General features: G+C 62.5%; 53 protein-coding genes and 4 pseudogenes (1 of these 57 cut by a window edge). 29 read left to right on the top strand and 28 right to left on the bottom strand.

The annotated features are described in order from the left end of the window. From AC0L3I_RS17155 to AC0L3I_RS17145, 3 genes are all read right to left on the bottom strand, one after another. Positions 1–1550, bottom strand: the 5' portion of a protein-coding gene (locus AC0L3I_RS17155) for a flavohemoglobin expression-modulating QEGLA motif protein (RefSeq protein WP_473486534.1). Its footprint begins 349 nt before the window's first position; the window shows 1550 of its 1899 coding nt (coding positions 1–1550); the start codon lies at positions 1548–1550; its stop codon lies beyond the left edge, outside the window. Continuing rightward, positions 1547–2344 (bottom strand): N-formylglutamate amidohydrolase, encoded by a 798-nt coding sequence (locus AC0L3I_RS17150; RefSeq protein ID WP_473486628.1) that lies wholly within the window; start codon positions 2342–2344, stop codon positions 1547–1549. The genes AC0L3I_RS17155 and AC0L3I_RS17150 overlap by 4 nt, the downstream gene beginning before the upstream one ends. A gap of 110 nt (positions 2345–2454) precedes the next feature. After that, positions 2455–2706 (bottom strand): hypothetical protein, encoded by a 252-nt coding sequence (locus AC0L3I_RS17145; protein ID WP_473486533.1) that lies wholly within the window; start codon positions 2704–2706, stop codon positions 2455–2457. Positions 2707–2837: 131 nt separating this feature from the next. Here AC0L3I_RS17145 and AC0L3I_RS17140 point away from each other — a divergent pair, with 131 nt between their 5' ends. Then, positions 2838–3626 (top strand): DUF899 domain-containing protein, encoded by a 789-nt coding sequence (locus tag AC0L3I_RS17140; protein ID WP_473527653.1) that lies wholly within the window; start codon positions 2838–2840, stop codon positions 3624–3626. A gap of 294 nt (positions 3627–3920) precedes the next feature. Here AC0L3I_RS17140 and AC0L3I_RS17135 read toward each other — a convergent pair whose 3' ends face one another. From AC0L3I_RS17135 to AC0L3I_RS17125, 3 genes are all read right to left on the bottom strand, one after another. Beyond that, positions 3921–5132 carry a ZIP family metal transporter gene (locus AC0L3I_RS17135; RefSeq protein ID WP_473527652.1) on the bottom strand — a complete coding sequence of 404 codons (1212 nt, stop codon included), beginning with the start codon at positions 5130–5132 and terminating at the stop codon, positions 3921–3923. Beyond that, the gene (locus AC0L3I_RS17130; RefSeq protein WP_473527651.1) at positions 5129–6256 is read right to left on the bottom strand and encodes a multicopper oxidase domain-containing protein; all 1128 of its coding nucleotides are present in this window, start codon (positions 6254–6256) and stop codon (positions 5129–5131) included. Before AC0L3I_RS17130 ends, AC0L3I_RS17135 begins: the two co-directional genes overlap by 4 nt. A gap of 419 nt (positions 6257–6675) precedes the next feature. Continuing rightward, positions 6676–8697, bottom strand: coding sequence for a putative bifunctional diguanylate cyclase/phosphodiesterase (locus AC0L3I_RS17125; protein WP_473527665.1), 2022 nt, complete (start codon positions 8695–8697; stop codon positions 6676–6678). Positions 8698–8983: 286 nt separating this feature from the next. On the opposite strand from AC0L3I_RS17125, the gene AC0L3I_RS17120 reads away from it, so the two are divergent. Continuing rightward, positions 8984–10018: a class I SAM-dependent methyltransferase gene (locus AC0L3I_RS17120; protein WP_473527650.1), complete on the top strand. Its 1035-nt coding sequence runs from the start codon at positions 8984–8986 to the stop codon at positions 10016–10018. A gap of 203 nt (positions 10019–10221) precedes the next feature. On the opposite strand, the gene AC0L3I_RS17115 is transcribed toward AC0L3I_RS17120, so the two are convergent. After that, entirely contained in the window at positions 10222–11142 is a 921-nt protein-coding gene (locus AC0L3I_RS17115; protein WP_473527649.1) for a sugar kinase, read from the bottom strand. A 233-nt stretch (positions 11143–11375) separates the two neighbouring features. Here AC0L3I_RS17115 and AC0L3I_RS17110 point away from each other — a divergent pair, with 233 nt between their 5' ends. Together AC0L3I_RS17110 and AC0L3I_RS17105 are read left to right on the top strand one after the other, a co-directional pair. Next, complete coding sequence (locus tag AC0L3I_RS17110; RefSeq protein ID WP_473527648.1) at positions 11376–11825, top strand: FixH family protein; 450 nt, start codon at positions 11376–11378, stop codon at positions 11823–11825. Between the two features lie 13 nt (positions 11826–11838). Then, complete coding sequence (locus AC0L3I_RS17105; protein WP_473527647.1) at positions 11839–13041, top strand: cytochrome-c peroxidase; 1203 nt, start codon at positions 11839–11841, stop codon at positions 13039–13041. A gap of 63 nt (positions 13042–13104) precedes the next feature. On the opposite strand, the gene AC0L3I_RS17100 is transcribed toward AC0L3I_RS17105, so the two are convergent. Next, positions 13105–13557, bottom strand: a complete 453-nt coding sequence (locus tag AC0L3I_RS17100; protein WP_123150538.1) for an Lrp/AsnC family transcriptional regulator — start codon at positions 13555–13557, stop codon at positions 13105–13107. 164 nt (positions 13558–13721) lie between these two features. Between AC0L3I_RS17100 and putA the strand changes: the two genes are divergently transcribed. Then, a complete protein-coding gene (putA, locus tag AC0L3I_RS17095; protein ID WP_473527664.1) occupies positions 13722–17333 on the top strand; it encodes a bifunctional proline dehydrogenase/L-glutamate gamma-semialdehyde dehydrogenase PutA in 3612 nt (1203 codons plus the stop codon). A 226-nt stretch (positions 17334–17559) separates the two neighbouring features. Here putA and hmuQ read toward each other — a convergent pair whose 3' ends face one another. The 5 genes and pseudogenes from hmuQ to AC0L3I_RS17070 form a co-directional block, all read right to left on the bottom strand. Continuing rightward, complete coding sequence (gene hmuQ / locus AC0L3I_RS17090; RefSeq protein WP_473527646.1) at positions 17560–17874, bottom strand: heme-degrading protein HmuQ; 315 nt, start codon at positions 17872–17874, stop codon at positions 17560–17562. A gap of 69 nt (positions 17875–17943) precedes the next feature. Beyond that, a complete protein-coding gene (locus tag AC0L3I_RS17085; RefSeq protein WP_473527645.1) occupies positions 17944–18933 on the bottom strand; it encodes an energy transducer TonB family protein in 990 nt (329 codons plus the stop codon). Between the two features lie 139 nt (positions 18934–19072). Further along, positions 19073–19516: a hypothetical protein gene (locus AC0L3I_RS17080; RefSeq protein WP_202367245.1), complete on the bottom strand. Its 444-nt coding sequence runs from the start codon at positions 19514–19516 to the stop codon at positions 19073–19075. A gap of 5 nt (positions 19517–19521) precedes the next feature. Then, a complete protein-coding gene (locus AC0L3I_RS17075) occupies positions 19522–19923 on the bottom strand; it encodes a TonB-dependent receptor domain-containing protein (RefSeq protein WP_473527644.1) in 402 nt (133 codons plus the stop codon). Between the two features lie 137 nt (positions 19924–20060). Continuing rightward, positions 20061–20336: pseudogene (locus AC0L3I_RS17070) on the bottom strand (hypothetical protein); the annotation flags it as partial. 158 nt (positions 20337–20494) lie between these two features. Here AC0L3I_RS17070 and hemP point away from each other — a divergent pair. From hemP to AC0L3I_RS17045, 5 genes and pseudogenes are all read left to right on the top strand, one after another. Next, complete coding sequence (hemP, locus tag AC0L3I_RS17065) at positions 20495–20701, top strand: hemin uptake protein HemP (protein WP_473527643.1); 207 nt, start codon at positions 20495–20497, stop codon at positions 20699–20701. A gap of 11 nt (positions 20702–20712) precedes the next feature. Then, positions 20713–21774, top strand: coding sequence for a hemin-degrading factor (locus tag AC0L3I_RS17060; protein WP_473527642.1), 1062 nt, complete (start codon positions 20713–20715; stop codon positions 21772–21774). An 11-nt stretch (positions 21775–21785) separates the two neighbouring features. Then, complete coding sequence (locus AC0L3I_RS17055; RefSeq protein WP_473527641.1) at positions 21786–22505, top strand: heme/hemin ABC transporter substrate-binding protein; 720 nt, start codon at positions 21786–21788, stop codon at positions 22503–22505. Positions 22506–22516: 11 nt separating this feature from the next. Continuing rightward, positions 22517–23614 (top strand): annotated as a pseudogene (locus AC0L3I_RS17050) (FecCD family ABC transporter permease). Between the two features lie 44 nt (positions 23615–23658). Beyond that, complete coding sequence (locus AC0L3I_RS17045; RefSeq protein ID WP_473527640.1) at positions 23659–24447, top strand: heme ABC transporter ATP-binding protein; 789 nt, start codon at positions 23659–23661, stop codon at positions 24445–24447. 174 nt (positions 24448–24621) lie between these two features. On the opposite strand, the gene rirA is transcribed toward AC0L3I_RS17045, so the two are convergent. Next, a complete protein-coding gene (gene rirA, locus AC0L3I_RS17040) occupies positions 24622–25083 on the bottom strand; it encodes an iron-responsive transcriptional regulator RirA (protein WP_027156154.1) in 462 nt (153 codons plus the stop codon). 158 nt (positions 25084–25241) lie between these two features. Next, positions 25242–25424: a hypothetical protein gene (locus tag AC0L3I_RS17035; protein ID WP_473527639.1), complete on the bottom strand. Its 183-nt coding sequence runs from the start codon at positions 25422–25424 to the stop codon at positions 25242–25244. 187 nt (positions 25425–25611) lie between these two features. On the opposite strand from AC0L3I_RS17035, the gene AC0L3I_RS17030 reads away from it, so the two are divergent. The 3 genes from AC0L3I_RS17030 to AC0L3I_RS17020 all read left to right on the top strand — a co-directional run bounded on the left by AC0L3I_RS17030 (position 25612) and on the right by AC0L3I_RS17020 (position 29483). After that, positions 25612–25875, top strand: a complete 264-nt coding sequence (locus AC0L3I_RS17030; protein ID WP_095494486.1) for a DUF5132 domain-containing protein — start codon at positions 25612–25614, stop codon at positions 25873–25875. Between the two features lie 119 nt (positions 25876–25994). Then, positions 25995–26315, top strand: coding sequence for a DUF5132 domain-containing protein (locus AC0L3I_RS17025; protein WP_473486516.1), 321 nt, complete (start codon positions 25995–25997; stop codon positions 26313–26315). A gap of 333 nt (positions 26316–26648) precedes the next feature. Next, positions 26649–29483 (top strand): cation-translocating P-type ATPase, encoded by a 2835-nt coding sequence (locus AC0L3I_RS17020; protein WP_473527638.1) that lies wholly within the window; start codon positions 26649–26651, stop codon positions 29481–29483. Positions 29484–29498: 15 nt separating this feature from the next. Here AC0L3I_RS17020 and AC0L3I_RS17015 read toward each other — a convergent pair whose 3' ends face one another. Together AC0L3I_RS17015 and AC0L3I_RS17010 are read right to left on the bottom strand one after the other, a co-directional pair. Further along, positions 29499–30050: an HMA2 domain-containing protein gene (locus tag AC0L3I_RS17015; protein ID WP_473527637.1), complete on the bottom strand. Its 552-nt coding sequence runs from the start codon at positions 30048–30050 to the stop codon at positions 29499–29501. A 45-nt stretch (positions 30051–30095) separates the two neighbouring features. Further along, complete coding sequence (locus tag AC0L3I_RS17010; protein WP_473486513.1) at positions 30096–31388, bottom strand: DUF445 domain-containing protein; 1293 nt, start codon at positions 31386–31388, stop codon at positions 30096–30098. A gap of 144 nt (positions 31389–31532) precedes the next feature. Between AC0L3I_RS17010 and AC0L3I_RS17005 the strand changes: the two genes are divergently transcribed. From AC0L3I_RS17005 to AC0L3I_RS16990, 4 genes and pseudogenes are all read left to right on the top strand, one after another. Continuing rightward, entirely contained in the window at positions 31533–32207 is a 675-nt protein-coding gene (locus tag AC0L3I_RS17005) for a hypothetical protein (protein ID WP_473527636.1), read from the top strand. Then, positions 32165–32311 (top strand): annotated as a pseudogene (locus AC0L3I_RS17000) (DUF445 family protein); the annotation flags it as partial. The gene AC0L3I_RS17005 and the pseudogene AC0L3I_RS17000, both read left to right, overlap by 43 nt. Before the next feature lie 95 nt (positions 32312–32406). Beyond that, positions 32407–32835 carry a phasin family protein gene (locus AC0L3I_RS16995; RefSeq protein WP_473490018.1) on the top strand — a complete coding sequence of 143 codons (429 nt, stop codon included), beginning with the start codon at positions 32407–32409 and terminating at the stop codon, positions 32833–32835. A 237-nt stretch (positions 32836–33072) separates the two neighbouring features. Next, positions 33073–33570, top strand: a complete 498-nt coding sequence (locus AC0L3I_RS16990; protein ID WP_473490019.1) for a MaoC family dehydratase — start codon at positions 33073–33075, stop codon at positions 33568–33570. A 41-nt stretch (positions 33571–33611) separates the two neighbouring features. Here the strand turns inward: AC0L3I_RS16990 and AC0L3I_RS16985 are convergent. Beyond that, positions 33612–34995 (bottom strand): annotated as a pseudogene (locus AC0L3I_RS16985) (aminotransferase-like domain-containing protein). 106 nt (positions 34996–35101) lie between these two features. On the opposite strand from AC0L3I_RS16985, the gene AC0L3I_RS16980 reads away from it, so the two are divergent. Continuing rightward, on the top strand, positions 35102–35965 hold the full coding sequence (locus tag AC0L3I_RS16980; RefSeq protein WP_473527635.1) for a DMT family transporter: 864 nt from the start codon (positions 35102–35104) through the stop codon (positions 35963–35965). Positions 35966–36121: 156 nt separating this feature from the next. Here the strand turns inward: AC0L3I_RS16980 and AC0L3I_RS16975 are convergent, their stop codons facing one another. Together AC0L3I_RS16975 and maiA are read right to left on the bottom strand one after the other, a co-directional pair. After that, the gene (locus AC0L3I_RS16975) at positions 36122–37162 is read right to left on the bottom strand and encodes a zinc-dependent alcohol dehydrogenase family protein (RefSeq protein ID WP_473489216.1); all 1041 of its coding nucleotides are present in this window, start codon (positions 37160–37162) and stop codon (positions 36122–36124) included. 29 nt (positions 37163–37191) lie between these two features. Then, positions 37192–37842 (bottom strand): maleylacetoacetate isomerase, encoded by a 651-nt coding sequence (gene maiA, locus AC0L3I_RS16970; RefSeq protein ID WP_473527634.1) that lies wholly within the window; start codon positions 37840–37842, stop codon positions 37192–37194. A 157-nt stretch (positions 37843–37999) separates the two neighbouring features. Between maiA and AC0L3I_RS16965 the strand changes: the two genes are divergently transcribed. Further along, positions 38000–38683: a response regulator gene (locus AC0L3I_RS16965; RefSeq protein ID WP_095521992.1), complete on the top strand. Its 684-nt coding sequence runs from the start codon at positions 38000–38002 to the stop codon at positions 38681–38683. 32 nt (positions 38684–38715) lie between these two features. After that, the gene (locus AC0L3I_RS16960; protein WP_473527633.1) at positions 38716–39084 is read left to right on the top strand and encodes a hypothetical protein; all 369 of its coding nucleotides are present in this window, start codon (positions 38716–38718) and stop codon (positions 39082–39084) included. A gap of 44 nt (positions 39085–39128) precedes the next feature. Here the strand turns inward: AC0L3I_RS16960 and AC0L3I_RS16955 are convergent, their stop codons facing one another. Beyond that, a complete protein-coding gene (locus AC0L3I_RS16955) occupies positions 39129–40469 on the bottom strand; it encodes an ATP-binding response regulator (protein WP_473527632.1) in 1341 nt (446 codons plus the stop codon). 8 nt (positions 40470–40477) lie between these two features. Next, positions 40478–41557 (bottom strand): FIST N-terminal domain-containing protein, encoded by a 1080-nt coding sequence (locus AC0L3I_RS16950; RefSeq protein ID WP_473527631.1) that lies wholly within the window; start codon positions 41555–41557, stop codon positions 40478–40480. Between the two features lie 296 nt (positions 41558–41853). Between AC0L3I_RS16950 and AC0L3I_RS16945 the strand changes: the two genes are divergently transcribed. The 4 genes from AC0L3I_RS16945 (at position 41854) to AC0L3I_RS16930 (ending at position 46467) form a co-directional block, all read left to right on the top strand. Beyond that, positions 41854–42285 carry a nuclear transport factor 2 family protein gene (locus AC0L3I_RS16945; protein ID WP_473527630.1) on the top strand — a complete coding sequence of 144 codons (432 nt, stop codon included), beginning with the start codon at positions 41854–41856 and terminating at the stop codon, positions 42283–42285. 279 nt (positions 42286–42564) lie between these two features. Next, the gene (locus AC0L3I_RS16940; RefSeq protein WP_473527629.1) at positions 42565–43068 is read left to right on the top strand and encodes a (2Fe-2S)-binding protein; all 504 of its coding nucleotides are present in this window, start codon (positions 42565–42567) and stop codon (positions 43066–43068) included. 118 nt (positions 43069–43186) lie between these two features. Continuing rightward, positions 43187–45535 (top strand): xanthine dehydrogenase family protein molybdopterin-binding subunit, encoded by a 2349-nt coding sequence (locus AC0L3I_RS16935; protein ID WP_473527628.1) that lies wholly within the window; start codon positions 43187–43189, stop codon positions 45533–45535. 134 nt (positions 45536–45669) lie between these two features. Then, entirely contained in the window at positions 45670–46467 is a 798-nt protein-coding gene (locus AC0L3I_RS16930) for an FAD binding domain-containing protein (protein ID WP_473527627.1), read from the top strand. 64 nt (positions 46468–46531) lie between these two features. On the opposite strand, the gene AC0L3I_RS16925 is transcribed toward AC0L3I_RS16930, so the two are convergent. Together AC0L3I_RS16925 and AC0L3I_RS16920 are read right to left on the bottom strand one after the other, a co-directional pair. Continuing rightward, complete coding sequence (locus AC0L3I_RS16925) at positions 46532–47029, bottom strand: GNAT family N-acetyltransferase (protein ID WP_473527626.1); 498 nt, start codon at positions 47027–47029, stop codon at positions 46532–46534. A gap of 19 nt (positions 47030–47048) precedes the next feature. After that, a complete protein-coding gene (locus AC0L3I_RS16920; RefSeq protein WP_473527625.1) occupies positions 47049–47813 on the bottom strand; it encodes a copper homeostasis protein CutC in 765 nt (254 codons plus the stop codon). A 307-nt stretch (positions 47814–48120) separates the two neighbouring features. Between AC0L3I_RS16920 and AC0L3I_RS16915 the strand changes: the two genes are divergently transcribed. Next, a complete protein-coding gene (locus tag AC0L3I_RS16915) occupies positions 48121–48576 on the top strand; it encodes a carboxymuconolactone decarboxylase family protein (RefSeq protein WP_473527624.1) in 456 nt (151 codons plus the stop codon). A 51-nt stretch (positions 48577–48627) separates the two neighbouring features. Here the strand turns inward: AC0L3I_RS16915 and AC0L3I_RS16910 are convergent, their stop codons facing one another. Further along, on the bottom strand, positions 48628–49536 hold the full coding sequence (locus AC0L3I_RS16910; RefSeq protein ID WP_473527623.1) for a LysR family transcriptional regulator: 909 nt from the start codon (positions 49534–49536) through the stop codon (positions 48628–48630). Between the two features lie 126 nt (positions 49537–49662). On the opposite strand from AC0L3I_RS16910, the gene AC0L3I_RS16905 reads away from it, so the two are divergent. From AC0L3I_RS16905 to AC0L3I_RS16895, 3 genes are read left to right on the top strand one after another with little or no spacing between them, the layout of a single operon-like run. Continuing rightward, positions 49663–50166 (top strand): nuclear transport factor 2 family protein, encoded by a 504-nt coding sequence (locus AC0L3I_RS16905; RefSeq protein ID WP_473527622.1) that lies wholly within the window; start codon positions 49663–49665, stop codon positions 50164–50166. Positions 50167–50218: 52 nt separating this feature from the next. Further along, a complete protein-coding gene (locus AC0L3I_RS16900; RefSeq protein ID WP_473527621.1) occupies positions 50219–51199 on the top strand; it encodes an alpha/beta hydrolase in 981 nt (326 codons plus the stop codon). Beyond that, entirely contained in the window at positions 51196–51756 is a 561-nt protein-coding gene (locus AC0L3I_RS16895; protein WP_473527620.1) for a nuclear transport factor 2 family protein, read from the top strand. The genes AC0L3I_RS16900 and AC0L3I_RS16895 overlap by 4 nt, the downstream gene beginning before the upstream one ends. 37 nt (positions 51757–51793) lie before the next feature. On the opposite strand, the gene AC0L3I_RS16890 is transcribed toward AC0L3I_RS16895, so the two are convergent. Both AC0L3I_RS16890 and AC0L3I_RS16885 read right to left on the bottom strand, forming a co-directional pair. Next, positions 51794–52228: a cupin domain-containing protein gene (locus tag AC0L3I_RS16890; RefSeq protein WP_473527619.1), complete on the bottom strand. Its 435-nt coding sequence runs from the start codon at positions 52226–52228 to the stop codon at positions 51794–51796. A gap of 70 nt (positions 52229–52298) precedes the next feature. Beyond that, the gene (locus AC0L3I_RS16885; protein ID WP_473527618.1) at positions 52299–53150 is read right to left on the bottom strand and encodes an AraC family transcriptional regulator; all 852 of its coding nucleotides are present in this window, start codon (positions 53148–53150) and stop codon (positions 52299–52301) included. A 70-nt stretch (positions 53151–53220) separates the two neighbouring features. On the opposite strand from AC0L3I_RS16885, the gene AC0L3I_RS16880 reads away from it, so the two are divergent. Further along, complete coding sequence (locus AC0L3I_RS16880) at positions 53221–54393, top strand: amidohydrolase (RefSeq protein ID WP_473527617.1); 1173 nt, start codon at positions 53221–53223, stop codon at positions 54391–54393. Between the two features lie 105 nt (positions 54394–54498). On the opposite strand, the gene AC0L3I_RS16875 is transcribed toward AC0L3I_RS16880, so the two are convergent. Next, the gene (locus tag AC0L3I_RS16875; RefSeq protein ID WP_473527616.1) at positions 54499–54942 is read right to left on the bottom strand and encodes a hypothetical protein; all 444 of its coding nucleotides are present in this window, start codon (positions 54940–54942) and stop codon (positions 54499–54501) included. Positions 54943–55090 lie beyond the last annotated feature (148 nt).

Genomic DNA, 55090 nt, shown 5'->3' with positions numbered 1-55090 from the left:
GCACCCTCGAGCATGGCCGCGCAAGCAACCACGCGAGCGGCGATGAGACGCACACGCCCTCTTGTCATGCCGCCTGCCAGATACTCGGCGAAGACCGCGAGCCCTTCCTGCACGCCCTCATATCCGGCAAGGCCCGATCGGAAGAGGCGCAGCCCTTGAGCCGACCCATTGAAGTAGGTCAGCAGATGGACACCGATCTCATGGCTGAGCAGCGCCTCGACCCTGTGGCGCGCCATGTTTGTACTGCGTGAGATTAGAAGGCGGGAACCCGAAACCATCAGGCCAGCCGGCAGATCGTCGCGCAATTCGATCATCGGTTCGAAACCGGAATGCTGCCTGCGATAGATTTCGATCATCGAACGCGCCTGGCGCTCTACGAAAAAGCAATCGGCGCTTTCGCCGTGCTCGCCATCCCCCACCTGGTTGCCTCCTGCATTCGCCGTTTTCGCCAGAATGTCTTTCGCAGCATCAAACAATGCAGGCTCGACACGCCCGTAGAGCGCGCGGCCCAACTCGACGAAACGTGTCGTCTCCCGGGCGGACAGCATCGAAAGTTGCAGATCGAGTTCCTGCTGCTTTTCGCGATATAGGTTGAAAAGCACGGGATCCTCAAAGCGATCGAAGTCGATCGAGAAGAGCTTGCTCTTCTCGACATCCACCTGAACGGCCAGCGGCCGATAGAGGAACCTTGGCGCATGCTGGAATCTGCTGGCCTCGAATTCCCGCCACGCCGCGTCGGCGTTGATCGGTGTTACAGCCAGAAGAAAGTCGAAGGTCGCCACGATGTCGTCGATGCTCCGATCGGCGCGGCTGACTGAGTCGACGAAGGCCTGCCTTCCGAGCGCGCGGTGCGTTGGCAGGCTCAGAATGCCGGTGGCTTTGACGAAGGCGGCAATGGCCTGCAGTCCGGCATCGAAGATATTGGCGATCAGTCTTGCCCGCAGATCGGGATAGATCTCGTCGGAGTCGGGCTGTCGATAGATCGGCGCGAAACGCACGGTGAGACAGGGAAGGCCAATGAGACGCGCAGCAAGGCGCGCGTGCGGGTCGTCCGCTGAACGACGTTTATCGAGACGCGGAGAACGGAACTTGACCTCCACGCTCTCGACCGCCGAAGCAAAGCTGTCGAGGGCAGTGCGGATCGCTCGTTGATCGGTGGCGGAAAGCGTGATCTCGAAAGGTGGAAGAAACGGGGCGTCATCGCTGAGTAGCCTATCCCGTTCCAACTCGCCGACGTCCAGCAGCACGAAGGCGCCGAAGCGTTTCGCCATGGCGGAGCCTATGGCTTCGATTACCAGAACGGCGGCATCCAGATCGGGAGTGATAAGGTAAGACGCGTTGGACGATGCCACATCCCGCGCCGCATCGTCTTCACGCCCGTCGATCAAATGAATGCAAAGGAAGGGAAGCGCGCGATCGATGTGGAGGCGCCCGCCACCTTCAAGATCTCGCCGAACCGGTTTCCCAGCGTCGATATCGGCGAGAACATCTTCTACAAGCGCCATATCGAGCGCTTTCGCCGGCCTGTCGCTTACTCGCGCTTTGCTCATCTCGTCGCTTGCAGTCTATCCTCCAGGATCGGCAGCGTTGAACGGATCATAGCACGCATCGCGACCAGCGCGGCCTGATCGGGCAATCCGGTCCATTCGTCCATGAAGAATTTTTTTAACTCGACGGCGACAGCACAGCCGGTCTCCGGGAAGGCTTCGTGAATGAACCGCGTTTGCTCACCCCTGCCTTCAAAAGCGACATTCTCGCGCACGTCCATCCGGCGCCCGCGGAACTCGAACATGCGCAACGCGGCTATGAACGGTTCAACGACATGTGCCCATCGTTCACGGTCCATAGAGAAGGTGCCGATGTTGATATCGGGCGCGGTTTCCGGATCGGATGGCGCCGCGTCTGGCCCGCCACGACGGTGATTGTAGCTGTGAATGTCGAGCACGACGAAACGTCCATGGCGCTCTTCAAGCCCGCGTAAAACCTGTCTTAGCATCGAATAATAGTCGTCGTGCACACGGAGCGAATCCTCGACCGTTTCGGGCGCGGGTTTCTCGCTCCAGATGTCCATGCCCCAGGCCTGTTCGGGCGAGAGGTAGACCGCCGCCTCGCGAGCGCGGTTGAGGTCGACCTCGAAACGCGACCGGTGGAATACGATACGGTTGGGTACATCTCGAATGACGAACTCGGTGAAAGGATCTTCCTCCCGCAACCGGTCGTCGTCGGAGATCGCCAGCAACGCCTCGACGGCACCGCGGACCTCATGACCGTTGTGAATGGCCGTACCCAGGATAGGCGACAAGCCGCGATGAACCGTCCACCAATCGGCTCCCCCAATTTCCATTTTCAGGGGGGCGTCGCCAGCCAGAATTTTGTCGATCGGCGAAGCCATTTCGGAGCTTCGTGTTCGGCCGGACAATCTGGTGTTCGGGGTGGGACCGAGGACGCTGGCGATCAAACTGCGTTTCCGTCGAGTTGCGAATTGCGTTTGGCAAACGTCCTGAGTTTGCCGGTGGTTCGTTCCTTTAAGTGCTCAGCCGTGTCCGCCGCTGTGGCCAGTGTGTTACTCGTGACGGTATCCCCGACCTCAAGTAACGTCCCGTACCGCTTTCTTGTTCCGATGGAACTATCTGAAATGCCGATGTCTTTTCGTGCGGAGGGTTTCAGATGCTGGCCGGTCAAGACGGCATCGGAATAGCGCCACACTTGTTACTCCCACTGTTCGCTTTCCGGTGCCAAACTACCTCATGCCGAAAAAACGAGCGATGAGCAGCGAATGGAACCGCGTTTCAGCCATGAGGCGCGGGAATTCGCCCAGATCAGGAGGTATCAAAGCCATGACTTCATCAGCCAAGAGCGGACGGAAAAGCGGACAGACTGCCATGCACACACCACCGGTCGTGTCGCCGCAGGCGTGGGAGGCGGCCCGCGAGCAGCTGCTCGTGAAGGAAAAGGCCCAGACCCGCGCCCGTGACGCGTTGGCCGCCGAGCGCCGGCGGATGCCGTGGATGGCGGTGGAGAAGACCTATGCGTTCGAGGGGCCTGACGGAAAGGCCAGCCTGCTCGACCTGTTCGACGGTCGGCGTCAGCTGATCGTCTACCGCGCCTTCTTCGAGCCGGGAGTGTTCGGCTGGCCCGACCACGCCTGCCGCGGCTGCTCCCTGGTGGCCGACCAGGTCGCCCACGTCGCCCACCTGAACGCCCGTGACACCACCCTTGTCTTCGTCTCGCGTGCGCCTCAGGCTGATATCGCGCGGCTGAAGGCGCGGATGGGCTGGGAGATGCCGTGGTTCACTCTCACCGACAGCTTCGACGCCGATTTCGGCGTGGACGAGTGGCACGGCCACAACGTGTTCATCCGCGACGGCGACCGCGTATTCCGTACCTACTTCATCAACAACCGCGGCGACGAGCAGATGGGAGGCACCTGGAACTACCTCGACATCACCCCGCTGGGCCGGCAGGAGGTCTGGGAGGACTCGCCCGAGGGCTATCCCCAGACCCCGACCTACAAGTGGTGGAACTGGCATGACAGCTACGCCGCGGATCCAGCGGCCGACAAGAAGTGGGCCGAGGTGTCGGACGCCGGAGAGGCGGCGTTCCGGGAGGCGAACACGAAGCAATGAGCCAGGCCTGGTCCGGTGGATCCGACGGGCGGCGGCGGTCGGTCTGAGGGTCCCCGATCGACCGTAGCGCGAAGCTCCGCTACGAGGAGCGGTCGCGAATGTCCGGAACCGGCGCTCTGTGCTCGCCCGGCCGACTCAAACGGCAAGGTTGTCGGTCGATTGACGCCGGGTAGCCGGGGCGACGCACGTTGGACCCAAGCCGACCTTTTTTATTTGCCGCAACCGATCTCCGCGCCCGCAGTTCACAGGCGACAATCCGGCAGGAGCGACCGGACAAGCTGTCGCCGCGGCAGATCAGACTTTGACGAGCATAGCGGTCACATACATGAACGAGACGCCTGCGGCCAATCCCGCCATCGTGGCTGGCGCCGTAAGCGCCGCAGGGCCTCTCCCGTCCGACCTCATCAGGTACGCAGTGACCTCGACGATGACCTGCAGAATGGCTCCCGCTCCGACCGCGAGAGCCAGCGCCGACCACTGCGGCGCATAGGCCAGGCTTCCGATCCAAAGGCCGATGACGGCGGGACCGCCCGCCAGAAGCGCCAAGCCGACGAAGGTCCACAGAGGCGGGCGCTTCTTCAGCATCGGCGCGGAAATGCCGATGCCTTCGGTGATGTTGTGCAGCATGAAGCCCAACACCAGGAAAGTGCCCAATCCGGCCGCGCCTGCCGCGAACGCAGCGCCGATGGCCAGCCCCTCGCCAAGATTGTGCAGGCCGATTCCAAGCGCGATGAAGGTGGCGAGCGCAAGTCCGGTCGGCACTCCGTCGCGGCGGCCGGCCGCCATCAGCAGGAGGAAACTCGCAGCGGCTGTGAGGACGACCATTGCCTGTCCCTGGAATATTGCGGCGGACTCGGCCGCCAGTTCGAAAGCTTCAGCCGTGGCGTCGACTAACAGGAACGCCAGCAGGCCGACAGTCAGGGCGAGCAGGAAATTCATGCCGTTGCGGCCGACTCCGCGCAGCGCTGGAAAAAACATCATTCCGATGGCGACTGGAACAAGGCCGACAAACACGCCTAGCAGCGCCTGGGAGGCGAGGCTCCCTGCGTCCCGTGTCGGGGTAGGCACGGCGACCGCGATCTCGTGCCCGAACGTCGCTCCGGTTTTGGTGACGATGTTGATGGCATGCGCCTCCCCCAGCACCCAGGGGAAGGGCAGGTGGATCCATGCCGTAGCGCCGCGGGCGAGCGGTCCTGCGGGTTCCTGCGTGAACTGCCAGTAAGCGTCGTCGACCTGAACCTGGGCGATCGTCATCGGCTCCGAGCCACCGGCGCGGACCAGGACACGGATGCCGTCGGACGAAAGGATCGTCCGCTCGAAAGTCAGGCTCTCCACAGGCGGAGCGCCGTTCCCGAAGTTTCTGAGCGGGTCAGAGACCACTAGCCAGGTGATCGCCAGGCCGAGGGCGGCCAGCGGCAGGATCAGCCACAGCAAAGCGGCGCGCGATTTTCCGGAGCCGACGGGAGCGGTCGGGTCGGCGGCGGCGATGTGCGAGACCTCGTTCATGCGACCGCCTCCACCACGTCGAACATGCCCGTCCAGCCGAGTTCGGTGAACTCCGACTGATGCGGGTGGAACATGTAGAGACCGGTCTCGTGATCCTTGTAGGTAAACTCGAGGATTCCGCGCTGCGCCTGCACCTGAGTGATCAAGTCGACCGTCCTCAAGGTCGGCGTGAGCGTCGTCCCCTGTTCGAAATAGTCGAAGAAGTTGGCGTGCAAGTGGAACGAGTTGATGGGATCGAACTCGACGACATTGGCCAGATAGATGCGGACTGGGCGGTTGCGGACGATCCTGATCGGCCGCTTCATGTACGCGTGTGCGACGGTATTCACCGCATAGACTTCGTTCCCGTTGTCGAAGTTGGTGTCGAAGCCGTTCATCACCATGGCGAATTCCTGCCATTCGGCGTTCTCGGGCGTGCCAAGCAAGCGGGAACGGGCGACATTGGCAAGCTCCGGATGGCGGGCCGGATCCGGGTCGATCACGAAAAGGCCGTACATGCCCTTGTGGATATGCCGCTTCAGGGGCAGCGCATGGCAGTGATAGAGATGGCAGCCGAAGGGCCTGGCATCGAACTCGTAGACGAATTCTTCTCCCGGATCGATCAAGCCTGCACCGGGGACGCCGTCCATCCTTGCGGCATGGATGCCGTGGAAGTGCATGGAGTGGGGATGCGAGCCGGAGTTGCGGAAGACCATCCGCAGGTGCTCGCCTTCGGTCGCCCTGAGCGCAGGCCCGGGCACCCGCCCGTTGTAGGTCCAGGCCGGGAACATGATCCCCGGCGCGATTTCGATTTCCTTGTCAACCGCCTCGATCTCGAAAGTCCGAAGGATTCGTCCGTCGGGAAGCGTCGACACCGAGCCCGTTTCCCAGTCCGTCACGATCCGGGAAGGATCGAAACCGTTGCGCTCGTTGTCCACGTCTCCGACGGTGATCATCGATCCGTGGGCGGCCAAATGCGCTGGAGGCGGTGCAGCGCCCGCGGCCGACGTGGCCCCATGGCCGGAATGGGCCGATTGGCCAGCCGCCGTTCCCGCTATCGCCGAGCCTCCGGCCGCCGCCAGGCCGCCCCACAGCAGTCCACGCCTGCTGATCTTTTCGCGGAACCACATGCTGACCTCGGACATAACCGTCACCACAAATGCAAATGAGAATGATTTGCATTAGCATTAAACGGATTGTTTCGCAATCGACTCGCAACCGCATCTATTCGGGGAGGGGCCGTCGGCAAATTGATGTGGTGCGAATTTGCTCCTTACAAGCAACCAACGGGAACAACCACTTCGCATCGCGACTCACAATCATGCTTCTGTTGCGAAGTCGACCGCTGGCCACGTTGAGCAAAGCACTAAGACGGACCTGGAACGACGGCTTCTCCACGAACTGTCGACATTGAATGAGAGGGTCAGCAACGACCGCTAATGGCGCCCTGTGCTCGTTCCCGCCGGCCGATTTCAAACGGCAAGATTCTCGGCCAGCCGCTGGATCATCTGCAGAGGGAGCGCGGGGTGATCGCTTGCAGGAGCGCAGATCGCTCCGCCGCTGTTCATGCGGACTTAACGACCGAAAATGGGCGTTTGTAGGTGATCGGTCTCGCCCGGAAACTGGCGGCGGGAGCAGGGCGGCCGACGTGGAAGCCCTGGATTTTATCTATGTCAAATTCGCGTAGAAGGGCCATCTGCTCGTCGGTTTCGACCCCTTCGACCAGGATTTTATGGCCGCGATTTCGGACCAGCGCAATAATGTCTTGCAGCATCGCCTTGCCCCTCGGGGTGCCGCAGTCATGGAGAAACGAGCGGTCGACCTTCACCGTATCGAAATCGATGAGACGAAGCCACGACAGGCCAGCGAAGCCGGTCCCGAAGTCATCAAGCCATATCCTGATCCCCAGCAGCTTCAGGTCGCTGATGCAGCGAAGAATGCCGGAGTGCATCTCCATCTCCAGCCCTTCGGTGATTTCGAGGGCGAGCCTGCTGCCGGCTACGCCAGTCTCGCTCAAAATGGTCGCAACAGAAGCCGCGAAGCCGGGCGTCTTGAGCTGAATCGGAGAGACGTTGACGCTGACGACACGGACGTGATCGTCCGCCAGAAGCTCAGTGCATACTGTCCTTATTGCCCAGCGCCCGAGCGCCAGGACCGCACCAGTTCGTTCCGCGACGGGAATGAATAGGCTCGGCGGAACCGATGTACCGTCCAGCATTTTAAGGCGCATCAGAGCCTCGACGGCTTCAACTCGGCCCGACGCGATATTCTGGATAGGCTGGTAAACGAGTGAAACGAGATCCTGGCCGATCGCGATCTTCAGCAAAGCCGCAATATTCTCGCTCTCGTCGCTGCTTTGGGGATCGTTTGGATCGAACAGCCAGGTACAATTTCGACCGCCTGCTTTTGCCAGATAGAGCGCGCGATCGGCCTCGTGGATGATTTTTTCCAGCTTGGCGCCAATCTGCGGCCTGGTGACTGCAGCGCCAACGCTCACCGTCACAACCGAGATACCGTCTCTGCGCTGCTCGTGGGGAAGCGCGAGGTTCTCCACCGTGCTTCGAATGGCTTCGGCAATATCCGCGACCTGTTCTCTTTTCTCCATGCGGGCCAGGACAATGAATTCCTCACCGCCGTAGCGGCCGATTGAGCCATTGTACTGCTTAATCATCTCGGCAAGGGCATTGGCGACAAGAATCAGGCAGCGGTCGCCTTCTTGATGTCCGTAATAGTCATTGAACCTTTTGAAGAAGTCCACGTCGATGAGGATCGCCACAAAACTTCTGCCAGACCTTTGCCAGTCGCTCCAGTAGTCCCGCAGCTTCTCGTCAATCGCCCGCCGATTCTCCAGACCCGTAAGCGGATCGGTTCTCGACAGATTCAACAGCGCCTGTCCGCGCTCGGTGGCCTCCTTGTGCTGGATTTTGGCTTCAAGGGCATTCAGGAAGACGTTGTAGCGTTCCTCGTTCAGCTTCCAGTTTACGTAAGACGTAAATGTGAAGCATGAAATGTAGAAAGCTCCAAATACCATTTTGTACATTAATGTAGACGGCACAAAATAGTTTACGACATACAATATTACCAAAATTATTGCAGAAGTTACAATAGACAGGCTGAATTTAAACGTGAAGAAGAGATTGGCGCTCATCATGAAGATGGTGCCAAAGACCATATAATACGAGACGCTTTCCTTGTCCGCACCCATGACCGCTGGGCACAGCCACCCAACATAGCCAAAGATGATGGCTCCAGCGCAAGTCACGTCAATCCATTCCGTTCCGACTCCCTGGCGAAGTTGTGCTTCCAGGATCGAGAGTGCAGTCACTCCGACCGCGAAGCGTGCCGTGATCGTATAGAGTGCCACGTCCGGAATCAGCAGCAGATCGGTTGCCGAAAACAGCAGATAGATGGCAACGGCGATCCAAAGCCCTGGCCTGGCGTCCATTCTTCGCTTCGCTTGGCCTTCCTCTCGGTAGAGGTTGCGGAGCTCGTCGGACCGCGGCTCGTAGCGCGGTTCGAACGGTTCCGCATGGGCTATATCGGCCAATGCGGATGACGCGCATTCGTTCGTCACCACAAACCCCATTTGAACGGGGCTTTGTATTCCGAACTCATTTCTAGCTTCTGCCCCCAATGCCGGCCGACTCCTCGGGCGCGACAGCGATTGCGGCGCCTCGCAACAATATGCAGTCGCGCAAATAGGTTTTCGTTAACTCGTATCCGGAATCCGACCCGCAAGGCGTCCAAAGAACCAGCATGGTTGGCGGGAAATTAACGACATCGCTAAAATGCTGGAGATGTGGCTTGGCAAAGATAAAATTTTACGCAATATCTAGCTAATATCTAGTTAATTGTAACTATGGAGTTATGTGGTGGCAACCATCCTCGATGGCAAAAGTCTGATTACTGCCGAGATGATCGCCGCCAGTCTCCCTCGAAGAAAGCTCGAGCCTCACAGCGAAGCGTTCGAAACCGCTCGCGTAGAGCTTGCGCTCATTCTCCACACGACACATCAGCAAGTCGAGCAACGAAAGGACCCCGCGGAGATCATTCGCCGTCTGATGTCGTATCTCGAAGCAATGCGTTCCAAGGTTCATCCTGACGTTTGGCAAGCATTGATACCGGTAGTGCGGAATCACCCGGTCCTGGAGTACTTTCTTGAGGATCCGCTTACGCGGTGGTCCCATGACAAGCCCAGAGGTTATTCTGGCGACGCGCAGTTGCTCGACTACATCTATTGTGATCCGCACGTGGCCGAGAGCGTGGCAAACGCCTCGGAAATCGGCAAGGCGCTCTATAGCCATACCAAGGATGTACCGTCGTGCGTCGCGGCCCGGGAACGACGCGATCTTTTAACCCGATATGTCGATGAGATTGCGACCAGGAATGGACCAGAAGCCGAGGTCCTGGCGATTGCGGCCGGCCATTTAAGGGAGGCCAATCGCTCGACCGCCTTGCAGGAGGGCCGTCTCAAGCGCTGGGTTGCGCTCGATCAGGATCCTCAGAGCGTTGGATTGATCACGCGCGACTTCCAGGGCACCGCGGTAGAGGCCATCGACGGTTCGGTACGAACCGTGCTCATGCGGGGTCACAAGCTTGGCAAGTTCGACTTCATCTACGCCTCCGGCCTCTACGACTACCTTGCGCACAACGTCGCCGTGAAGCTCACGAAAACCTGCCTGCAGATGTTGAAGCCGAACGGGACGTTCCTTTTCGCGAACTATGCAGAGGGCAACCCTGACGCCGGCTACCGGGAGACGTTCATGAACTGGGTGTTGCTGCTGCGGTCGGAAGTCGATATGTGGAACATCATCAACGCCAGCGTCGACCGCAACACCGTCGAGGCGCAGGTGTTCTTTGGCGAGAACCGCAACGTCCTGTATGGCGTCATCGAAAAGCGCGGATAGCGATCGCCTTTGGCTGCAAGCTTGTCAGCCGTTGGCGGCAGCCAGTCTGATTGCGTTTTGATCCTAAAGCGCGTCGCGTTTGAATGGATTCATGCAACGCGCTTTAGTTCTTGTTTTTATGCATGTCGTTATCGCAAAACCGCTGCGCACCCTCGGGTCGGGCCCTGGGTCGGGCCCGAGGGCAAGCTTTTGCGCGACATGCATTAATCTTCGAACGCCGCCCTTAACGTCTCGAATGGCGCCAGCGCGCCGCGCACCTGCACGACGGCTGCGGCGACGCGATGCGCGCGCAGCACCGCCTCGGTCGGGAGATGGCCGGCAAGCCGGGCGGCGAGATAGGCGCCATTGAAGGAATCGCCGGCGCCGGTCGTGTCGACGGGGGCGGCGACATGCACGGCCGGAACGGGTTGCGGGGTCCCGTTTGCGGCGATCAGCGCCGGCTCCTCGCCGTTCTTGACGACGACTTCGCCGACCAGCTTCCCCAGCCGTTCCGCGGTTGCTTGCGGCGCTGCGTCGCCGAACAGCATCTGCTCGTCGGGAAAGGTCGGCAGCGCAATGTCGGTGACTGCGAGGGCATCGAGGATCGCGGCTTGCGCTTCCTCGCGCCGGCGCCACAACCGCGGCCGGTAGTTGGGATCGAAGGCGACGAGCGAGCCGGCGGCGCGCGCCTTGGCCACCGCCGCCAGCAGCGTGTTGCGCGCGGCGTCATCCAGAATTGCCAAAGTGATTCCGGAAAAGTAAACAAGCGCCTGATTTTCAAGGCTTTTCGCCAAGGCAGCCGCGTCGGAGGCAAGCTGCCTTGCGGCCGCATCGCCGCGCCAGTAGGTGAAGGAGCGTTCGGCGCCGGTCAGTGTGATCGCATAGAGACCGGGCCGTGCGCCTGTTATGATCGGGCTGGCGCCGATGCCGATGCCGTTTTGCGCGAAGAAACCGATCTGGTCGCGCGAGAACGGGTCGTCGCCGAAGGCCGAGACATAGGTCGCCGGCCGATCTCCGCTCAGCGCATGCAACGCCCACAGCGTGTTGAACGTGTCGCCGGCAAAACCCATGCGCCAGTTCGGCCCCGCCTGGCCTGAAAGTTCGAGCATGCATTCACCGATCGAGGCGACGCCATTGCCTGTCATGAATCTTCCTCCTAGTGCATGTCGCCCAAAAGCTTGCCCTTGGGCCCGACCCGAGGGTGCGCAGCGGTTTTGGGATAACGACATGCACAAAACCAAAGACGCGGTGCTGTAGCTTTTTGCGGCCGGTAGCGCCATGCTTGGCGTCAGCGGATTTTGCGCCAGATGCGTTTTCTCAACGGCGCGGCGGGACGCGATCTGCCTAGCGAGACGTTATCTCTGGAAGAGGAACCGGTTTGGCATCGTTATGGCGTTATGTTCTGGCAGGTCTTGGTCTGGCTGCCTTGCTGACCGGCATTCTCGCCGCCGTCTATCTGACTGCGCCGCAAGCGCCTCGGCTTGCCGGCTCCGAAGTCGCCCGCTCGAAGAAGACGGCGAACGGGCTATTTGTGGCCAGTTTCGAGCCGGAGCGGGGTGTCATCAGGCAAGGCGAGCTGCAATCCTGGCTGCTGACCCTGAGGACAGGTGCGGGAACCCCGGTGGAGGGCGCCGCGATCACGATTTCCGGAGGCATGCCGCAGCACAGGCACGGTCTGCCGACCAGCCCGCAGGCGACCGACTATCTGGGCGACGGATGCTATCGCATCGACGGGGTGAAATTCACGATGAGCGGATTGTGGCAGTTGCATTTTGCCATTTCCGCGGCGGCCGGATCCGACACGGTGGTCTTCAATGTGTTGCTCTGAGCGCTGGAGCAAGATGAACCGCTTTTCGCGTCTTTTCGCGCTGTTGGCGATGGCCGTGCTTGCCGGCTGCGGCAAGCCGGAGTTTTCCGATGCCGAAAAGACGACCATCGCGTCGCTGGCGCTGTCGGCGCTGCCGCCGCTGAAAGCCGACACCACCAACCGCTTCGCCGACGTGCCGGCCGCCGCCGCGCTCGGCGCGACGCTGTTCTTCGACGTCGGGATGAGCGCCGACGGCAAGGTGTCCTGCTCGACCTGCCACAAGATCGACCGGCAGTTCCAGGACGACCTGCCGCAAGCGGTCGGCGTCGGCCGCACCAACCGGCGCACCATGCCGCTGGCCGGCGTCGCGCATGATCCATGGTTCTTCTGGGACGGGCGGCGCGACAGCCTTTGGGCGCAGGCGCTGGCGCCGCTTGAAAATCCGCTGGAGCAGGCCGGCAACCGCGCCGCCTACGCGCATTATATCAAGGCGCGATTCGGCGAGCGTTACGAGCGCATCTTCGGGCCGCTGCCCGACCTTTCAAACGTGCCGGCCAATGCCAGCCCGCTCGGCAGCGATGCCGAGCAGGCCGCCTGGAATGCCATGTCCGATGCACAGGCCCAGGGCGTCAACCGCGTCTTCGCCAATATCGGCAAGGCGATCGCCGCCTTCGAGCGATCGATTGCGCCGCCGCAGACGCGCTTCGACCGGTTGGCCGCCGCCTTGGATACCGGTATACAGACTCCGCAAGGCGACGACGCCTTTTCGCCCGAGGAGATCCTCGGGCTAAAACTGTTCATCGGCAAGGCCAATTGCGTGACGTGCCATACCGGGCCGCGTTTCACCGACGGCAGCTTTCACAACACCGGCGTGCCGCCGGTTAGAAATCTGCCGCCGGATCGCGGCCGCATGGATGCGGTGGCGCAGGTCGAGGCCGATCCGTTCAACTGCTTCGGCGCCTTTCGCGATGGCGACGCCAGCGCCTGCGGCGAGCTACGCTTCATGGTCAAGGCCGGACCGGAACTCGTCCGCGCCTACAAGACGCCGTCGCTGCGCGGCGCCGCCACCCGTGCGCCCTACATGCATGCCGGGCAGTTCTCCTCGCTCGACGAGGTGGTGGCGCATTATTCGAAAGCGCCGGCCAGTGTCGAGGGTGTATCCGAGGTCCACCCGCTGCAGCTTTCGGACCGCGAGCGCGCAGCGCTGGTGGCGTTTTTGAAGACGCTGGCGGAGTGAGGGACGCAGCTGCTCGGTAGCGATCCTTCGCGCTGTCCCGCCGACGTCACCGCAACAGCGCGCCTACCGATCCTTCACCGTCTCCATCGCCACGAAGGTCGAGGTCTGGGCGACGTGAGGCAGGGCGGAGATGCGCTCGCCGAGCACGCGGCGGTAGGCGGCGATGTCGGTGGTGCGGACTTTCAGGAGATAATCGAAGCTCGACGCCATCATGTGGCATTGCTCGATCTCCGGCACCGTTTGCACGGCGCGGTTGAAGGCGTCGAGCGCGGCCGAGCGGGTGTCGGACAATTTCACCTGGACGAAGGCGACATGGCCTTCGCCCATGCGCTCGCGATCGATGATCGCCTGGTAGCCGCGGATGATACCGTCCTTTTCCAGCCGCTTGACCCGCGCCTGCACCGGCGTCTTCGACAGGCCGACCTTTGCCGCGAGTTCCGACATGGAAAGCCGGCCGTCGCTGCCCAGCGCCGACAGGATGTTCCTGTCGATGCGGTCCAATTGGTCTTCGTTCATCGATTCTGTGGTCAAGTTGGTGGAAAATCCGGCCCATGATAGTTCAATCGACCTGCCGTGTCGATTTCTTTGGACCGACCGAAACCACGCTTTGTGCTAGCTTGCGCCATTCGGTCCGGTGACCGCCGGACCGCTCCCTGATGCTCACTCTCTACAGGACCGTCATGCCAGCGCTCGATGCCATCCGCCAGCAGATCCGTGCCAATTATTTGCCTGACGAAGGCGAGGCCGTGAAGCGGCTGGCCGAGGCGACAGGGCTTTCGACGAAAGAGCGAAAGGCGATCTCGGCCCGCGCCGCCGACCTGGTGCGGGCGGTGCGCGGCTCGTCCGATCCGCGGTTGATGGAGGTCTTCCTGTCCGCCTACGGCCTCTCCACCAAGGAGGGCGTCGCGCTGATGTGTCTGGCCGAAGCGCTGCTTCGGGTACCCGACACCGAGACGATGGACGATCTCATCGCCGACAAGATCGCGCCGCATGACTGGTCGGCGCATTCGGGCGGCTCGAGCTCGATTTTCGTCAATGCTTCGACCTGGGCGCTGATGCTGACCGGTCGAGTGCTCGAGGAAGGCGAGGACGGCATCGAAGGCACGCTGCGCGCCATGGTGCGCCGGCTGGGCGAGCCGGTCATCCGCAGGGCGGTCGCTGCCGCCATGCGCGAAATGGGCGAGCAGTTCGTGCTCGGCCGCACCATTGCCGAGGCCGTCAAGCGCGGCCAGCCAATGACCCAGAAAGGCTATCTCTATTCCTTCGATATGCTGGGCGAAGCGGCTCGCACCGAGGCCGACGCCTTGCGCTATCTCAAGGCCTATGCCGACGCCATCTCGTCGCTCGATGCCGGCGCCAATGGTCCCGACATCCGACAGAACCACGGCATCTCGGTCAAGCTTTCGGCGCTGCATCCGCGCTATGAAGTGACGCAGAAGGAAAAGATGCTGCCCGTGATGGCCGAGCGGCTTTTGTCGCTGGCGCTGGCGGCACGCCATTCGCGCATGGGCCTCAATGTCGACGCCGAGGAGGCCGACCGCCTCGACCTGTCACTCGACGTAATCGAGCGGGTGCTGGCGGAGCCGGAACTCGCCGGCTGGGACGGTTTTGGCGTTGTCGTCCAGGCCTATGGTCCGCGCGCCGCCTTCGTCATCGACTGGCTCTATGGGCTGGCGAAGAAGCACGACCGCACCATCATGGTGCGGCTGGTCAAGGGCGCCTATTGGGACACCGAGATCAAGCGGGCGCAGGCGCTCGGGCTCGACGGCTATCCGGTGTTCACCCGCAAGGCCAACACCGACGTGTCCTACCTCGCCTGCGCGAAAAAGCTGCTGTCGATGACCGACCGCATCTATCCGCAATTCGCCACCCACAACGCCCACACCGTCGCCGCCATCCTGTCGATGGCCGGGGATCGTGACTCCTTCGAGTTCCAGCGCCTGCACGGCATGGGCGAGGCGCTGCACGAGACGGCGCGGCGGGCCGAGGGTACGCGCTGCCGCATCTATGCGCCGGTCGGCGCCCATTCCGACCTGCTTGCCTATCTGGTCCGCCGGCTGCTTGAAAACGGCGCCAATTCTTCCTTCGTCCACCAGCTCACCGACGAGGAGGTCGAGCCGGAGGATATTGCTCGCGACCCGCTCGAAACGGTCGAGAAACAGGGTCCCGCCGCCAATCCGGCGATCCCCAGCCCGTCGGCGATCTTCGGTCCTGCCCGCCGCAACTCGAAGGGGTTCGACATCACCGATCCGCTGACGCTGGCCGCGATCGACAAGGCGAAGACCGAGTTTGCCGGCCCGGACCGCTGGCACGCCAAGCCAATCACCCGGGCCGCCGGCTATGGCAAACAGCGTCCGGTGGTCAATCCGGCAAAGCCCGACGAGGTGGTCGGCACGGTCAGCGAGGCCACCGCCAAGCAGGTCGCGACCGCCGTGCGCATCGCGGTGGAGGCACAGCCGACATGGGCAAAACGCCCTGTCGCCGAGCGCGCCGCCATCCTCAACCGCGCCGCCGACCTCTATGAGGCCAATGCCGTCGAATTCTTCGCGCTCGCCAGCCGCGAGGCCGGCAAATCGCTGGCCGACGGTGTCGCCGAAGTGCGCGAAGCGGTCGACTTCCTGCGCTATTATGCCGCCGAAGCTGCCAATGCCGAACCCGGCACGGAAGCGCGCGGCGCGATCGCCTGCATCTCGCCATGGAATTTTCCGCTCGCCATCTTCACCGGGCAGATCGCGGCAGCACTCGTGACCGGCAATTCGGTCATCGCCAAGCCGGCCGAACAGACGCCGCTGATCGCCTTCCGCGCGGTCGAATTGCTGCGCGAAGCCGGTGTGCCGGAAGACGTCATCCAGCTTCTGCCCGGCGACGGCCCCTCGGTCGGTGGCCCGCTGACCGCCGACCCACGCATTGCCGGCGTCTGCTTCACCGGCTCGACCGAGGTCGCCAAGCTGATCGAAAAGCAACTGGCCGAGACTGCAGCGCCCGATGCCATGCTGATCGCCGAGACCGGCGGGTTGAATGCCATGATCGTCGATTCCACCGCGCTTCCCGAACAAGCGGTTCGCGACATCCTTGCCTCGGCCTTCCAGAGTGCCGGCCAGCGCTGCTCGGCCCTGCGTGTGCTCTATGTGCAGAAGGACGTCGAGAAGAAGATGCTGGAGATGCTGAAGGGCGCGATGGAAGCGCTCAGCCTCGGCGATCCCTGGCGGATATCGACCGATGTCGGCCCGGTCATCGACGACGAGGCACAAAAATCGATCCGCGACTATTGCACTGACATGGGCCTGCAGGGCCGGCTGATCGCCAAACTCGAAACGCCGAAGGATGGCCGCTTCGTGGCGCCGCATGTCTTTCGGGTCAAGGGGATCGAGGACATGGAGCGCGAGGTGTTCGGGCCGGTGCTGCATGTCGCCAGCTTCGACGCCGACGACATCGACGGGGTCATCGCCGCGATCAACCGCAAGGGTTATGGCCTGACCTTCGGCCTGCACACCCGCATCGAAGGCCGCGCCCAGCATTTCGTCGACGGCATCCATGCCGGCAACATCTATGTCAACCGCAACCAGATCGGCGCCGTCGTCGGCTCGCAGCCGTTCGGCGGCGAAGGGCTTTCCGGCACCGGACCGAAGGCCGGCGGGCCGCACTATCTCAGGCGGTTCCGCAAGGGGCCGCAGGCGGGCACGCCTATTCTTGACGGCCGCAAGGTGACGGCGACCGAACTCGCCGACAATCTGCCGGACCCGGCGCTGGGCGGCTGGTCGACGCGGGCGGACCGGGTGGCGGTGCTGAGGAAGCATTTGCGCGGCAAGGGTGCTGCGGCCATCGGTGCCGCCGCCAGCATCGATTTCGGCCAGGTCGATTTGCCCGGACCGACCGGCGAGGCCAACACGCTGTCGCTGTCGCCGCGCGGCCGCGTGCTGTGCCTCGGACCGGACGCCGACACGCTGCTTGGCCAGACCATCCAGGCGCTAGCCGCCGGCAATGCGGTGCTGGCCGTCGCGCCGGGTGCGCCGGCGGCACTTTCATCATTGACCGGCAAGGGCCTGCCGCTGGCGGCCATCGACGGCCGGCCCGACCCGGTCGAGGCACGCGCGCTGCGCGTCGACGTCGTTGCCTTTTCCGGCACGCCCGAGGCCGCTCGCATCGTGCGCAAGGTGATCGCCGACCGCACCGGCCCGATCGTGCCGCTGGTCAGCGAAGTGCTCAACCCGGCGGCCTACGCGCATGAGCGCGCCGTCTGCGTCGACACCACGGCCGCCGGCGGCAACGCCAGCCTGCTGGCCGCGGTGTGAGGGTCGGCCGGGGCTTCGCATAGCGGGGCGACTCTTCCTTCTCCCCTTGTGGGAGAAGGTGGCCGCGAAGCGGTCGGATGAGGGGTGTTCCAGCTTGGCACGGACGGCGATCCTTCCAACACCCCTCATCCGTCTTGGCGCTGCGCGCCAATCCACCTTCTCCCACACGGGGAGAAGGGAGAAGGGGCGGCGCCGAGATCGGCAATTGGCTGCGGACGAGGTCATGTCACGCGCCCTCGACGACCGAAAAGCCCTCGAACTGCGGATGGCCGAGATAGTGCAGCTTGGTGGAGCCGGCGTTGCGGTGCGCGGCGCGGAAATTTTCGGATTTGGTCCAGGCGACGAAATCCTCATGGCTCGCCCACACCGTGTGCGAAGCGAACAGCGTGTAGCCTTCGGCCTCGTTGACCGGACCGCGCAGCAGATGAAATTGCTTGAAACCTTTCATTTCTGAGAGGCTGGAATCACGGCTCTTCCAGACATCCTCGAAGGCCTCCTCGGAGCCATTCTGGACTTTGAAGCGGTTCATGGCGATGTACATTGGCCGTCCTTTCGTGACTGCAGTTTTATGATGCGTGTTGGAATGCCTGATACGATGAGGCGCAGGCTGTCAAAATGGACCGATCCGCGCTTTAAACACCCAGCTTGACTTGCCGGTTTCGCTTGGAATGGGAGGGAACGGTGCCTGCTTGCGCACCAGTGTCAAAGCGAATTGATCAAGCTCCGCAGAGCCTGAGCTTTCGGCAAGCTGTATGTCGCTGATGCTGCCGTCGGCCATGACAACGAAAACGACCCTGGCATTGTTGCGAGCGCTCGCCTGTATCGCTTTCGAAACATGACGGTTGGCGCGGGCAAGCTTCTTCTGGACTTCACCGCTGTAGCCGGATTCGATCGCATTGCCTGCCCCTGCCTGCTCCTTGCCCTTGCTGGCAGCCACCGCGGCGCGCTCCTCGCCATCCGCGGCGCCGCGGGCCTCGTTGGTTTCGCCGGCTCCGACAGGACCTGGTGTAGCGCTCGGCCTTGGCGTCGGGATCGGCGGCTGTCCGACATCGGCAGGAGGCGCCTCGGCGGTTTCGGCCGGGGCAGCCGGCTCTGCCGGCGTTTCGATCTTCGGAGCCACGCGCTGCTCGTCCACCTGCGGGCTGTCGGCCATCATGTCTGGCGCGGCAGTGGGTTGCTCGACAATCTGCGGCAAGGGTGCGGGCGGCTGCGTGGCCAGTTCCCTGATCGGCCGGTCCCCGGTGGGCCGGTCGGCAGGCGGCTCTGGCTTGATCTGGGGCTTGACCTCAGGCTTGGCTGGCCGCGGGTCGGGCACCAGGGTGACGTTCATCGCGCCCGGCACCTTACCATTCAAGGCGCTGCCGACCACGTCGGCGCCGGTTCGATCGGCGCCTTCCATCTCGATTGCGTCCCCGGCATCAAACGTGCCTGCAGGTGCGATGAGAAAAGCGGCCGCCACCGCCGCATGAAACAGGCAGGAGGCGACGATTGCCGCCGTCCAATTGCGGCTCATCGCTGACGGTCGGGCAGGCGCAAGCGGTCCGGTCGGCGCAAGCGCCAGTTCGCCATCGGCGTCGGGGAGGGGACTGATGTTCTGCATGGCTCGCGGCGAGACCTGCCGCAACCGGCGCGGACTTGTCAAATCAACATCATTTGCCCTAGCGGCAACAGGCAGCGGACCACACCACTATGTTTCGAGCGAATGCGGGCTCCAGCCCCACTGTCTTCCCACTGCCTTCTCAGACCCCGAAGGCGATGCCGGTCTTGGTCTCGGTCTTCAGTCCGCGCATGCAAGCGTCCGGCTTGATGCCGGTGCCGGCGCATTCGGTCGCGCTGTTGATCAGCACGCGGCTGACCTTGGCGCAGTCGGCGCCGGCAAGATCGAAACGCGTCACCTTGGTCTTGCCCGCCGGCAGGTCCTTGAAGTCGAGCACCGTCAGCCGGTCGACGACGCCGGCCTCGTTGAACAGCGCGATCTCGAACGCCGCTTTCGAGAGGTCGGCGCCGAGCGTGTTGTTGACCACGAAGGTCAGACGGCAGCCTTTTTCGGAGGCCTGCGCGCCATTGAGCTCAAGCGTGAGAGCAGGGGCCGGCGCAGACTGTTGCGCCCACGCCGGACCCATCGCAAGCGGCATGGCCAGCACCGAGGTCAGCAGGCGAAGCGATGCCGTCAAGCTTGTCATTGTCGTCAGCCTCCAAATCGCATTGTCGCCGCCAGCTTGAGCGTGACACCAGGCTCGTAAACTACAACAGTGGCCGATGCATTCAACGGGTTGGTGTATTTGACGTCGAACAAATTGTCGGCGCGGAAGTCGACCTTGAGATTGTCGGTCGCCTGGTAGCTGGCGAAGGCGTTGACCAGCGTGTAGTCCTTGGCCACCGGATTGCCCTTCGGCTTGCCATTATACTGCACCTCGCCGCCGACGGTCAGCTTGTCCTCCAGAAAGCGGAAGCCGAGTTGCCCGGTGACCTGCGAAGAGGGGACGGTGACGAGGTCTGCCCGCTCGCCGTCGTAGGAAATAGTGTGGCCATCGATGATCGACGTGGAAAGCCCGGCGAAACCCCAGCCGGCGTCATAGACGCCTTCCATTTCAAAGCCGCGGATCCTGGCTTCTGCAAAGTTCTGGTCTGGAAGCAGGTCGGGATGCCGGGGCCGAACGGGCAGCCGCTGGTCGGGTCGAATGCCGACGGGGTGACGCCTTCGATGTAGTCGTCGACCTCGTTGTCGAAGTAGGCCGCCTTGAAACGAAACGCGTCGCCGGCTTCGAAGATGTCGTCGCGCTTGTAGTTGACACCGAATTCGACGGTCTTGCCAGTTTCAGGCTTCAGATCGGGAATGGGGAGGAAGGGAAAGCTGACGCCTGCCGGATGATTGCCGCTGATGAGGGTTTCCGACAGCGAGGAGAGCGATATCCCTCGGCATAGGTGCCGTAGAATTGCAGTCCCGCAAGGCTGGCGGTTTCGAACGGCGAGACGCCGACGGTGATGCGCGGCGACCTGCATTTTCGATGTGTCCGGCTTCTTAAATCTTGACTCGGTTAGTCCGGTATTGCACTGACTAGTAAACATGATTATTCAAGTCAAGAAATGAATCGGCATTTCACGCAAGCGCCGCGCCAGCGACCAGGCGCGGCCCGGCCCAGGAAAGGGATCGAAACCAGATGAACACGCACAATCCCAATGACTTTCGCGATCGCGTCCGCCGTTCCGACGACAATTCGGCTCGTTTCGATCGGGTCCCATTGACGGTGAGGACCCTGTCCAGCAACTCGCTGTTCCAGGGCGAGCACGAGATCGGTATCGAGCATCACGGAGCGCTCTACCGGCTAAAAATCACCCGCCAGGGCAAGCTCATCCTCAACAAGTAGGTAATAAAATTATGGACCAGCGCGTAAAGCCCGCGCCGCACGAGATCCGGCGGGCGCGGGCAGACAATCCGAAGACGCGCGAGCGCGATCTCGCCGCCCAGCTTGGCATTTCGGAGGCCGAGCTGGTCGCCGCGCATTGCGGCGACGGCGCCCTCCGCGTCGAGCCGCGCGTCAATGATCTTTTGACCGGCCTCGAGGCCGTCGGCGAGGTCATGGCGCTGACGCGCAATGAAAGCGCTGTGCACGAGAAGATCGGCGTCTACGACAAGGTCGTGACCGGCAACCACAATGCCATGGTGCTTGGCGAGAACATCGACCTGCGCATCTTCCCGAAAGTCTGGGCGCACGGCTTTGCCGTCGAAAAGCGCGACGGCGGCGATATCAGGCGCAGCCTGCAGTTCTTCGATGCGGCAGGCGAGGCGGTGCACAAGGTGCATCTGCGGCCGGCGTCCAACCTCTATGCCTATCAGAAGCTGGTGGCCGAGCTGGAATCGCCGAACCAGGAGTCGAGCGTCGCGATTTCAGAAGGCGGGCCTGAAAGCGAGGCCGAGACTTCCGCCGCTTCCGCTGACGTCGACGATCTGCGCGACCGCTGGAGCCGGCTGACCGACGTGCATCAGTTCTTCGGCATGCTGAAGACGCTGAAGCTCGACCGCCGCCAGGCGATGCGCATGGTCGGCCAGGATTACGCCTGGCTGCTCGACAACGATGCCATCAGCGCCATGTTGCATCATGGCGCCGAGGGCGAGATGCCGATCATGTGCTTTGTCGGCAATCGCGGCTGCATCCAGATCCATTCGGGCCCGATCACCTCGATCAAGCCGATGGGGCCGTGGATCAACGTGCTGGACGAGACGTTCCACCTGCATCTGCGGACCGACCACATCCAGGAGGTCTGGGCCGTGCGCAAGCCGACCAAGGATGGCCATGTCACGTCTGTCGAAGCCTATGGCGCCGACGGCAAGATGATCATCCAGTTCTTCGGCAAGCGCCACGAAGGCGAAAGCGAACGCGAGGACTGGCGGTTTCTGGCAGAGAATCTGCCGCGCATTCCAAGCCCGACCGCAGCCTGAGGACAACGACAATGGCTCCTTTGCTTGAACGGGCGCGTGTTTTTAGAATGGCGCTTGGGGCCACGATGTGCCTTTCGTTGGCCTTTGCGCTGCCGGCCCGCGCCGCCGAAGGGACGGAGGTTTTTGCGGACCCGTCGAAGATAGCGGCCATTGGCGGTTCGATCACCGAGATCGTCTTTGCGCTCGGCGAGCCGGACCGGCTGGTCGCTCGCGATTCGACCAGCAATTATCCCGAGGCGGCGCTCAAGCTGCCTGACGTCGGCTACATGCGCCAGCTGTCGCCGGAAGGTGTGCTGTCGGTCAATCCGTCGGGCATCCTGGCCCTGCACGGCAGCGGGCCGAAGGAAACCGTCGACGTGCTGAAGAAGACGAGCATCCCGTTCATCGAGGTGCCCGAGCGCTACGACCACGACGGCATTGTCGAAAAGATCCGCATCGTCGGCAAGGCGCTTGGCGCCGACGCGGTCGACGGCTTCTCCGGCTACAAGCAATTGTCCGACGAGGCTGTCATCACCGCCAGGCCGGACGTGATCCTGATGATGAACAATGCCGGTCCCGGCATATCGGACGACGAATTGTTCGCGAACCCGTCCATATTGTCGACACGGGCGGGTGCGGTGCGCCAGTTGGTCAGCATGGATCGCGGCTATCTGCTCGGCTTCGGGCCGCGCACCGCCGACGTCATCCGCGACCTTGCCGCCTCGCGTTATGGCGGGCAGGCCGCGGACTGAGCGGGCGCCCAATGGTGGATCAATCGATCGCTGGTGCGGGCACTATGGCGGCAGCATCCGACGGTGACCGTTCGGGGCGCGCGCAACGCCATCCTGCTTTTGTGCCTCGGACTTGCCGTTGCCGTCCTGTTGTCGCTGACATCAGGCGCATCCGATGCCTCGGCCGTCAGCGTCGTTGGCGACTGGCTGTTGGGTGCCGCACCCGGCAATGAGGCGCTGAGCGCGCGCGACCGCCTGATCGTCTACGATATCCGCCTGCCGCGTGTCACGCTCGGCGTGCTGATCGGCGCAGCGCTTGCCGTCTCCGGCGCGGTGATGCAAGGGCTGTTCCGCAACCCGCTGGCAGACCCCGGTCTCATCGGTGTTTCGGCGGGAGCGAGCCTCGGCGCGGTGGCCGTCATCGTGCTTGGCGCCACGGTGCTGGCGCCGGTAATTGCGGTGCTGGGCACACTCGCCCTGCCGCTGGCGGCGTTCTGCGGCGGGCTGGCGACGACATTGGTGCTCTATCAGGTCGCCACCAGGCACGGCCGAACCTCGGTCGCCACCATGCTGCTTGCCGGCATTGCGCTGGCGGCCCTTGCCATGGCGCTGACCGGTATCCTGATCTTCATGGCCGACGACCGGCAGTTGCGCGACCTGACCTTCTGGCAACTCGGCTCGCTCGCCGGCGCGACCTGGCAAAAGATCGGTTCCGTCCGCCTGTGATCGTGCTGGCGCTGGCGGCGATGCCGTTCCTGGCGCGCGGCCTCAACGCGCTGGCGCTGGGCGAAGCCACCGCCGGCCATCTCGGCATCCCGGTGCAGCGGCTGAAATACACTGCAATTGTCGGCGTTTCGGCGGCGGTCGGGGCATCCGTCGCCGTCAGCGGCGGCATCGGCTTTGTCGGCATCGTCGTGCCGCATCTGCTGCGCCTGGCTATCGGCCCGGACAACCGTTATTTGCTGCCGGCCTCGGCTTTGCTTGGCGCTTGCCTGCTGCTTCTGGCCGATGCCGTCGCCCGCACCATCGTGGCGCCGGCCGAGCTGCCGATCGGCATCGTCACCGCGATCGCCGGCGCTCCCTTCTTCCTCTGGATCCTGCTGCGCAAGCGTGGCGTCATTGACATGTGAGAGGGGGGACCTGTGAGAGGACTTTTCATGATCGAAGAGCGGGCATGATCGAAGCGCGGGATGTCTCGGTGGCGATCGGCGGCAAGCGTATCGTCGCCAATGTCGATTTCGACATACGGCCTGGCGAAATCGCGGCCATCGTCGGCCCCAATGGTTCGGGCAAGACGACTTTCCTGAGGGCGTTGTCCGGCGATCTAGCCTTTTCGGGTGCGGTCACCATCAACGGCCGCGACCTGTCAGGGGTGAAGCCTGTCGAGGCAGCTATGCTGCGCGCCGTGCTGCCGCAGGCGACGACGTTGTCCTTTCCCTTCACGGTGCGCGAGATCGTCAGGCTCGGCCTGCTCGGCGGGCGCTCGGGCGCGCTGCCCGGCGAGGACGAGCGCCTGCCCGAACGGGCGCTGGCGCGGGTCGATCTCGATGGCTTTGCCGGCCGTTTCTACCAGGAGCTTTCGGGCGGCGAACAGCAGCGCGTGCAACTGGCCCGTGTGCTCTGCCAGGTGTGGGCGCCGCTCCTCGACGGCAAACCGCGCTATCTCTTCCTCGACGAGCCGGTTTCCAGCCTCGACATCAAGCACCAATTGATCATCATGAACATCGCCCGCGATTTCGCCAGAAGGGGCGGCGGCGTGGTCGCCATCCTGCACGACCTTAATTTGACGGCGATGTATGCCGACCGGATTTTCGTCATGCACCGCGGCAGGCTTGCCGCCACCGGCTCACCGCAGGACGTGCTGAGCGACGATCTGATCGAAAAAGTATTCGATTGCCGGCTGAGGGTCGGCGTGCTGCCGGCCGGAGACATGCCGTTCGTCCTGCCGCAGTCAGCGGCGTAAGTTCCAACTTGCAAGGTCGGCGCTGCCCCTCATCGCCCTGCCGGCCTTTTTGCAACGATGGAGATTGGCGAAACCGTCGATGACATCGTCCCTCTCTCCGTCACTATACGGGGAGAGGATGCCGGCAGGCAGGTGAGGGGCAGCGCAAACGCTCGGAGAGGGTAAAGGGCAAATTCAGGCGGCCGGCGCCCTTTGCACCAGCATGTCGATGCCGAGCAGGTGGCGCACGTTCGGGCGCGCCGCCACCATGTCGGCGATCGTATAGCGCTCGAGCACGGCGAAGAACGCATTGAGCGCCTCGCGCAGCGCCGAATTCAGTGCGCAACTGTCGACCAGCGGACATTCGGCGGCGTCGTTCTCGAAGCATTCGGCCATGGCGAAGCTCTCTTCGGTCACGCGCACGACGTCGAACAGGGTGATCGATTCGGCCGGGCGGCCGAGCCTGACACCGCCGTTCCTGCCGCGCACCGTCTCGACCAGACCATGCTCGACCAAAGGCTGCAGGATCTTGAAAAGAAAAAGTTCAGACACCGAGTAGGCGGCCGCGATCTCCGGGATGCGGCTCAGCCGATCGGTATTCGCGGCGCAATACATCAGGATGCGCATGGCGTAGTTGGTCTGGCGTGTCAGCCGCATTTTGTCCTCACGAAGCAGTAGCTCAGCCCTAATATGGCCCATACCTTGGAATAATTCCAGACAAGCACCGCATAATAGATGAAGTTTTTTGTCAGGTTTGCGTGCGCGGTCGTGCAAGCGACGACCCTGATCTGGCGAGCATTCGGGTGGGCGGATTACTAAATTAAGTCCGCGAGATCGACCAGGAGCAGTTCATCCATGTCACAATCAGCACCGACTTTGGCATCCGTCCGGTTTCGATGCCGACGCGGACGCCAAGCTTTCGGCGCTTCGTCGCCACCGTAGCGCTCGCGCTCTGCGTCCTCATTTTTGCCCTCGCCAAGTCTTTCGAGTGCCGCCATGCGTGGCTGGGTTTCGTCGCCGCCCTCGTTGCAGAGACCGTTTTGCAGAGACCGTATTGAATGTAAAAGGAGGGTGACAAATTAATGACAATTTTCAATATTCACGCGGAACCATCCCGGTGGCAAATCGTTGGACCAACCTTACGCGCTCCAGTCGCGTCGAGACAAAGCTCCAAGGAGTAGGGCCATGGCCTTGTTGAAGGGTGGCAATATCGTCACGGGGCTGGCGATTGGCATTGGAGCAGGTGTCATTGCCCCCATGCTTGCGCCTATCCTCAAACCATTTGCCAAATCGGCTATCAAGGCTGGATTGGTGGCTTACGATCAAGCACGAGTTGCCTTCGCCGAACTCAATGAGAGAACCGGCGACGTCATGGCCGAGGCTCGGGCTGAAGTGGAAGAAGCGCGTAAAGCCGCGGCTGAGCAACCGAAATCCGCGGACCAATCCTGACATCCACATGCGGCTGTCGAATTGAAGTCTTGGGGGTCGAGTCTTGGGAGGTTCGCGAGTCTTGGGAGGTTCGTTTGTACCTGTAAGAAGAATGGGGGCACCAACAAGGAGCAAGTTCAATGGCGATACTCGAAGACGCATTTAAAGGCGGCAACTTAGCAACGGGTCTGGCCTTCGGAGTTGGAGCGGCCTTCTTGGCCCCGCTTGCCGTATCCGTGCTGCGTCCTGTTTCGAAAGCGGTCCTCAAGGCCGGTCTGATTGCTTACGACCAAGGCCGAGTTGCCGTTGCTGAGATGAATGAAATGACGTCCGACTTGGTTGCTGAAGCCAGAACAGAGATGGCCGAAGCGACCAAGGAAACGGACAATGGAGGCAGCAGCGAAACCGGCGCGCGTCGCGCCCGTAAGAGCGAAGCTGCAGAAAAGTCTCCTAGCAGCTAAGCATCAATACTCGTCTGAAACGGGTCATGACCGGCGTGAGGGCTTTGCATCACGCCAGGCCATCCACTCGTTGCCTCAAAGGATTCCACCGCGGGCACAGTCGTTTTGCCCAGCAAGCTCTTGCGGTGGAGTTCGGTACAACAGTCAGCTCAAGGGTGCCGTGGGATGCATGCCGAGTCGGGGAATCCCGAGTCGTCCAATAGTCGCAGCGCCGTGTCCATTACCCGGATCCATACATCAGTCCCGGGTCGGGCCAGGCTGAAAATCGGCGGATTGCAAGGCTCAAGTTCAGTCAAGACTCTGCTGGAGCGGGGAGGCTACGCGGCGCCTGGCGTGTCCAGCATCACCGCCAGCGATCTGACCGGAAATGTCGTCGTCCAATTTGACGTGACGTCAGGCCTTGATTCCATCATCGACTATCTCGCAGCTTTATTGCGAGGTGAGATCATCGCACCGGGCGAGATGCCCGATGCCGGGCCGGAGTGGCATACGCTTTCGCCAAAACAATCGTGTTTCAAGCTGGAGGCTTCGGCAGACGCCGGTCTGCCGGGAGATGAAGCTCTGCGGCGGTTGGCAAGCACCGGCCCCAACATCCTCGAAAACATTCAGCCACGGTCGCGCGCGAGCATTCTTGCGGACCAATTTCAAAGCTTGCCGGTCGCGATGCTTCTTGGTGCCGCATCGGTCTCCATTCTCACCGGCGGCGCATTCGAAGCCGCCGTGATTCTCGCGGTAGTCGGCTTGAATGCCGTCATCGGCTACCAAACCGAAAGCCGTGCGGAACGGACGATCCAAAGTTTGGGAGCGAAGGGGCCCCAAACCGCCCAGATTATGCGCGAAGGCGTCATTGCCACTGTCCCAGTTCAGCAGATCGTTCCCGGGGACGTTCTTACGGTGCAACGGGGAGACGTTGTTCCGGCCGATGCGCGTCTGCTGAATGAGGAGGCTTTGACAATTAGTGAAGCCCTGCTGACGGGCGAAAGCGCACCCATTCAGAAGACTGTGGGTGCTATCGAACGGGTGAACTTGCCTCTTGGGTCCCGTTCAAACATGATCTATCGCGGAACGATCGTGACTGGAGGCGGCGGGCGCGCGGTCGTGGTCGCAACAGGTTCGCTCACGCAAGCGGGACGAATACAGCGGCTGGTCGGCGCAACCTTCGCCCCTGAAACGCCGCTTCAAATGGAGCTCAAGAACCTCGGACAGCGGCTCGGCTGGCTGACATTGGGCACTTGCGCAGTCCTTTTCTCTCTAGGCTGGCTGCGCGGCATCGGTCTTCTCCAGATGGCCCGCTCGGCGATGTCTGTTGCCGTCGCAGCAGTCCCTGAAGGTCTGCCGATGGTGGCGACGACCACCTTTGCTCTTGGCATCGAGAAACTGCGTCGTGAAGGTGTTCTGATCCGCAAGCTGGATGCTGTCGAGACGCTTGCGGCGGCGCGGGTCGTTTGCTTCGACAAGACGGGAACGCTGACCCTCGGCCACATCGATGTCGATACGATCAGGATTGGCGACAACGCCTACTCGATCAATGAGGATTGGGGCGCGCAGAACGCGTTGCGCCATCTGCTGGAAGTGTGCTGCCTGTGCAACGATGCCGAGATTGTTCAGACGGAGGAAGGATTGCGTTTGAACGGCTCGCCTACCGACGGCTGCCTCGTCCAGGCCGCTCTCGACCGTGGCGTGGACGTTACATCTCTGCGTAAGCGCTTTGCACGGATATCCGTGCAGCGCAGGAGCGAAACGTATCGCTTCATGGTGACGCAACATGCAATGGAAGATGGGACGCTGACCGCCATGAAAGGGAGCCCGAAGGAGGTCCTGGCGCGTTGCCGCATCGAAACCTTGCCGGACGGCACCGAGCGAGAACTCACTCCGGAACGGCGCGCCGCCATCGGGAAAGTAAATCTCGAAATGGCATCTCAGGCTCTTCGCGTACTGGGTGTCGCGCGTGGACAGGCCACAGGTTCCAAGCCGAATGGGCACAATGGTCGAGATCTTGCCTGGCTCGGGCTTGTTGGGATGGCGGATCAGGTGCGTCCGGGTACCAGCGAACTGCTGAGCCAGCTGCACGAGGCCGGCATTCAGACGATTATGCTCACGGGTGATCAGAAGGCAACGGCGGCTGCCGTTAGCGAGCTTATCGGGCTGAACGGTCGAGGCGAGGTGGAGATTGTCGATGGCGCGGACCTCGAAGACATGTCTTCGGGCGAGCTTGCCCAGACCGCTCGGCGCGCGCATGCGTTCAGTCGGGTCAGCCCGGCGCAAAAGCTGCAAATCGTTCGCTCCCTTCAGGAAGCAGGTGTAACCGTAGCAATGGTTGGTGACGGAGTGAATGACGGCCCTGCGTTGAAGGCTGCAGACGTGGGCGTTGCGATCGGCCAGCAGCAGAGCATGAATGCCGCGAGGGAAATCGCGGATGTCATCATCCACACCGGTAGTCTCGGCGGTCTTGCCACCGCCATCGAAACAGGCCGCACGACCCACCGCAACATTCGGAAGACCATTCGCTACCTGGTCAGCACTAACCTCAGCGAGGTGCTGCTGGTTCTGGCGGGTACTTCGGTCGGCATCGGAGCACCGCTCTCGCCGATGCAGCTCCTCTGGATAAACCTGATCTCGGACGTGCTGCCTGGCATCGGACTGGCGATGGAAGCGCCTGAACCCGACATTCTTCGGCAGGCACCGAAAGAAGACCACACGGCGATATTGCGGCGTGGTGAAATCGGGCGGCTTGCCGCTCAATCTGCGATCATAAGCGGTGGAGCGATGGCGGTGAGCCTTCTCGGCGCCACGCGCTATGGATTGGATTCTCCAATCACGAGGACCATGACTTTCGAAAGCCTGGTGATGGCCCAGCTTCTTCATGCCATCACATCGCGTTCCGATAGGCACAGCATCTTTGATCGCAGCCCGCGACCGCCCAATCGCGCGCTCTCCCTGATCATTGGGGGGTCGATGGCCGTTCAGGCCGGCTGCCTCTTAATACCGTTTTTCAGAAGGCTTCTCGGGATAGCACCGATCACCGGAACAGACGCCATCATTACCCTCGCCGGTGGAACTCTTCCCTTCCTGGCAATGGAATGGATGAAATCGCGACGTGATGCCGCCGACGGCGAGTTGGTCTGGACCCGTGCAAAGGAGCAAACGAACCTTCCGGCACCGGTGTAATTGCAGCCCCCGGCCTTACGCTGCGATCGGCATAGGTTCTTCGACTTGCTCATACGTTACAGTCGGCGATCGATGCGACTGAGGTCGCATCATGGTGCCGACAACCGCACGAAGCACCGGTTCGGCCAGGACCTCTGCCAGTTGGGCAGCAGGATGCCTCGCGAAGACGAGAGGCAGAAACTTTGCCAGCAGGAACACCAGGTCCAGTTCGCGCCCGCTCATGCCGTCAGCCCGACCGTTCGTCACGACGAGCGGATGAAGAGTCGATTCGACCGTCAGATACGGAATGCCGCGGCAGGCAGCCAACGGATCGACACTATTATCGTGCACGATCACCAGGCTTGCGGCCGTGGGATTGACGGTGACGCTGGATATGCCCTCCACGCCGAGAAGCTCTCGCTGCAGATTGGCGAAAAACGCGACCTGATAGCGCGCAGCGGGAATTTTGATCCGTAGACGGCCCGTTGTGCGGTGAACGACACGGGCGGTTTTTTGAACATGCATCTCGATTCGCTCACTTTCATGCCGCCAAGGCGACCATTCGCGAGCGAGATAGGAGATTTTCACAAAAGCTTGATGACAGTCGCAGGCTTTGCTGGGCGGCGCGATTTCTTAGGAAATCGCCCATGTTCCGAGATAGAGGAGGCATCCGACGAGCGCGCCTACAATGGTTCCATTCATGCGGATGTATTGGAGATCGCTCCCGACAACCAGTTCGAGGCGGTCCGATAGAGCTTTCGTGTCCCAGTTCCTGACGACGTCGCTGAAGAAGGAGCTGATCTCGCCGCGCCACGTGACGATATAAAGCGCCAAGCGTTCCAGCGCAGAGTCGAGGTGTTTCTGCATTGCCTCATCGGTCGCAAGCGCCTGTCCGAACAGGGAAAGCCCACGCTGAAGGCTGGCGCGCGTCTTCGACGAGGGCGTTTGCAAATCCTGTAGAGCAAGCTCTGACAGCTCGGTCCAGATTGAACCGAGCCATGCCTGAATGCCGGGATGCTCGAGCAAACGGTTTTTGGCTGCATTTATCTGCTCCCGCTGCTCGGGAGATGTTTGCAGGGTGTGAACAAGGTCCAATATTGCTTTCCGGAATTTCAGCCGCGCGTCACCTTCAGGCTCCTGCAGCTTGTGCAATACTTCGATCACACCTGAAATAAGCGCAGCAGCTATCCGGCGGTCTATGGCTTTCGGAATCCACCAGCGACTGCGTTCCTGCACAAGTTTTTCGATCTGGCCGCTGTTCTCCTGGAGTAATTTTTCGGCAACTTGGATGGCGCGGTCGAATACGACGTCGGCTTCTCCGCTGACCGTCAGCGCATGAAGAACGCGGCCGAGGACAGGCGTAAAGTCGGCTTGCCGAAGCTGCTCGCCAAGCGTGCGATGGGCGAAATTCAGCAGGTCGGGGCTTCCCGCAGATCGGATCAGGTATGGTAGTGCGTCGACAATCGTATCGGCGATCGCATCGGCACTGGAAGGAAGAGCAATCCAGGTGGCGAAGCGGTGTCCGACACCAACGCTGCGCAACTTGGCAAGGACAGTGTCCGCCGTGAGGAAATGCCGCTCTATGAAGCGCCCGAGCGTTGTGGCAATGCGATCCCTGCTGTTCGGGATGATAGCGGTATGCGGAATCGGGACACCTAAAGGGTGGCGAAACAGCGCCGTGACGGCAAACCAGTCCGCCAGCCCCCCGACCAGGCCAGCCTCGGCGCCTGACCGCAGCAGCAATGTGGCGAAGCCCGGATTATCAACCCAATGCGTGCTTACGACGATCGCTGCCATTGAGCCAAGGAGACCGTTGGCGAAGGCGCGGTTGCGACGCTGGCGCCGGATGGCGATTTGGTCGTCCCCGGCGCTCGCGTCAGTGGCTTGTTCGGAGATTGAAAGGGGAGAGGACGAATCTACCGGCATACCGAGACTCCTGTATAATCAGTGAGCAGAGTGCTCTGGTGCAAGACTCCTCGATATGCGAGGCTGAAGGCAATACAAAGGAGTGCGGCGAAAAGACCAGCTGGCATCGGGGGCGCAAACAGGGTTCCAACGAGCAGGCGAGTCATGCTTCCCAAAGCGACAGTCGAACACACCATGCCGGGGCGCCTTCGGGTGAAAGTTTCCGATTTCCGCGGCGACGTGTCCTATTTCCGCTCGGCGATCGAGAAGCTCTCGAACTATCCGGAGATTGCCGGTTTGAGGGCGAACCCGATGACCGGAAGCTTTATCATCGAGCACAAGACGGATTTGCCCTCGATTCGCAAAATTGCGGCCGACGGCGAAGTGTTCGACCTGCAGGAAACATTTTCGCCGCCGCCTCGCCGAGAGCCGCCCGTTCCGAGCGGAGACAAGGCGGACGACAGGAACCCCGCGTTGGAAGGGGGCAGAGCGACCATAATCGGCCTGTTGGGTGGTCTGGCCGCTTACCGGGCGACGCGAGGTTATGGATTGGGTCCCGCCACCGAAAACTTCTGGAATGCGTTCGGTGCGCTACGAATTCTCAAGAATCCATTTATTGCGCTCGTCTTTGGCGGCCTTGGAATTCTGCAATTGACAAGGGGCCGATGGGCGGGATCGGCATCATCCCTCCTCTTCTATGCGTTCGTCGTCAGGCAGCTGTCCGGCTCCAGCCCCGAAATGCAAGCCAGCCAATCGGACGAATCGAAATCCGAAGACCCTCTAGCGACTGACACGCCGCCGATCAGGTCAAGCGCTGGGACTTTGCCCAGCTCACCATGAACATCGACAGGGACCTGCAATATATCCGCTTCAACGGCATGGTCATCGGCGGCCTTGCCGGCGTCGTGCTCCATACTGTGGAACGGCTGTTCCTCGTCAACTGAGCCGCGATCTGTTGCGCGGCCGAATGGACCGTGAGGCTCCAGTGCCCTATGTTCTCTTCAGGTGCCGCATTCGCAGCGCCAGGGGAGAAGCCACCATGGCAAAGCAACCGGAATCCGACACCTTCATGGACATTTTCGCCAGGTTCGGCCGCGACCTGAAGCTGCCGAACGTCGATGTCGAGGCGATCCTCAACCATCATCGCAAGAACCTCGAGGCACTGGAAAAATCGGCCAGGGCGAGTGCCGCCGGAGCGTCGTCGCTGCTCTCCAGGCAGCGCGAGATGCTGCAGGACACGCTGCACGAGATCGCCGACATGGCGCAGAGCTACAGGGCGCCGGGCGATCCTCGGGAGTTGATGGCCAAGCAAGCGGCGTTCGCCAGGAAATCCTTCGAGACCGCATTGAAGAATGCCGGCGAGGTGGCCGAACTGGCCAGGAAATCCGGGACCGAATCGGTCGAGATCCTGCGCGAGCGTATCAAGGAGGCGATGGCGGAAATCCGCAGCAGCTACGATAAGAAGTAGGCTGTTCCCAAGCCAAAGCAGGCGGACTTTTCTCCCGTCATGTCCGGCTGCTGAAAGCCGTATTGTTGGTCTTTGGCCCCGGCGAGGCGCACAAAGTTTCTCTTGCTCGGATGAACCTGTTTCCGGCGCTGGACACAGGCATCCGGCCGAGGATACCGCAGCGGAACGCGCGGAGCGAATTGACAGAGGCGGCCGGTTCGTGGTCCGGAGGCAGGGCAAGCGATCGGGAAAGCAGGAATGACGCAAACACGGCTGAGGACGCCGCCGACCTACGAACAGCTCAGGACGATGACAGGGCAGGAGCTTGGCGTGTCGGAGTGGACGACGGTTGACCAGAGCCGCATCGACCAGTTCGCCGAATGCACGGGCGACCGCCAATGGATCCATGTCGATCCAGAGCGGGCGAAGCGGCAGAGCCCGTTCCGCGCCACCATCGCGCATGGCTATCTAACGCTGTCGATCATCGGCGCGCTGGCGCTCGACATGGGCATCGTGCCCGAAAACACGCAAGCCGTCTTCAACTATGGCTTCGACAAGGTGCGGTTCCTGGCCCCGGTCAGGGCCGGCGCGCGCATCAGGCTGCGCATCACGCTTTTGTCCATGGAGGACAAAGGTCCCGGCCAGTATCTGATGAAGGCGGCCAATATCGTCGAGATCGAAGGTGAGCAGAAGCCGGCGCTGACCGCCGAAACGCTCGTTATGCTCTATGAGCGCCGGAGGCGGGCAAGGGCCTGAGGGGCGAAGCGCCAGGGCCTGCATCTTCGTGACAGCGAAAATCATCGCGACATTGCCTCTTCAAGCGTCCTGAAGATTCTCTCGTCTGCCGACTGCGCGGCGTTGAAGCGCAGGAAACGGCTGGCAGTTTGGGACAGGCTGAACGCATTGCCGGGCGCCAGCACGACATTGGCCGACAAGGCGCGGCGGGCTGTTTCCGCTGCATCCACGCCTTCCGGCAGGCTGCACCATAAGAACATGCCGGCGGGCTGGTCGATCCACGGCGTCACGCCGATCGTCTTCAGGCGGGTTCTTGTCTCAGCCATGGCGCGTGAAAGCCGCGTGCGCAGCAAATCCACGTGCTTGCGATAGCTGCCGTCCTTCAGAGGCAAGCCTGCCGCTGCCGAAGGACGTGGCGATCTTGAGGTCGGTCAGCCCTTCCATCCAGTCGCGCGGAGCCGCGATGAAGCCGCAGCGCACCGACGCCGAAAGCGTCTTGGAGAAGCTGCCGATATGGACGACGCGACCAAGACCGTCGAACGCCGCCAGCCTGGGCGCGGGCGTGTGTTCGAAGTCGGCAAAGATATCGTCTTCGATGATCGTCAGATCCGATTGGTCGGCGAGCTTGAGCAATCGATGGGCGACGACCGGCGACAGAATTGCACCCGTTGGATTGTGAAGCGCGGAATTGGTGATGTAGAGGCGCGGCCGGTGCTCGATCAGCGCCTGCCCAAACAGCTCGATATCCGGTCCCGACGGCGTATAGGGAACGCCGACCACCTTGGCCCGGTGAGCGCGCAGCAGGGCATGGAAGTTGAAATAGCAGGGATCGTCCACCAGCACCGTGTCGCCCGGCTCGAGCAGGAACCGGCAGAGGAGGTCGATGGCCTGGGTGCCCGATTCCGTCAGCATGATCTGGTCGGGAGATGCCTCGATGCCGTGCTCTGCCATGCGCCGTGCGAGCAGATGACGCAGCGGCGGCAGCCCGAGCGGGGTGCCGTAATCCGTCAGCGTGACATCATCGCCGCGTGCCATTGTCCGCAGGGCCCGGCGCAATCCAGCCTCGGGCATCCAGGAGGCAGGCAGCCAGCCGCAGCCGGGTTTGAGCACGCCGTCGCCGGCTTCTAGCGATTGGCGCGAAACCCAGAGCGGATCGACAGCTCGATCAAGCCTGGGGCCGATCTCGGCCAGCGACAAAGGAGCCAGCGGTCCGGCGGCATAAAAGCCCGAACCTGGACGCGAGCGGATGATGCCTTCCGCCGCAAGCCGCTCATAGGCTTCGACCACGGTGGATTTCGAAACCTGCATGGTTTTCGCAAAAGCCCGGATCGAAGGCAGCCGGGTTCCCGGTGTCAGGCTGCGTGCGGCGATCCTGTGCCTGATCGTCGCCATGACGCTTTCGACAAGCGTCCCGCTGCCCTCATTTGCCGTCGCCTGCTCGTCCATCCGTACTGCTCAATCTACCATAACAGTTTTATCAAACTGTACCTCATTGTCCCTGGTGGCGCCACATGTCCGGCCCGATAGAGGGCGAGAACATCAGGAGCGTGCGATGGATAAGACGGCGGGCGGCTGGATCAACGGATTCGTAGGCGTGCTGATTTTCAGCGGATCGCTTCCGGCAACGCGCGTCGCGGTGATGGATTTCGATCCGACGTTCCTAACCGTCGCCCGTGCTGCCACGGCAGGCATTCTGGGCCTCGCGCTCCTGCTCGCTTTTCGCCAGAAGCGTCCGGAGCGGCGCGATCTGCTGTCGCTGGCCATCGTGGCGCTTGGCGTCGTGGTCGGCTTTCCGCTGCTGACCGCGCTGGCGCTCAAGCACATCACCTCGGCCCATTCCATCATCTTCGTCGGCCTGTTGCCGCTGGCGACCGCAATCTTCGGCGTCATTCGCGGCGGCGATCGCCCCAAACCGGCTTTCTGGCTGTTTTCATGCCTTGGCAGCGCCCTTGTTGCCGGTTTTGCAGTGACGCAAGGTGTGGCGGCCGCGCCGCTTGGCGACATGCTGATGCTGGCCGCCATTATCCTGTGCGGACTGGGCTATGCGGAAGGCGCCACGCTGTCCCGCAAACTCGGCGGCTGGCAGGTGATCTCATGGGCGCTGGTGTTGTCGCTGCCGGTCATGCTGGCCCTGACGCTCATCACCATGCCACCGTCGCTCGAACCCGTCGGCAACGCCGCCTGGATCGGCCTGGCCTATGTCTCGCTGTTCAGCATGCTGATCGGTTTTGTGTTCTGGTATCGCGGGCTGGCGCAAGGCGGCATCGCTGCGGTCGGGCAGTTGCAGCTTCTCCAGCCGTTCTTCGGCCTTGGGCTGGCGGCAACGCTGCTGCATGAGCCGGTCAGTCCCGCCATGATTGCCGTCACCGCTGCCGTCGTGCTTTGCGTGGTCGGTGCGAAGAGATATGCGAGATAGGCGCCGGCCCTTCTTCCTTCTCCCCTTGTGGGAGAAGGTGGATTGGCGCGCAGCGGGGTGCTGGCCGGAACGCCCTCGTGCCAAGCTGGAACACCCCTCATCCGACCGCTTCGCGGCCACCTTCTCCCACAAGGGGAGAAGGGAGAGCCGACTTGGCTAGAACTTGGTCACCACGCCAATGCCGATGCCTTCGAAGCCGCCCATCGCCATTAGTGCGGCTGGCGCCTCTTCGAGGCTGATTTTCTTGCCGACCAGCAGTTCGGGTTTGAGTTTGCCGGTGCGGATCATCTCCATCATCGCCTGGTAGCGGTGGGCCTGCATGCCGTGGCTGCCGCGGATTTCGAGCTCGAAGGCGATCACCTTGTCCATCGGTATCTGCGGCCTGGCGTGATCGCCGAGCATCAGGCCGACCTGCACATGGCGGCCGCGCCGGCGCAGATTCGCGATCGAGTTGAACGAGGTGGTGGGGTGGCCGAGCGCGTCCATCGACATATGCGCGCCGCCATTGGTGATCTGCTTGACCGCCTTGACCACGTTCGGCGTCTTGGCCGCGTTGATGGTCGCCACCGCGCCGATCTTGCTGGCGAAGTCCAGCTTCTCGTCGGTCAGGTCGATGGCAATCACGTTGGCGCCCATGGCGCTGGCGATCATGATCGCCGACAGGCCGACGCCGCCGCAGCCATGCACGGCCACCCATTCGCCGGGCGTCACCCGGCCCTGGTCGACAATGGCGCGGAACGAGGTGACGAAGCGGCAGCCAAGGCTGGCGGCGGTGGCGAATTCCATCTCGTCCGGCAAGCGGACCAGATTGGTGTCGGCATGGTCGATGGCGACAAATTCGGCGAACGAGCCCCAGCCGGTGAAGCCGGGCTGGGACTGGTGTTCGCAGACCTGATGGTTGCCGGAGCTGCATTCGAAGCAACGGCCGCAGCCGACGGCGAACGGCACAGTGACACGCTCGCCGGCCTTCCAGCGGGTCACCTGCTTGCCGGCGGCCACGACGACGCCGGCAAGCTCGTGGCCAGGCACATGCGGCAGGCGGATACCATCGTCATGGCCCATCCAGCCATGCCAGTCGCTGCGGCAGAGCCCGGTCGCCTCGACCTTGATGACAACGCCGCCCAGTGCCGGCTCCGGATCGGCAACGGTCTGGATCGTCGGCACCTCGCCGAATTTTTCGAAGACAACGGCTTTCATCGGCAATTCCTCACGATTGTATAGCGCTGCTACTCGGCATCGATCTGGTTCTCGGGTGCGGCCCTTTGGAAGGCCGGCAGCGCCATGCAGGCGGCGTGGATGCGGCCGATTGTCGGATAGGGCGTCAGGTCGACGCCGAAACGGGCGTTGCTGGTGACCTGTGCGACCAGGCAGATGTCGGCCAGCCCCGGCGTTTCGCCATGGCAGAATGTCTTTGTTTCGGGGGAGGAAGACAGAATCTTTTCAAGCGGCTGAAAACCTTCGTTCACCCAGTGCCGGAACCAGTTGGCGACGTCTTCGTCGCCGGCGCCGAACAGCGTGCGCAGCGAGGTCAGTACGCGCAGATTGTTCACCGGATGGATGTCGCAGGCGATCATCTGCGCCAGCATCCTGACGCGGGCCCGACCAAGCGCGTCCTGCGGCAAAAGCGGCGGTTCGGGCCTGGTTTCGTCGAGAAATTCGATGATCGCCAGCGATTGCGTCAGCAGCGTGCCGTCGGCCAGGATCAGTGCCGGCACCAGCCCTTGCGGATTGACCGAGAGATAGGCGGGCTCGAGATGCTCGCCATGGCGCAGATGATGCGGCACATACTGGTAGGTCAGGCCCTTCATCTCCAGCGCGATCCGCACCCGGTAGGAGGTGGAGGAGCGGTAGTAGTTATGAAGGACGAGGTCGCTCATTGCGGTACATTCGGCCGATTTGGACGACCGGGCAAGGGATGATGGTCCGGAAATTGCCATCTCCGCCCTTCGGCCAGGGATGGCGATGTACTATTTGCCAATAATCTGGCCATGGTCACTGGGCTATTCTATCCTGCCTGAAATGAAACGAAACGCCATGACCGCAGTCAACGATCGCGCCCGGTTTCTGATCATCGACGACCACCCGCTGTTTCGCGAGGCGCTGCACAGCGCTGTGCAGATGGCCTATCCGGATGTCGATACTGTCGAGGCGCGTTCGATCACCGAGGCATTTGAGCTTCTTGCGGATGCGAAGCCATTCGATCTCGCGCTGCTCGACCTCAGCATGCCTGATGTGCATGGTTTCGACGGGCTGCTGCAGCTTCGGACCCGCTATCCGCGCCTGCCGGTGGTCATCGTTTCGGGGCATGAGGAGCCCAAGATCATTTCCGAGGCGCTGTCCTACGGCGCGGCCGGCTTCATCCCGAAATCGGCGCGCAAGAGCGACCTGGCCGCCGCCATCCGCTCGGTGATGGACGGTGCGATCTACGTGCCCGAAACCTATGAAGGCCAGCCGCCCGACGCCGACAGCACCGACCGCGCCGAGATGGTGCAGCGCCTTGCCAAACTGACGCCGCAGCAATTGCGGGTGCTGCAGATGCTGCGCCAGGGCCTGCTCAACAAGCAGATCGCCTACGAGTTGCAGGTCGGCGAAACCACCGTCAAGGCGCATGTCTCCGAGATCCTGCGCAAGCTCAACGTCTACAGCCGGACGCAAGCCGTCATCGAGGTTTCCAAGCTCGACAGCGCCGAGCTGTTTCGCGGCCAGGCGGGGTTTTAGCGGCGGCTGCGACAGTGCATTCGGAGTTTGAGATGACGCGGGAATTTTATGGGGCGACAGGGGAGGCCCAGCGCTCAATAAACAAACTCTTGTCGCTTCCGGCTTCTGGCCGGGAGCAGGATTGGGAGATCGAGTTTGCCGATCCTAATCGCATCGAGGAAATGCTGAAAGCTGCCTCAATTAGCCGTCTGAATTATGATGAGAAGTGTGCCTTGGCTTTGCTGACGATCGCCTCGATCGAGGAAATGGTCGAAGCAGGCGAAGCCAATCCCAAAATTCTCAAGTACGCTAAAGCTGTCCTTAGGCAGGATGATGATGTTCGAGAGGCAATGATTTTTTATTGGATTGGTCAAAGTCGCGCGTCGGATCAGATGACTGTTAGAGAAATACTTCTCACTTAGTCCCATTTCCTTGTCGCTCGCGGTCGTCTGCCGTGTCGTTGACATCAAGCCAGGAGATGCGCCAGCAGTGCGCGCAGTTGCGCCGGTTTCAGCGGCTTGCGCATCAGCTCGATGCCGGCCGCGCGGGCGGCTTTGGCGACGGTCTCCGAACCGTCGGCAGTGACGATCAGCGCCGGCACGGCACGGCTGAGATACTCGCGGACCTCGGCGATGGTCGTGGTGCCGAGGTCGCCGCCGTCGAGATGCTGGTCGGCGATGACGATGTCCGGCACCCAGTCCGTATCGCCAAGCATCTCGAGCGCAGCATCGGTCGAGGTGGCGGGGCGCACCAGGCATTGCCAGCGCTCGAGCAGGGATGTCATCGCCTGCAGCACCTCGACGTCGTTCTCGACCAGCAGCACCTTTGTGCCGAACAGACCGTAGCCGCGCGGCCGCTCCATGTCGGCGCTGCTGGCAATGGCATCGACGCTGGCGCCGATCCCGACCGGAACGTCGATGTGGAAAATCGTGCCGTGCCCGACCTTCGACGAAAACGTCACGGGATGTCCGAGTGCGGCGGCGATGCGGCGCACGATGGCCAGGCCCAGTCCCAGCCCGGCGCCGGCAAGCCCGGCATCGGTGGGGATCGTGCCGCGGTGGAATTCCTCGAACACCGCCTCGCGCTGGTCGTCGGGGATACCGCAGCCGGTATCGGCGACATCGATGCGGATCGTGTCGCCGCGATGCCTGGTGCCAACCAGCACGCCACCGGAGCGGGTGTAGCGCAGCGCGTTGGAAAGGATGTTCTGCAGGATGCGGCGCAGCAAGGTGCGGTCCGAACGCACGACGGCGTTGACCGGCCGGAATTTTAGCGTCAGGCCCTTCAACTCGGCGACCGGCAGGAAATCCGAGCGCAGCGACGAAAACAGCATCTCCAGGCTGACGTCGCCGATATCGGGCTGCACGACGCCGGCGTCGAGCTTGGAGATGTCGAGCAGGGTGCGGAGCAGATCCTCCATCGTCTCCAGCGACCGCTCGACCTGCCGGACCAGTTTTTTGCCTTCGTCGCTGGTCTGCACTTCAGCCAACGCCGAGACGGAGAGATGCGCGGCGTTCAGCGGTTGCAACACGTCGTGGCTGGCGGCTGCCAGGAACCTTGTCTTGGACAGGTTCGCCAGTTCGGCGTTTTCCTTGGCCGCGCTCAAATCGATGTTGGATTGTTCCAATCTACGCAGTGTCGAGTGCAGTTCCTCGGTGCGCGTACGCACTCGATTCTCGAGCGAAATCGCGGTCTGGAACAGCGAGAACGCGTTGCCTTGCTGATCCATCGATCGCTCGACGCGGCTGACAAGGGCTGCGTTGATCTTCTTCAGCTTCTCCAGGTCATTGATGTCCCTGAGCGGCATAAAACCTCCTACTCCGCCGCCTGCCGCTCTCCGAAGGCGATGCCGGTGAACGTCTGGTTCAGATGCATCGACCGGTACTGCTCGCCATAGGTGCCGAAGCCGATGACGTTGTTGACCTTGTAAAGTTCCGAAATCTCCCGGAAGACCTGGCGGTTGCGCGCATCGAGCCTGCGCAGCACGCAGTCAAAGGCGAGGATCATGTCGATGCCGCCAAGCCTTTCCTCGACATCCCTGAAGGCGGCACGCGTCGATTCAACCATGTTCTTGGGTCGGGCGATGGACAGGACGACGCCATCGTCGATGGCGCAGAAGAACGACAGCGAGCCGTCCGCGTGCATCTTCTGGATCGAGCGGCAGTAAAATTCGCCGCCGACTTTCACCACCACCGGGTGCGAAGCGAAACTCAGCGGCGTCAGCATCTGCGGGATGACGCCGACCGAGGCGGCATATTCCTCGGCGGCATTGGTGGCGTTGAATTCGCGCACGGTGCGGTGATCGGGATCGGACGCGGTCACCACCAGCTTCTCGTCGGTGGGGACAAAATTGTCGGTCTTGAACACGTGGAAAGGAATTTCCGTAGTGATCAGCACGATGATGGCGCAGTCGCAGGCAACCTTGCCGTTCGAGATCAGCCGCGTCGTCTCGAATTTCAAATCATCGCCAGCCGACCCGCCGATCAGTGGAATATCGTCGAGCCCCCAATGGATGGCGGAGGTGACCGCTTCCTCGGCATAGGACAGCCCGTCGATGAGGCAGAGCGCGAAAGTGGTATCGGCTCGCTCGTGCCCGACGCGCCCGCGTAACGAACGCCTCAGCGCCTCGACTTCGCCGGTGATCCCGTCCATGCCCGATGAGGACAGATTTTCGACCATGGTGCTGGCTGCCGAAAAAGATGCGGAGGGAAGCAGCATGGCCATGACCTGGCCGTCCTCCAGGCCTTTGGGCGTAATCTCTCCGGCCGTCGAGCAGCCGGCATAGCGGAGCGCCGGCGCGTGGTTCTCAAGCGCTTCCGAAAGGGCGACTGCCTCAAGCAGGCTTTGCGAGAAAAACAGCAGGGCAAATCCAGCGTCGATGGCCGCGGCTTCCACTGCCACCGCCCGGGCGAACGCATCCGCGTCGGGTTCGTCGGTGGTGAGAACCGATAGGCCGCATGCATAGCGCGTCCGTGAACTGGCCAGCGGCTTCCTCCTCTATTTCCTCCGACGCTCTTTTTGTGCGCGGCTCTTTTTTTATGCTCCTGGCGCGCCGGCGTCGAAGTCATTGTTGTCTTCAAGTGCTGCTTTGGCAATGAGCCAACATGATGGATTTGAAGTTTCTGCTATTTTGACGGCATCAGCGCTGAGAAACTTCGAATCCACAAGCGCACCGGAAGGGAGCGTGATTCATGGAAGCGCAGGTCAGGAAGCTATTCGAAAGGTACGAGCAGCTTTTCGAGAAATCCCTCGCCGGCGATGCCGACATGGACGAAGTCACATCCGTCTATGCCGCCGCCTTCATTGCGGCGTCGCCTGCCGGCGTCATGGTCGGGAAGAACGACGACCAGCTCAAGCAGGTTATGGAACAAGGCTATGCTCACTATCGAGCGATCGGCACGAAGGCGATGCGAATACGCGATGTTCGCATCTCGCCGATTGACGGGCATCATTGCGTTGCCCACGTCGCCTGGACGTCGACCTATACCCGCAAAGGCCAACCGGACGTCACGATCGATTTCGACGTCCACTACCTCGTGCAGATGCTGGGCGGAGAGCCTAAAATATTTGGCTGGGTGTCAGGCGACGAGCAGGAGGTTCTCAAGAAACACGGCGTCGGCTGAAATCGGCTTGGCCAGCCTCGGCCGCTGATGGCCGGAAGGCGGCAGCGCACGGCGATCGTGGTTCGCTGCGTTGCGCCATTTCCCGCCTTTGCGTGACCGAAAGTACAATAGGCGGATTTTCGGCCGAACTGCATTCTCGAATCTCGGCATTCCGCGGCACTTTTTCCCGGACTTTATGCGGTATAAGACGGGCTTTATGCGGTATAAGAATAGCGGACAGATGGAGGGCTCGGGCACCACCGACGCCAGAACGACCAAGGTAGCACCCAGGGAGGTTTCATGTCGGACATATCGTTGACGGTGAACGGAAAGCGGGTCAGCGGCACTGCCGAAGACCGTACGCTTCTGGTTCATTTCTTGAGGGAAAATCTCGGCCTGACCGGGACGCATGTCGGCTGCGACACCTCGCAATGCGGCGCCTGTGTGATCCATGTCGACGGCAAGGCGGTAAAATCCTGCACGATGCTTGCGGTGCAAGCCTCCGGGTCCAACGTCGTGACCATCGAAGGTCTGGCGGACGGTGCCGATCTGCATCCGGTGCAGGCGGCGTTCAAGGAGCATCACGGGCTGCAGTGCGGTTTCTGCACGCCGGGCATGATCATGGCGGCGACAGACATGATCAACCGTCACCCCGAAGGCCTCGACGAGGCCACGGTGCGCGCCGAGCTCGAAGGCAATATCTGCCGCTGCACCGGCTACCACAACATCGTGAAGGCGATCCTCGCCGCATCGAAGACGATATCCAAGGGAGCCGCCAAGGGCAAGGCTAGGCAAGCTGCGTGAGATGAAGAGTGAGTAGTCAGTAGTGAGTAGTTCGGCCTGAATGGCTCACTGCCGGTTTCCTTTCACTACTCACTACTTTGCTACTCACTATTTCGGCAATTCGGGAGGAATTTCTGCGATGGGCATTGAAGGTGTTGGCGCTCGTGTAGCGCGCAAGGAAGACAAGCGGTTCATTACCGGCGCCGGGCGCTATGTCGACGACATGGTGGTTCCCGGCATGAAGCATGCGGCCTTCGTGCGCAGCCCGCATGCGCATGCTGAGATCAAGAAGATCGATGTCAAAAAGGCCCAGGCCATGCCAGGCGTCATCGGCGTGCTGACCGGCAAGGAGCTCAAGGCCGACGGCATCGGCAATCTCATCTGCGGCTGGATGATCCATTCCAAGGACGGCTCGCCGATGAAGATGGGGGCGTGGTCGCCGCTGGCCTTCGACAGGGTCCGCTATGTCGGCGACGCGGTGGTCATCGTGGTTGCCGAAACCAAGGGCCAGGCGCGCGACGCGGCCGAGGCGGTCGACATCACTTACAAAGAACTGAAGGCAGTCGTCGATGCTCCGAAGGCGCTCGAAAGGAGCGCACCACAGATCCATCCGGAAGCCGACAACAACCTGATTTTCGACTGGGAGCTCGGCGATAGCACCGCAACCAACGCGGCGATCAAGGCCGCTGCCCACGTCACCCGCATGAAGATCGTCAACAACCGGCTGGTGCCCAACGCGATGGAGCCGCGTGCGGCACTTGGCTATTACGACAAGGCCGAGGACCACTACACGTGCTGGACAACCTCTCAGAACCCGCATCTCGCGCGCCTGGTGATGAGCGCCTTCTACAATGTCGCGCCCGAAAACAAGCTGCGCGTCATCGCGCCGGATGTCGGCGGCGGCTTCGGCTCGAAGATCTACATCTATCCGGAAGAAATCATCTGCCTGTGGGCCTCGAAGAAAACCGGCGTGCCGGTCAAATGGGTCGCCGACCGCACCGAGAGCTTTCTCACCGACGCCCATGGCCGTGACCATGTCTCGACGGTGGAGATGGCCTTCGACAAGGACAACAGGATCACCGGGCTGAAGGTCGACACCATCGCCAATCTCGGCGCCTACATGTCGCTGTTCTCGTCCTGCGTGCCGACCTATCTCTACGCGACGCTGTTGTCGGGCCAGTATGATATTCCGGCGATCCACGCCAATGTGCGCGCCGTCTACACCAACACCGCGCCGGTCGACGCCTATCGCGGGGCAGGGCGGCCGGAAGCCACCTATCTGCTCGAACGCACCATGGAGACGGCCGCTCGCGAGCTGGGCGTGTCGCCGGCGGAACTTCGCCGAAAGAACTTCATCACCTCTTTCCCGCACCAGACACCGGTCATCATGAATTATGACGCCGGCGATTATGCCGCTTCGCTCGACGCGGCGATGGCGGCTGCCGACTATGCCGGCTTTGCCGAGCGCAAGGCCGCCGCCGCCAAGAAAGGCAAGCTGCGCGGCATCGGCATGAGCAACTATATCGAGGCCTGCGGCCTGGCGCCGTCGGCGGCGGTCGGCAGTCTTGGAGCGGGTGTCGGTCTTTGGGAAAGTGCCGAGGTGCGCGTCAATGCCGCCGGGACCATCGAGGTGCTGACCGGCTCGCACAGCCATGGCCAGGGCCATGAGACGACCTTCGCGCAACTGGTCAACCAGCGCTTCGGCGTGCCGATCGACAGCGTCTCGATCGTCCATGGCGATACCGACAAGGTGCAGATGGGCATGGGCACCTATGGTTCGCGCTCGGGCGCCGTCGGCATGTCGGCCGTTGCCAAGGCGCTCGACAAGGTCGAGGCCAAGGCCAAGAAGATCGCCGCCCATCTGCTCGAGGCCGACGAGGGCGACATCGTCATCGAAAACGGTGCGTTGAAGGTCACCGGCACCGACAAGAGCGTCCCATGGTTCCAGATGGCGCTCGCCGCCTACACCGCCCACAACCTGCCGGGTGGTATGGAGCCGGGGCTGAAGGAGACCTCATTCTACGATCCGTCGAATTTCACCTTCCCGGCCGGCTGTTATGTCTGCGAGGTCGAGATCGATCCGGAGACCGGCGTCACCGAGATCGTCCAGTTCGTCGCCGCCGATGATTTCGGCAACATCATCAACCCGATGATCGTCGAAGGCCAGGTGCATGGCGGCGTCGCCCAAGGCATCGGCCAGGCCTTGCTGGAGGGCACTCGCTACGACGCCAGCGGGCAGCTTCTGACGGCGAGCTATATGGACTACGCCATGCCGCGCGCCGACGACCTGCCGTCGTTCAAGGTCTCGACCTCGAATACCCCGTGCCCGGGCAATCCGCTCGGCATCAAGGGCTGCGGCGAGGCCGGCGCCATCGGCTCACCGCCGGCAGTGATCAATGCTATCACCGACGCCATTGGCATCACCGATATCGCCATGCCGGCATCGCCGTCCACGGTCTGGGCTGCGATCCGGGCGACGAAACACTGAAAGGAGTGAGTAGTGAATAGTGAATAGTGAATAGTTAGATTTCGCCGAAGCTCTTCCCATTCACTACTCACTACTTACTAATAACTACTCACTATTCACCATTCACTATTCACTATCTCGCACGGGAGTATCCCATGTACTCAGTCAACTATCACCGCGCTGCCTCCGTCGCCGATGCCGCCAAGCTGCTCAAGAGCGGCGATGCAAAGCTGTTGTCGGGCGGCATGACGCTGATCCCCGCGATGAAGACGCGGCTTGCCGCGCCTTCCGACTTGGTCGACCTGTCGCGGATCAAGGAACTGCAAGGCGTCAAGGTGTCGGGCAAGACCGTCACTATCGGGGCCGCTACCACGCATCATGATGTCGCCTGCGACGAGAAGCTGAAGAAGGCGTGTCCGGCGCTCGCCCATATGGCGTCCCGGATCGGCGATCCGGCGGTACGCTACAAGGGCACGATCGGCGGCTCGATCGCCAACAACGATCCGGCGGCCGACTATCCGGCAGCACTTCTTGCGCTCGACGCCACCATCGTCACCAACAAGCGCGAGATCGCGGCCGGCAAGTTCTTCACGGGCCTGTTCGAGACGGCGCTGAAAGACGGCGAGATCATCACCGCCGTGACCTTCACCGCGCCGGCCAAGGCGGCCTATGAAAAGTTCCGCAATCCCGCTTCGCGCTATGCGATCGTCGGGGTGTTCGTGGCCAAGGGCAAGGACGGCGTCAGGGTCGCCGTCACCGGGGCCGGGGATGACGGCGTCTTCCGTTCGAAGGAAATCGAGGCGGCGCTGACCAAGAGTTTCACGGCAGCCGCACTCGACGGCATGAAGATCTCGGCGAAGAATTTGATGAGCGACATCCACGCCTCGGCCGACTACCGGGCCAATCTGATCGCGGTGATGGCCAAGCGCGCAGTGGCTGCCGCCAACGCCTGAATCTGCCGGTCCATCGAAAAGCCGGCCCGTGGCTGGCTGAACCGCAACTGGTAGGGCTGTCGCCTCAGCCGGTGATTTGCCTGGTATAGTAGCGCACCGCCTTCTTGCCGCCGTGGATCACCGCGTCGCCGACCTCGACAAAGCCGAGCGCTGCGTGAAAGGCATCGGACGCCGGGTTGGGCGGTTCGGCATTCACCTCGCAACTGACGATGGTCTGGCCGGCACGCAATGCATGGTCGAACAGATCCTCATAGAGCCTACGGGCATGGCCGCGGCCACGCGCTTCCCCCGCGACGACGACGCGGTCGACATAGACGAAGCGCGGAAAACGCTCGCGGAACCACAGGAAGTTCGGGCTGTCGTAGCGGGCGTCCTGGTCGAAGGTCATGATGAAGGCTTCGAGTGCGCCGATGCGGCGCGCATAAAACGCTTCGCCGAGCAAGAAGGACAGGCGTTCCGGCCCAAGCCACGACAGCTCGGTCGCGTGCTCGTTATTGAGGGCGAGGACGGCGGGCTCGTCCTGCGGCGAGACTTTTTCGATCGGCAACCGTGCTTGCGTCAAATGTTTGCTTCCTTCGGGATCATGCTCGCGCCGCCGCAATCGTCGCAGCCACAAGCGCCGCGTCGGTCACCGTGTTGCGGTATTCGCGGTCAAGGTCGGTGCCGCCCATCCCAACCTGCGGATTGCGGTAGCGCATGGCGCTCGGCACGTCCTTGAGTGCGGCGAAGTGCATTTCAGTCAGTCCGGTTCTTTCCCGCACCTCGGCGATGTTCGTGGGATCGAGCCCGCCGCAACCGAGAATGATGATGCGCTTCCCCGCCTGCCGGACGAGTTCCGCCAGCAGGGCCACGCCGTCCAATGCGGTGTCGCGCTGGCCGCTGGTCAGCACGCGGCCGACCTTGCTGAGGATCAGCGCTTCCAGCGCCTCGGCCGGATCGCGCGTCATGTCGAAGGCACGGTGGCAGGTGATGTTCAAGGACCCTGCCGCCTGCACCAATTCGCTCATGCGCTTTTCGTCGATGGTACCGTCGGCATTCAGGCAGCCGACTACGACGCCGGCCACGCCAAGCTCGCTCAGCGCGCGCACATCGGTTAGCATCGAACGGTACTCGGCTTCACTGTAGAGAAAGTCGCCGCCGCGCGGCCGCACGATGACGTGGAACGGGACCGTCGCCAGTTCGAGGGCTGCGCGCACCGTGCCAAAACTCGGCGTGATGCCGCCCTCGACCAGGCTGGCGCACAGCTCGACCCGGTCGGCGCCGGCGGCTTGCGCGGCCAGAAGGCCATCAATGCCTTCGACACAGATTTCGATCAGCGGCAGGCGAGGGCGTTCGGTTTCGGTCACAGGGCGATCCGTTGCGGATTCAAGACGTGCAGCCCTAGCATCGGGCTCCTTGCCGCGAAAGCCGGAATTATTGGCTCAACGCGACGGATCGCTGCCGTTTGCATTGCCGCCAATTTCCCGCTTGACACACTCATAACCAACTAGTTATGGGTAAATCCATAGCTAACGGATTATGGGTTTTGGCGTGAACAGCGCGGCCGATGATTTCTTCAGAACCCTCTCCGATCCGGCCTTCAGGACGAACGAAACAGTAAAACCAAAAACCCGGATGATTGGCATCCGGGATCGGCAAACAAGGGAGACCACCATGCAAGCAAGACTGAAAAACCCTGTGCTTCTCATTCCCGGCGCGCTGCAGGCGCTGCTCGCCCTGGACAAGTCGACGGAAACGGCCGACCTGCCCTATGTGACGCGCAAGCTCGTCCATTTGCGCGCCAGCCAGATCAACGGATGCAGCGTCTGTATCGACATGCATGCACGCGAATTGAAGAAGGCCGGCGAAAAGGACGAACGCGTTTTCAACGTGTCCGCCTGGCGGGAGACGCCTTACTTCACCGACGCCGAACGCGCGGCTCTTGCGCTTGCCGAGGCAACAACCCGGCTCTGCGACCGGCCGGACCCAGTGCCGGACGCGATCTGGGACGAGGCCGCCCGGCATTATGACGAGAAGCCGCTTGCCGCACTGGTGGTCCAGATTGCCTTGATCAACGCCTTCAACCGCCTCAACGCCGCCACCAGGCAGATGGTCGGCGCCTGGGGATGAGCCGGTTCGCCGATATGCGCCGCGGCACATGTCGGTTTTCGCGGCGGCGCATCAGATCCGCAAATTGTGGGCGTTCGCGCGCACGAAGTCGATGAAGGCTCGCAGCTTGGGCGGGACGAGCCGGCGGCTGGGATAATAGAGGTGGAGCGGTTCGTAGGTGGGACAGAAAGGCTCCAGCACCTTGACCAGCGCGCCCGAGGCGAGAAGCGGCGCAGCGAGGCCTTCGACGGCAAAGGCTAGGCCAAGCCCTTGCGCGGCGGCGGTGATGCAGAGCGGAAGTGTGTTCACGATCAGACGTGCGTCGGGCGCCAAGTCGAGTTCACGTCCATCCACGACGAACTCCCAGGGCGAGATGGCGCGGGTGCGGGTGAAGGCGAAGGCGATGCAGCGGTGGGCGGCGAGGTCGGCGGGTCGCTTCGGCGTGCCGTTACGCGCCAGATAGTCCGGGCTCCCCAACACCACCGTCTGCAGCGGCCCGCCCAGACGCGCGCCGACCATATCCTTCTCTAGAAGCTCGCCGATCCGCAGGCCGGCATCGAAGCCCTGAGCTGCGATATCGACGAAGCTGTCGTCGAAGATCAGGCTAAGCCGCACTTCCGGGTAAGCGTCCATGAACGGCCCCATCAGCGGCTCGATCAGCAGCGGCGCGGCGATCCACGGAAGGCTCAGGCGCAGCGTGCCGGCGGGGCGATCACGGGTCTCGTGCAACGCCGCGCCAGCCGCCCGGATCTCTTCGGCCGCTGGGCGCACGTGGTCGAAATAGTGGGCGCCGGCTTCGGTCAAACCAACGCTGCGGGTCGTGCGGTTGAGGAGCCGCACCCCCAGACGCTCCTCAAGCCCTTTGACCGCCTCGCTCAAAGAGGCCGGGGCGACGCCGAGTTCGGCCGCGGCGCGGCTAAAGCTCTTGGCCTCAGCGACCTTCACGAAGGCGACGATGCCACTGAACTGGTCGAGGCGCATTGTGAGGATTTTCCAAATAGCCTTGTCGAACTATACGGGTTTTTCCGGTGAACAAAAAGCCTCATGTTAGGTCCGACGAATGGGCCTCGCTGTTGCGACGGCTCGAACAGGCAAGGAGACGGACTGATGACCAGGCTCGCTTCGCTCGCCGCCGGCGCTCTCCTGGCGGTGTCCGCCGCCCCCGCGAGCGGCGGTCCTCAGGAAGACCGCAACATCCAGCTGATCAAGGACTATTACGCAGCTTACGCGACCGGGAACCCGGAGGCCGTCCGGCCTTTCCTCGCGCCCGACATCGTGTGGCGCATTCCCGGCCATCATCCGCTGGCCGGCGACAAGCGCGGGCCGGAGGAAGTGGTCGCCTTCTTTCGCGGCCTGGCCGACGGCAAATTTAGGGCTGAGCCGATCTTCTTCCAGGCGCAGGGCGATCTCGTCGTCGACATCCATCGCGGCTGGTCGAACGTCGGCTCAGGTCCCGAGATCGACCAGCTCTACGCCCTGATGTTTCGCATCAAGGACGGCAAGATCGCCGAGGCGCAGAATTTCTTGACCGACATGTACCAGTCGGACGCCTTCTACTGGACGCACTACCCGCTGAAGCCACTGCCCGGCCGACTGGCGGACGACCGTTGAGGCGGCGGCCTTCCTAAATCCGTTTCTCGCTCCAAGCCAAAGGAGACTCGCGATGTTGAAAATCCTGACGCTAGCAGCGGCAACCGCAGTCGCGCTCGGCTCCAGCGCCTTCGCCGCACCGCGCGCCGAGCGCGTCACTTTCGCCTCGCACGGCGAGCAGATCGTCGGCGATCTCTATCTGCCCGAGGATATGGACCCGGCGAAAGCTCGGCCCGCGCTGGTCGTGACCGGCGCATGGATGACGGTGAAGGAACAGATGGCCGCCCGCTACGCCCGCGAGATGGCCGACCGTGGGTTCGTCGCCTTGACCTTCGATTTTCGCGGTTGGGGCGAGAGCGGCGGCGCTCGGCGTCAATACGAGGACCCCAGCGCCAAGATCGCCGACATAGAAGCGGCGGTCGCCTATCTCGCAACCCGGCCCGAGGTCAGCAAGGACCGCATCGGAGGGCTCGGCATTTGTGCCAGCTCCGGCTATATGGTCACTGCCGCCGCTAAAGATCCCGGGATCAAGTCGGTCGCCTTGGTCGCGCCCTGGCTGCACGATGCCGAGGTGGTAGAGCAGACCTATGGCGGCAAGGACGGGGTCGCCATGCTTGAAGCCGCGGGCAATGCGGCCGAGGCCGCCTATCGCCGCACCGGCAAGCAGGCATTCCTGCCCGCCGCCAGTCTGACCGACCAGCGGGCGATCATGTTCAAGGTGCCCTACTACACCGAGCCCGATCGCGGCATGATCCCAGCCTGGCGCAACGAGGCCGATCCGGCCTTCTGGCGCGGCTGGCTGACATTCGATGCGATCCAGGCTGCTCGGCGCCTGCATCAGCCCTTTGTGATGGTGCACAGCGAGGCGGCTGCCATCCCGCAGGGTGCACGCAAATTTTACGCGCGGCTGACCGGGCAGAAGCAGGAGCTGTGGCTCGACAATGTGACCCAGTTCGATTTCTACGACGGCGCCGCGCCGGTGGAGGCGGCGACCGACGCCGTCGCCGCGCATTTCCGCACCACGCTGAGCAGTGCAGGGGAGGCAGGACAATGAGCCCCGTCACCCGCCGGCACGTCTTGGCCTCGGCAGTTTTCGCCGCGACGTCTACCGCCAGCTGTGCGCCGGCCTTGAGCACCACGCAGTCCACGGCTGCGCTGACGGTCGAAGACAGGACCGCCATCGCCGAGGCAGTGGCGGGGATCGGCCTCTATGCCGATTTGCGCGAATGGAAACGGGTCAAATCCTATCTCGCGGCCCGCGTCACGACCGACTATACGAGCCTTTTCGGTGGCGAGGTGGCGACCAGCGACCGCGACTCGTTGATTGCTCAGTGGCAAGATCTGCTGCCGGGCTTCGACGCCACCCAGCACCTCATCACCAACATCGTTGTCGAAGGCGCGGGCAACGATGCGGTTGCGCGCAGCCATGTCCGCGCCAGCCACTGGATCGATGCCCGGCTCTGGACGGTCGGCGCCAGCTATCTCCACCGGCTGGTGCGGACGCCCGAAGGCTGGCGCGTCAGCGCCATCGCCATCCGCCGCCTGTACGAGGAGGGCGACCGCGCCGTGCTGGCCGCTGCCGCGGACCGGGTGAGCGCGGCGGCGAAGTGAGCAGCCTGCTGGCAGCCGCAGCCACGACTGTTGCCAGCTACTGGCGCAACACTGTGTTCTTGGTGCCTTCTTCGACTTGGTCGATGACCAGCAGCTTGACCGGATCGACGCCGACATTGGTGGCCTGATGCCACTGCCCGATCATTTCGATGATGAAATCGCCTGACTTGTATGTGGTGCTCTTGCCGGTCTCGACATTGGTGACCTGAAGCGTTCCACCCTGGACATAGGCATAGCGGGGGAACGGGTGCTTGTGGACCGGCAAGGTCGCGCCCGGCGCAATCTCAAAGGACGAAACCAGGACCTGCACATTTTTCTGCGGCAGCGTGATCGGCTGGCCGGACGCCGTCTCGGTGCGCGAGGCAAGCGGGGTCACGACAACCGGGGTGCCGCTGGCGTCCAGCGCGTACGAGGCGGTTGCGGAAATGGCTGCCGCGAGCAGCAGCGTCGTCAATACCAGGATTTTTCGCATGATTCCCCCCAAGCCCAACTTCACCATCGCTCAGCAAATTTCCGCGCGCAAGCGTCTCCTTTGGGAGCACTCAGCCTCCTCTCCTATACATGCCAGGTGTCATGCCGCGCGTCGCCCGGAACGTGCGGGAAAGATGGCTCTGGTCGGCGAAACCTGCCGCAATCGCGGCATCGGCGAGGCCGAGCCCCTGTTCGATCAAGGAACTGGCGCGACGCAGTCTCCGGTCGCGGATATAGGCCGTGGGCGTCAGGCCAATCGCTTTCTTGAAATCCCGGATGACCTGGAACCGGGTGACACACGTGGCGTCGGCAAGCCGCTGCAGGTCGAGTTTCGAGCCAAGTTCGCTTTCAATAACGTCCTCGTAGAGCGAGAACCTCTGTCGCGATCCCGAGCTTTCGATCGCTTCGGTTCGCCCGCTCCAATCGCCGTGCCGAACGATGAGATACCTCAAGGCGACGAGCAGCGACGCCTCGGCTTTCGTTGCGTCCTGGGACGTAGAACCTTCATGCGCCGCCACCAATGCTTCGGCGAGATCGCTGTCCTCGATGATCGCGTGCGAGAAAACCGGAGCGCCATCTCCGCCCAACTCGCGGGCGAGCCCCGCCATCAGCGGCACCGAGGGATAAAACGTCCGGTAGGCCCAGCCTCCATCGGCGCCTTGTTCCCCGTCATGCCACTCCTCGGGGTTGACGACGGCAATGGTGCCTGCCGGAGCGATAATTTTTTGGCGGCCAATGCGAATGCGTTCGCAGCCGGAAGTAATCAGCGCGATCACATAGGTTGGATGCGTGTGCAGCTCGTAGCGGTGCTGTGTAAAGCGCGCCTTGAACAGGCCAAGGTCAGGGAAGCAGGGATGGCGCCAGTATTTCCTGGTCTCGGTCGCGTCCACGTCTTTCTCTCTGCTGCGGTCAATCTGGTTCAAGACACCTCTTGTGCGACCTTCTAATCGTGATCCCGGATCAACCGCCCTTTGCCGGTGGAAGGAGAGCATCGTGCTGCATAATGACCCCATCGCCGCCTTGACGCCAGAGGTGATAGCCTGGCGCCACCATATCCATTCCAATCCCGAACTCGGATTCGATGAGAACGAAACGGCACGTTTCGTTGCCGAGAAACTGCGCGCCTTCGGCTTCGATGAGGTGCATGAGGGGATCGGCGGCACCGGGGTTGTCGGCGTCCTGCGCAACGGCACGGGCACGCGCGCCATCGGTCTTCGCGCCGAGTTGGACGCGCTTCCGGTCGTCGAGAGGACTGGCCTGCCCTATGCATCCAGGAATGAGGGCGTGATGCACGCCTGCGGCCATGACGGCCACACCGCCATGCTGCTCGGCGCGGCCAGACTGCTCAGCCAATCCCGCGCCTTCGAGGGTATCGTCTACTTCATCTTCCAACCAGCCGAAGAAAATGAAGGCGGCAGCTTGCGCATGATCGAAGACGGCGTGTTCAGGCGTTTCCCAGTCGAGGCCATGTATGCCGTCCACAACTGGCCGGGCGTCAGACTGGGGACGATCGCGGCTCGCGTTGGAGCGCAGATGGCCGCCGTCGACAATTTCGAGCTGACCTTCGAGGGTCTTGGCGCGCATGCCGCCATGCCGCAGCTCGGCGACGACCCGATCCTGGCCGCGGGCGCCTTTGTCCAGGCCGTCCAGCGCATTGTCAGCCGCTCGGTCGATCCGCAAAGCGCGCTGGTCGTCAGCCTCACCCAGATCCATGGCGGCAATGCCGGCAACATCGTGCCTGGCAAGGTCTGGCTGCAAGGCACCTGCCGCTTTTTCGAGCCCGGTCATTCCGATCATTGCGAGAAGCTGATCGGCGAGATCGCCCGGGGTATTGCCGCAGCCCATTCGCTCAAGGCCACGCTCGACTACAAGAAGGGCTATCCGCCGCTCATCAACACGGCGATTGCCACGGCCCGCGCCGTCGAGGCGGCCGCCGCCACCGTCGGGAGGGAGAACGTCACGACCGAGTTCAGCCCGAGCCTCGGCTGCGAGGATTTCGCCTTCATGATCCGCGAGGCAGGCGGCTGCTACGCGTGGATCGGCGTCGGCGATGTCGGTCCCGGCGAGGGGCTGCATGGGGATCGCTACGTATTCAATGACGAGATCGTGCCGACCGTGTTGCGCTACTACGTCAATCTGGTCGAGCAGACGCTTCCCGTCTCGTGAACCGTCAGAGGGAAAACTGATGGCTCAGCGAGAAGTGCCGATCTGAATGCGATTCGTGGGCCATAAGCCGGGAAACAGTCTTGCGCGACACCAACCCGACGCATCTCACCCGACCGTGGCCACGAGCTGCGTTACGTGAACGGGATTTTCGAGCACTGCCTGCGCGGTATCGGCCTGGTTTTCATCGACATGCGCCATCACAAAAATGACGCCTGGTACAACGTTCGGCTCACCCGGTTTCTTGGCAAGATCGGCAGATGCCCCGAGAAGCCTGCCAGCAAAGCCGCCACAGGCCGCACCGACGAGGACCATGCCAGCCGCTGCTCCGACAGGATCAATGCCGGTGGCTCCAAAAGCACCCAGGCCGATTAACAGACCAGCAGCCGCGCCAAGCGCGGCACCGCCAGGACCGCGCAGGACAGCGCCGATTTCGTCGTCGTAAGGTCCGATGACGCTGATCTGTTCGTGAGAAATTCCTGCCGCCTGAAGCGCGGCAACGGCACGCGCTGCCTGGTCGTGGGAATCGAAAAGTCTGCTGATTGTTCGCATTTGACACTGCCCATAGCACAGTCGCGGGGGGGGGGGGGGGGGGGGGGGGGGGGGGGGGGGGGGGGGGGGGGGGGTGGGGGGGAGGGGGGGGGGGGGGGGGGTAGAGCAGCCAACCGGGGCGGCGGGGGGGGGGGGGGGGGGGGGGGGG

It is taken from the genome of Mesorhizobium sp. WSM4840 (assembly GCF_055811755.1).
Note: the sequence above shows the minus strand (reverse complement) of the source record. Positions and strands in the feature narration are given on the sequence as shown.

What these genes read in the sequence shown, in the direction of transcription:
- AC0L3I_RS17150 (WP_473486628.1), bottom strand. Translation starts at nt 2,344, where the DNA reads ATGGAAATTGGGGGAGCCGATTGGTGGACGGTTCATCGCGGCTTGTCG.
- AC0L3I_RS17140 (WP_473527653.1), top strand. Translation starts at nt 2,838, where the DNA reads ATGACTTCATCAGCCAAGAGCGGACGGAAAAGCGGACAGACTGCCATG.
- AC0L3I_RS17135 (WP_473527652.1), bottom strand. Translation starts at nt 5,132, where the DNA reads ATGAACGAGGTCTCGCACATCGCCGCCGCCGACCCGACCGCTCCCGTC.
- AC0L3I_RS17130 (WP_473527651.1), bottom strand. Translation starts at nt 6,256, where the DNA reads ATGTCCGAGGTCAGCATGTGGTTCCGCGAAAAGATCAGCAGGCGTGGA.
- AC0L3I_RS17125 (WP_473527665.1), bottom strand. Translation starts at nt 8,697, where the DNA reads ATGGGGTTTGTGGTGACGAACGAATGCGCGTCATCCGCATTGGCCGAT.
- AC0L3I_RS17115 (WP_473527649.1), bottom strand. Translation starts at nt 11,142, where the DNA reads ATGACAGGCAATGGCGTCGCCTCGATCGGTGAATGCATGCTCGAACTT.
- AC0L3I_RS17105 (WP_473527647.1), top strand. Translation starts at nt 11,839, where the DNA reads ATGAACCGCTTTTCGCGTCTTTTCGCGCTGTTGGCGATGGCCGTGCTT.
- AC0L3I_RS17100 (WP_123150538.1), bottom strand. Translation starts at nt 13,557, where the DNA reads ATGAACGAAGACCAATTGGACCGCATCGACAGGAACATCCTGTCGGCG.
- putA (WP_473527664.1), top strand. Translation starts at nt 13,722, where the DNA reads ATGCCAGCGCTCGATGCCATCCGCCAGCAGATCCGTGCCAATTATTTG.
- hmuQ (WP_473527646.1), bottom strand. Translation starts at nt 17,874, where the DNA reads ATGTACATCGCCATGAACCGCTTCAAAGTCCAGAATGGCTCCGAGGAG.
- AC0L3I_RS17085 (WP_473527645.1), bottom strand. Translation starts at nt 18,933, where the DNA reads ATGCAGAACATCAGTCCCCTCCCCGACGCCGATGGCGAACTGGCGCTT.
- AC0L3I_RS17080 (WP_202367245.1), bottom strand. Translation starts at nt 19,516, where the DNA reads ATGACAAGCTTGACGGCATCGCTTCGCCTGCTGACCTCGGTGCTGGCC.
- AC0L3I_RS17075 (WP_473527644.1), bottom strand. Translation starts at nt 19,923, where the DNA reads ATGGAAGGCGTCTATGACGCCGGCTGGGGTTTCGCCGGGCTTTCCACG.
- hemP (WP_473527643.1), top strand. Translation starts at nt 20,495, where the DNA reads ATGAACACGCACAATCCCAATGACTTTCGCGATCGCGTCCGCCGTTCC.
- AC0L3I_RS17060 (WP_473527642.1), top strand. Translation starts at nt 20,713, where the DNA reads ATGGACCAGCGCGTAAAGCCCGCGCCGCACGAGATCCGGCGGGCGCGG.
- AC0L3I_RS17055 (WP_473527641.1), top strand. Translation starts at nt 21,786, where the DNA reads ATGGCTCCTTTGCTTGAACGGGCGCGTGTTTTTAGAATGGCGCTTGGG.
- AC0L3I_RS17045 (WP_473527640.1), top strand. Translation starts at nt 23,659, where the DNA reads ATGATCGAAGCGCGGGATGTCTCGGTGGCGATCGGCGGCAAGCGTATC.
- rirA (WP_027156154.1), bottom strand. Translation starts at nt 25,083, where the DNA reads ATGCGGCTGACACGCCAGACCAACTACGCCATGCGCATCCTGATGTAT.
- AC0L3I_RS17035 (WP_473527639.1), bottom strand. Translation starts at nt 25,424, where the DNA reads ATGGCGGCACTCGAAAGACTTGGCGAGGGCAAAAATGAGGACGCAGAG.
- AC0L3I_RS17030 (WP_095494486.1), top strand. Translation starts at nt 25,612, where the DNA reads ATGGCCTTGTTGAAGGGTGGCAATATCGTCACGGGGCTGGCGATTGGC.
- AC0L3I_RS17025 (WP_473486516.1), top strand. Translation starts at nt 25,995, where the DNA reads ATGGCGATACTCGAAGACGCATTTAAAGGCGGCAACTTAGCAACGGGT.
- AC0L3I_RS17010 (WP_473486513.1), bottom strand. Translation starts at nt 31,388, where the DNA reads ATGCCGGTAGATTCGTCCTCTCCCCTTTCAATCTCCGAACAAGCCACT.
- AC0L3I_RS17005 (WP_473527636.1), top strand. Translation starts at nt 31,533, where the DNA reads ATGCTTCCCAAAGCGACAGTCGAACACACCATGCCGGGGCGCCTTCGG.
- AC0L3I_RS16995 (WP_473490018.1), top strand. Translation starts at nt 32,407, where the DNA reads ATGGCAAAGCAACCGGAATCCGACACCTTCATGGACATTTTCGCCAGG.
- AC0L3I_RS16990 (WP_473490019.1), top strand. Translation starts at nt 33,073, where the DNA reads ATGACGCAAACACGGCTGAGGACGCCGCCGACCTACGAACAGCTCAGG.
- AC0L3I_RS16980 (WP_473527635.1), top strand. Translation starts at nt 35,102, where the DNA reads ATGGATAAGACGGCGGGCGGCTGGATCAACGGATTCGTAGGCGTGCTG.
- AC0L3I_RS16975 (WP_473489216.1), bottom strand. Translation starts at nt 37,162, where the DNA reads ATGAAAGCCGTTGTCTTCGAAAAATTCGGCGAGGTGCCGACGATCCAG.
- maiA (WP_473527634.1), bottom strand. Translation starts at nt 37,842, where the DNA reads ATGAGCGACCTCGTCCTTCATAACTACTACCGCTCCTCCACCTCCTAC.
- AC0L3I_RS16965 (WP_095521992.1), top strand. Translation starts at nt 38,000, where the DNA reads ATGACCGCAGTCAACGATCGCGCCCGGTTTCTGATCATCGACGACCAC.
- AC0L3I_RS16960 (WP_473527633.1), top strand. Translation starts at nt 38,716, where the DNA reads ATGACGCGGGAATTTTATGGGGCGACAGGGGAGGCCCAGCGCTCAATA.
- AC0L3I_RS16955 (WP_473527632.1), bottom strand. Translation starts at nt 40,469, where the DNA reads ATGCCGCTCAGGGACATCAATGACCTGGAGAAGCTGAAGAAGATCAAC.
- AC0L3I_RS16945 (WP_473527630.1), top strand. Translation starts at nt 41,854, where the DNA reads ATGGAAGCGCAGGTCAGGAAGCTATTCGAAAGGTACGAGCAGCTTTTC.
- AC0L3I_RS16940 (WP_473527629.1), top strand. Translation starts at nt 42,565, where the DNA reads ATGTCGGACATATCGTTGACGGTGAACGGAAAGCGGGTCAGCGGCACT.
- AC0L3I_RS16935 (WP_473527628.1), top strand. Translation starts at nt 43,187, where the DNA reads ATGGGCATTGAAGGTGTTGGCGCTCGTGTAGCGCGCAAGGAAGACAAG.
- AC0L3I_RS16930 (WP_473527627.1), top strand. Translation starts at nt 45,670, where the DNA reads ATGTACTCAGTCAACTATCACCGCGCTGCCTCCGTCGCCGATGCCGCC.
- AC0L3I_RS16915 (WP_473527624.1), top strand. Translation starts at nt 48,121, where the DNA reads ATGCAAGCAAGACTGAAAAACCCTGTGCTTCTCATTCCCGGCGCGCTG.
- AC0L3I_RS16910 (WP_473527623.1), bottom strand. Translation starts at nt 49,536, where the DNA reads ATGCGCCTCGACCAGTTCAGTGGCATCGTCGCCTTCGTGAAGGTCGCT.
- AC0L3I_RS16905 (WP_473527622.1), top strand. Translation starts at nt 49,663, where the DNA reads ATGACCAGGCTCGCTTCGCTCGCCGCCGGCGCTCTCCTGGCGGTGTCC.
- AC0L3I_RS16900 (WP_473527621.1), top strand. Translation starts at nt 50,219, where the DNA reads ATGTTGAAAATCCTGACGCTAGCAGCGGCAACCGCAGTCGCGCTCGGC.
- AC0L3I_RS16895 (WP_473527620.1), top strand. Translation starts at nt 51,196, where the DNA reads ATGAGCCCCGTCACCCGCCGGCACGTCTTGGCCTCGGCAGTTTTCGCC.
- AC0L3I_RS16890 (WP_473527619.1), bottom strand. Translation starts at nt 52,228, where the DNA reads ATGCGAAAAATCCTGGTATTGACGACGCTGCTGCTCGCGGCAGCCATT.
- AC0L3I_RS16875 (WP_473527616.1), bottom strand. Translation starts at nt 54,942, where the DNA reads ATGCGAACAATCAGCAGACTTTTCGATTCCCACGACCAGGCAGCGCGT.